Genomic DNA, 57,671 nt, shown 5'->3' with positions numbered 1-57,671 from the left:
TTAGATCTTGTTAGTTTCTCAAATTATTATATTAACTCAGTATGTTTTGGTATAAAGAAAAAAATAGTATAGAATCTAACATTCAGTTTTTTAATATCCTTTGATATGTATTTTAGAAACAATATTATATCTACCTTAAGTTATTGTTTAATTTTAAACCTACTGATTTCGTCAATTATTTCACTTGACATTTTATCTAATACATTTGCATAACTAGCTATTTCTTCATTAGAAGCTGTTTGTTGCTCAATCGATAATGCAATAATTTGTAAGCTTGAAGATGTATCCTCTGCAACTTCAGCAATTTCAACAATTGCTTCATTAGTTTTATTTGCTTGTTTATTTACGTTTAACACAATACTTTTGACTTCTTCTGTAGCAATGTTAATTTGATGAATATATTCAACAATGTCTTTAAATGCCTCACCTGATTGTTCTACTACTTCTCTACCTTCATCAACAAATTGCGAACCATTATTAATCGATTTAACAGCATTAGATGTTTTGCTTAGAATGTCATCAATTAATATTTTGATATCAGAAGTAGCCTTCCCTGCTTCTTCTGCTAATTTTCTAACCCTATCCGCTACCACTGCAAAACCTTTTCCTGCTTCACCAGCTTGAGCTGCCTCAATAGAAGCATTTATTGCTAGTATGTTTGTCTGATAAGTAATACGTGTTATAAGCTCTAAAATCATTCTAATCTCTTGTGATTTTTCTCCTAAAGCATTCACTACATCCGTTGATTCTTTTACAGAAGCGTTAATTGTGTTCATTTTATCAATTGATAGTTCAATTAATGCCAACCCTAAATCAGCTTTTAAATTAGTCTCACCCGCTACATCTGAAACTACTCGTACTGCATGTGATACATTCCTCATTTCTTCATTAATAGCTTGAAACGATTCTGATAAAATCATCGTTTTATTCACCTGAACATCTGATCCAGATACGATTCCCTTATTGAAATTGGCTATTTTCTCAACTGAGGAACTATTTTGATCAGCAATTGATGTAAACTCCTCTGTATAAGATGATACTTTCAAAGAAGCTTTCTTCGCCTTTTGAATCACTGTTTCTATGTTATCAATCATATTATTAAAATAATAGGATAACTGCCCAATTTCATCTTTAGATTTATCCTCAAGGCGTATCGTTAGGTCACCTTTAGCAGCAAGTGTCATTGCATTTAATACCTTGTCAATTCGCTTAATAACTATAAAACGTGTACTTAAAGAGATAATGAATGTTGCAATAAATAAGGATACAAAAGTATTGATGGTAACTTCCAGACTACCATTGATTTTATCTACTTTATCAATTTGATCATTAATAAAGTTTGAGATATGAGAACTGATATATAAACTGATAGCTACAGCTAAAATCATTTTAAAAATTAGACTTTTTCTAAATTTAATCGTACCTTTTTTAGTTTCATCTGTATTCATTTATTTACTCCAATCTTATGTATGGTTATGTCGTACTACCCTTACATACACATTCGTTACTGTATAATAAACTACTTCATGTTTTACATATGTTGGATTATCTTGTGTTGTAGTATACTTTCTGATGTTGCAAAATCCCAACTTGGTTCTACAATCCCCATTCCTGTAGTGGCACTAACAATTTAAATCATTTTTCCTGCAATTCATCCGTTAGCAAAAATGGTGTACTGACTATTTACAAGTTGTTCTATTTCATAGGCAATCCCAAATAAGCTTTTTACATAAAAAGCGCCTGTGTCGATTCAACCACAGGCGCTTTGTTGTAGCCTCATTACCTAACTAATTTAGTTAGATTAAGTGGAGATAGTTGGATTATAACATCCTTTTAATTAAAATTCGTTAATGGTAAAAAGCTGTGGCAATTTCAAGAGCTTTAAGTGGCTCTTTAATTGAATCAAGCGTATAGACCAGTTTTTCGTCCTGCCAAACAATCGAATTCCCTGATTCATAAACATCTAAGCGCGCAAAACCGTTTTGTTTTGGGATTGGAAGCATATGTGTTTCTAGAAATTGGACTGCCTGTTTTGCAAGTTTCATACCTGCTTCTGGATTGTCTGTTCGTGTTCGTGCCGTAATTGCCCATCTACCCTCATTCCAACCAGTCCATAAAGAACCAGCTCCTGCATCCTGATAACCTTTAATGTTATAGCCAAGATCAACCTCTTGACCACCATTTTGACTAAAGTTCACAAAAGCAATTTGCTCATTAGCTTCTTTAGCATTCTGATATTGTTTTACTACTAGTCTTGCAATAGCAGTAGCTGACTGTGAATTTTTAAGCTTCGGATCATTAATTGGCAAATGCTTTTTACTTTCAAAAAATAGTATTTCAACTTGGTTAGCTTCAGCCTTCGTTGTTGCAGTTAAAAATGTACCTTCTGTTATCGGTAGCCCTTTTGGTAAAGTTATAGATAAATTAGTTTTAAGCTGGTTCTTAATATTTTTTAGTACACTAGCCTGTGTATGTGAAAGAGATGCTTCTGTATTTCCCTTATTTGTTTTGGAAGGTTCCTGATTTTCGTTTGATTGATGCTCTTCTTGTGACTTGTTTGACTCGTTAGATTTTTGTTCCTCTTGTGGCTTGCTCGGCACGTTAGATTCCTGTTCCTCTTGTGGCTTGTTCGGCACGTTAGGTTTTTCTTCTTTATCAGAGCATGCACTTATTATACTGAAACTTAAAAGCATGGAAATAAAAAGTATTTTTTTCATGGCATTGGCCCCCTAATTTTTTCTTCCCGTCCTTAATCAACTGAAACTTTTTGTTATTTAACCTCATTCATTCATTTCGTCAAATCATTAAATTTTTGACCGAGTAAAACGAAACGAAGAACAGCTTTGTCATCAACTGAACCACAAAATACTGACGTTGTTACTACCACTAATGGAATTAGAGTTCTAAAATGTAAAAGCTCACTTGTTTCTTCTCGGGTTCATCTATTCTTTCACTTCTTTTAGGGTTACTTTAATTCGAGGATAATAGATACTCGTAACACCTTCAAACGCGGAATCTGTGCCAATAAATAACCACAGTTCTCCTTTTTTATCAGTTTCAACAATAAACGGGCGTTGATTATTATTAAAAGGTTTTAACTCATACTTCTTATCTACTGTCGTTTTTGCCAAGTCACCAATCATAAATGCATCTTTACCTTCTCCTTTTTGATTCCCTTTATCAATATTCATCAAATAAAATCCCGTTTTATCTTTAACTGGGATTGGTTCCGTATTGGTTGCACCAATTTTCACAAATACACTTTCACCTGGCGATCCACCTACGCCTATTTTATCTCCAGCATTAGTAGCAATATCGAAATCAAACGTCACACTATATTTTGTATTTGGTTTTAATCGATCATTTGTATCCAATTTCTTCTTAACAAACATAAATAAATCGTCACTGCCATTATATCCACTTAAGTAAAGACCTTTTTGTTTAATGTTTATCTCTTTAGGTAGTGACTTAATAGAAAATCGGAGCTTATAACGAAGTTTATCTTTAGATGGATAGTCAGAAAATCCACCGATCCATCCATTTTTATTCTTGCTAAAAGTTGATTCAACAATGATATCATCGTAATTCGTTACTACCTGGTCTAAATCAATAAGTGTGACAAACGCATTTTTGTTTAACAATAAAATTTGCTCTTTGGTTAAATCTCCAGCAAAACCACTAATAACGCTATCATAAGTATATCTTATTGAAAATTCACCAATTTCCTTTTCAAGTTTCGCATAGTCTTCTTTGTTGAGCATTTTATTAAAGCTAACAATTACTGAGAATACATCCGATGTCGAAGCTCCCTCAATCTTTCGAGTTAGTTCTTCTGATATTTTATAAGGGAGAATATTTACATCGTGTACGTTACTGTGTGCTGCTAATGCCGGTTTAGTCAAATTTACCCCTGAAACTGATCCACAAAATACTAACGTTGTTGCTACTACTAATGAGATTTTTTTAATATTCATTTATTTACCTCCTAAAGTTCGATTCAGTTAATAGACCAGAATAAGATTGAATTTGTTTAAAAATCCAATCCAAGTATATTTAACGCTACCATAAAGTTATAGAACTCTTTTACCTAACTAAATTAGTTAGGTAATTGCTATTATAAACATTTATTCTCGAAAATTCATCAATTTTCTTTTCGACTTTTGCATAGTCACAGATCTTCTTGTGAGCGTTCTATCCAAATAACCATTACTGAGAATTTGTTTGATGTCGAATCTTCTCCAGTCTTTCGAGTTAGTTCTTCTCCTATCTTATAAAGGAGAATACTTACTATTGAAACTTACTTTGTCTAATACCGGCTCAGTCAAATTTAACTGAAACTGATCCGCAAAATAATACATTGCTACAACTACTAAGGATTTTTTTCAAATCATTATTTACCTCCTAAAATTATAATTCAATTATTAGACGAGAATTAATTACAATGAGTTTCATTGTTTTTCAAAAAAAGCCAATTAAAGGATGTAAACTGCTAACATAAAGGTATAGAGTTCTTTATTGAAAGCCCACTCATTTCTTCCCATTTTTTAATGAGGCTGCGCCTAAAGGGATTCTTTCTTCAACCGCAGCCCACTTTCGAAGGCATTGGCCAACATGTCTTTTGTAAAAAAGTAGATAATGGGCGTTCGCGTATGCCTAAAATAGCTTTGTACATATTCTGTGCTTAAGACATGTATTGAAAATTAACTAGAGAAAGGATGTAAGTATTAGCTCAAATATTGACTATACTTCACCGTCAACACAGTTCACCTCTGATGTCAATGACAACACTCTTTTTAAAAGAGATGATCGGAATTTTATAAACATTCTAGGTGTAGAACAATTGAATACGTTAGAAAATACATCTTTGCTTGATATTTTTCTAAGTAAGAATAAGATGATAGAGCCTCACTATCATCAAAATGCAGCAGAACTTGTTTATTGTATTTCCGGTGCTGCCATTGTTTCTATATTTAATCCCTTTACAAAAGAGATTAAAAACTATCCGATCGAGCCTGGTCAAGTCGCCAATGTACCGCAAGGATGGTGGCATTATGAAATAGCTACTGAAAATGACACGCATTTACTGGCTATTTTTGATGCTCCAACTCCTGATGTTATTTTAGGCTCAGATATATTGAAATTTACACCTTCCAATGTCATGGCTCACGCGTATTGTTTAGATGAAACTCAGTGGAAGAAAACAATTGCGCCTGTTGTACCATCAACATATATCGGTCCACCTAAAGATTGTAACCGTATAAAATCAACTGCTGAAAATCAAAAAGATCAAAAGCAGCAAAAAGATCCTCATCATAAACATAAAAATAAATATATGCCTTCGAACCCATATCCGCCATATCACTACCCAAATATGAATCCTTATATGAATCCTTATGGCTCAAATCCTTATGGCTCATATTATTAATCAAAAAACGAAAAATCGTAATCGTTCATAGGAGTATATGACTCGACATCATAAGCTCTACACCTTTCATTGCATAAAAATAAATAAAAAGGAAAATCTATATTTTAAGTCATAGCTTCGTTATTACTAAAAGAGGTGTAGAAGATGGAATTATTTCCAGTGATCCATACGAATTTTTGGGATGCTGTAATAGCTGTTCCAGCTGTGTTACTTATTACACAGCTAATTAAGGTATTTATGCGTGTTGAGCCTAAATATGTTCCTGCAATTGCCCTTGTTATTGGCTTGATTATTTCTATCTTCATTAGCCATAGACATAATCTCATTGCTGGAATATTTATGGGCTTTTTTTATGGTTATGCAGCTATCGGAAACTTTGCAGCATTAAAAACAACTATTAATAGCTATAAAAGCAAGAAATTAAAGGAATAAAACTTTAGTTCATAACGTGGAGTTGATTTCCGTTCCTACTGGGCGCTTCGTTAACACTCCGCTTTCGCGCAGAGCAGAGCTTCCTTGGGGCGTCAGTGGAAACGGGAATCAACTGATCCACAGACAAACGTTTTTACAAAATAACATCCAACTTTTTAGTTTTATCGGAACACTTTCAGAAATTATCGCCCAACATTTGAATTTTATCGATCAACTTTTAATTTTTATCGACATCCAACTTCAAAAAAAACAAAAAAGGACTCATACACAAAACTGTGTGTGAATCCTTTTACTTTGTCATCTTTAGCGATCAGCCCTTTTATTGTAAAAAATGATTAGAATTTCATTTAATAACACATCCTAATCTCAATTAAATGAACGAGAACATGAGTTAGGATGTGTAATTATGGAATTGGCAAATGGAAATCTAACATCATTACGCTATAAGCAGATTTTTAACATTTGGACGCAGATTGGCGTTAATAATGGCTATATAGCTTCAAATCATGCATTTTTCAAGCACACTGTTGATAAAAAGCTGAAGGCTATTATTGTGGATTTTGTGCAATGTTTAAAAGAGGAAAATAAACACCTAACAGCGGTATTAAAGGAAAATGGGTTAGTTGCCCCTACTACATCGATCGACTATGGAAAGTTGAAAATGAAAAGTATTCGAGGGAAAAAAGCTATTAATGATACAGAAATCAGCACCCTTTTATCGATGAATATAGCTTCTTCAGTTATTTCAGTCAGTCAGGCTTTAGAAATGTCTGTGAAGAAGAAGCATACTGCAAAATACGGAGAGCTTCATATGAAGTATGCCATACTTGGTGCAAAGCTAATACGACTCAGTAATGACAAAGGCTGGCTACTAGCTCCTACAACAATTTAATGTTTCTCTTTAAACGAGGGAGATTCCTGTTCTATATTATTCGCTTTCCCGTGGACGAGCGTCGAATTGCTTCCCCCGCTTATGTTGACACTTCGTTTTCACGCAGACAAAACTTTATTGCTAAAGTTTCATTTTATCACTATAAATTAGGGGCCATGTCAGAAAATACATGTTATGTGAATTGGTTGATTGGAGTGGGGACTGGACGACTCCTCGGGGATCAGCAATAGAGGAACGAGGGCACGTCCTGTGATAACGCCTTCGTGACCAACATCCTGTTGCCCCGACTCCCCCAGGAAGCTCTGCTCTGCGTGAAAGCGAAGCGGCAGCAACAAATGTTTTTATCTGTGCGAAAGCGTAGCGACAGCAACAACAAAGCGTCCAGTCGGAACGGAAATCAACCCTTCATTTTGCCCAAGGCTATACCTTTTTTAAGTAAGATATCTTCATTTCATTACACAATAGCTTTTTAAGCGCCTCATTCACAAATTTCTGGTTTTCAACACTAAAAAGCTCTCGTTTCAACAAAACGAGAGCTTCAATAATTATTACTCATTATCGAATTCTCACGAACAACAGCTTGTACCACTGATTCACGATGAACGGTAACACAGACAAGCTATAAATAAAGCCTAATTGTGCGGTGCTTAATGTGGCAACTTCAAACACACCTGTAAGCATTGGAATAAACAATACTGCGTGTAAACTTAAAAAACCGATTAAGAATGCAAGCCAAGTATATTTATTCGAAAATAGTCCAATGGCGAAGATAGATTCTTTAGCTCTGGAGTTGAAGCCATGCACTAATCGTGACAAGCATAATGTTGTAAATGCCATCGTGCTCGCCGTTAAAGTATCTCCCGTTGACAATCCGATTTCAAAGGCAACCGTTGTCGAAATGGCAATTAATATTCCTTCGAGCACCACTTGAGTAGTAAATGCTTTATTTAATAATGGTGCATGAATATTTCGAGGCTTGTCCTTCATTGTTTTTTTATTATTCGGCTCTAAACCAATTGCAATCGCCGGTAAACTATCCGTTAGTAAGTTAATAAATAATAGGTGTACAGGTGCAAAAGGAACTGGCAAACCTAATATTGTTGCATATAAAACAACAAAAATGGCACCCGCATTCCCAGATAATAAGAACAAAATAGCGTTTTTGATATTCGTATAAATACTTCTACCATTTGCAATAGCCTTTACAATCGTTGAAAAATTATCATCCGTTAGTATCATAGAGGAGGCATCCTTCGCGACCTCTGTGCCGGTAACTCCCATTGCCACACCAATGTCGGATTGTTTTAGCGCAGGACCATCATTAACACCATCACCTGTCATGGCGACGACATGCCCTTTTTCTTGCCACGCTTTCACGATACGAATTTTTTGAGCAGGTGTTACGCGGGCATAAACAGAAAAATCGTTAACCTTTTCTTGAAGCTGTTGATCTGTTAAGCCTTCTATTTCATGCCCTTCAATCGCTTCAGAGGGATCATTTAAAATCCCGATTTGATTGGCAATAGCCGTTGCTGTAATTTTATGATCACCTGTAATCATCACCGGCTTGATACCAGCTTTTATACATTTTTCAACCGCACCTTCAGATTCTTTTCTTGGAGGATCCATCATCGCGATTAAACCAACAAAGATTAAATCTTTTTCAGCTCTTACATCGATTGCTTGATGTCCCTTTACCTCTTTATAGGCTACTGCTAATACCCTTAACCCCTTCATAGAAAATTCACGATTTACCGCTTCGATTTTTTGGCGTTGTTGTTTTGTAATATTAAATATGCCTTTTGAAGTTTCAATCTTTACAATTTTAGGAAGAAGGACATCTAATGCTCCTTTTGTAATCATAATAGATTGCTGATTGATAGTATTCACAGTACTCATGAGCTTTCTATCTGAATCAAAAGGGATTTCGGTTAATCTTGGATAATAATCTCTTACTAATATTTCATCAAAATCATATTGCTTCCCTAATTTTACGAGTGCAACTTCAGTAGGATCACCGATTTCCTTACCGTCTCTTTCCACAGCATCACTACATAATATTGCCTTTAACATAAGATCTTTCTCAACTGTATTTTCAGTGTATAGCTGATCATGTGGAATCACTTTTTCATCCACATAAACCTCTTGAACAACCATTTTATTTTCAGTTAAAGTTCCTGTTTTATCTGAACAAATGACAGATACACTTCCAAGACTTTCAACAGCATAAAGCTTTCGAATAATGGCATTTTCCTTTGCCATTTTCTGTGTCCCAAAAGCTAGCACAATAGTAACGATCGAGCTTAACGCTTCTGGAATTGCTGCGACGGCAAGTGAAACAGCAAACATAAACGATTCTACAAGCGCACGTCCTCTAACAAGGTCAATCACGAAAATAGCTAGACAGATTAACGTAATCCCTAAAGCTAATTTTTCTCCGAAATGATCTAAACTTACTTGTAACGGTGTTTTCTTCTCTTTCGCAGTATCTAGTAAATTTGCAATTTTGCCGATTTCAGTTTGCATTCCGATAGCTGTAACCATGACAATACCACGACCAGTTGTCACATAGCTTCCAGAGTATACCATGTTCTTTTTATCAGCAACTGTTACATTGCTTTCCTTAATAGCATCAACACTTTTCCCCACAGCGATTGATTCACCTGTCAGCGAGCTTTCATTGATATGCAAATTATGACTTTCTAATAATCTCCCATCTGCATTGATATAATCGCCAGCCTCCAAATAAAGAAGATCTCCAACGACTAGATCTTCTGAAGCAATCTCTATTAGCTGATTATTTCGCATTACTTTGGCAATTGGGGAGGTTAAGGCTTTTAAATTATCCAAAGACTGTTCTGCCTTGACATGCTGAACAGTACCTAGGATAGCGTTTAATATAACGACAACCATAATGACAACGGTGCTTCCTACTTCTCCTAATAGAAATGAAACGAAAGCAGCAATGATTAAAATAATGACTAATAAATCTTTAAACTGTCCAAAGAAAACGGCGAATGCACTTGTTTTTTTTCCTTCCGCTAATACATTATAGCCGTATACTTCCTGCCTCTTTTGAACGTCATAATCACTCAATCCTTGATCTGTCACGTTCAAAGTTTTCATCACTTCAGCTGATGATTGTTGATGATATTCTGACATTCGATTCCCCCTCCATTTGAAATTATTAGACAATCATGCCGATTAAGTAACTCACAGCATCCTCCCTATCCTGAGAAAATGCTGTTATTAGTTAACAAGTTAGATTCCCATTAGTAGACCCCTTTGAATTATCTATCTTAGGCAGAGAGAACATAATATGTCCTAAAAATAGTATTGAATCATCAGACTCCCTATCTATTGAGCCCCTAAAATACTTTAACTACAACAATCTATTCCTTGTCCTATTCCAGTATGATAATAATCGATATAGAAATTAAATATTTGTTGAATATTGAACATATAAAATAAAGTGAAACTTGAATCAGTAGGGTTTTACCGGTAGTTCATGCAAGATAAATCGCGATGACAATGAAGCGATATCGAACATAATAACCTTTGCTTACTAGTTATGTGAGCAAAAAAAGACATTTGGAATATAGCTATTCCAAATGTCTTTCGTCACATGCATAGACTCCCGATAGGCCAGTCTTGCAATTATAATATTATTTTAGATATCTTTCTTTATTTGCGGATAATAAATAATCGAGTGCATTACGAGTTGTTATGTGCCGATTTCATCCCTAACTCAGCCCCATCTGAAACTGGTGCTCTTTTCAGAGAAAAAATTGCACAGCCTAGAGCACATAAAACTAAAATGGCACCGAAGCCAGCTAAATGCTTAGCAGATCCTGTAACAGCAAACATAGCCCCACCAACAGCTGAACCGATAGATATACCAATCTGTAATGCAGCAGTATTTAAACTTTGTTGAATATCAGACGTTTTTGGATCAGTTTCTATTAAATAATTTTGTAATGGAGGGGTTAGTGCCCAGCTAAGTGCACCCCATAAAACTGTCACGACTAAAAAGAGTGGAAAAGCAACAATTGTGTAAGGAATACTAAACAATACAACGGCAAATGCAGAGACAACAATTAGAATAGCTTTACCAGTACCAATTTTGTCACTTAGCCAACCACCAAGAGCATTCCCACTGACAGACGCTATTCCGAAGATTAGATAACAGATACTAATCCAAGAGGCACTCATATCAAATGCTTCTACTAAAAACGGCGTTAAATATGCATAAAGCATATAATGACCGGCCAACATAAACAGTGTTGTTAATTGTGCACTTAGGATTTTTAAATTCGCCAATGATTTAATTTGAGCCTTTAATGGGACAACTTCTACAACTGGCATTTTTTCAAGCAATAACGCAATAAGAATCATAGATAGAGTTGAAAGAAGTGCGATTCCTAAAAATATAGCTCTCCATCCAAATGCTTCCGAAACAAATATCCCAATTGGCACACCGATGACAAGTGCCGAACTGACACCTATGAAAACAAGCCCTAACGCTTTTGCACGATGTCTTGGTTCAACAATTTTCGTTGCAATCGTTAAGGATAAGACGATAACCAATGCAGTACTCATCGCCGTGAAAATTCTAGCAATCATGACGATCAAGAATGTCGTACTAAAATACGTCATAAGATTACCTAAAGTAAAAATAAATAAAGAAATAAGATAAAGGCGCTTCCGTTCCACTTTTGCGGTTAATGATAAAAGGACAGGCGCAGATATTGCGTAGACGAGAGCAAATATTGTAATTAATTGTCCCGCTGTTGATAAGGACACATTTAAATCTTTTGCAATTGTTGGTAATATACCACCTACAATTAATTCCACCAATCCTACCGCAAAGGTAGTAACGGCCAGAATGTACACTCTCCAATTCATAATTATCACCCTTCTGTTCCACTTTCATTTTTGTAGGGAGATAATAGAAAAAAATCCTGACTACAAAAATGAAGCACGATTTTTGTAGTCAGGATTTTATGGTTCCTGGTAGAGACCCTCAATCCATATTATTGAGGTTATACATATCAAATATTTACGTTAGCTATATTAGCATATTGAATTTTGCATGACAACATTTTTTTTATTATTTCTTTCTTGCCATCCATAAACTTAGTTCACTATAGCACTCTCATTCATTAAAGTGCAACCGCTTACCTACTAAAAAATCATTTTAAAAGAAAGAAATTTCAGATTTTACTTATATTTTTTCAACTTTGACCATACATACTAATATAACAGAACATTGTGAGGTGATTGTTTGCGTATAGTAGGTTTAGTATGCTATTTTTTATTGTTGTTTTATGGTGTAGAACCAGTAACAGAAGAACTCTCAATCAATCAACAAGCAATCAATTCTCCTAGTCTGAGCGAACAGCAAATCCCCATAAAAGAAACGGTTGAAAATTCAACAGTTTGTACCTATTATTCCACTTATAAAGTTTGTAAAGCTTTATCTGCGAACTAAAAAAGAGGCTGCTCAACGTAGCCTCTTTTTCACTGCAAGTCCCTATTTAATTTACTTTGAACCAATATGGAAACGATTAAACGGATATATTGTTAATTTAGCTTCACCATAGACGGCATCTTTAGAAATTAAGCCATAATGTCGGCTATCAGAACTTCTTAAACGGTTGTCCCCGAGTACAAGATACTTACCCTCAGGTACCTTTTTCTCATTTACTAATTGCTCTAACGTGAAATTTTCTGTAATTCGTAATTGCTTAGGATCATCTGTTTGACGATTCACATAATCCTCTTTATAAGCTTTTCCATTTACATACAAAACATCGTCTTTCATTTCAACTGTATCACCTGGTAGGCCAACTACTCGTTTTATATATAGCTCATCCTCTGTTGGTGATTGAAAAACGATTTGATCAAAGCGTTCAATTTTACTCATTTTACTTACAATAATAATATCCTTATCATGATAAGTTGGGTACATAGAAGCCCCTTGTACTTTAATTGGTGCAAATAAAAATTGCTTACAGCCTAAAACAACTATAGCAGTAATTACAATAATTTTAAGATAGGATATTATATCCTGTTTGAAGCTACTTGTTTTCTCTTCTTGCATGCTCATTCCCCGATACTGTTTTTTTATAGTATAACATTTTCTACAGTATATGGACGAATTTTCACATAAATTGTTTCGTATTCATAAAAAATAGACAAAGCTACTTTATAACTTTGCCTAGATGCATTCTATTCTTTTGTTTTTCGATTATGAGTGGTTACTTTGCGTAGTAGAGTGTTGCTGATTAGTTAATAAGTCTACTGTTAAAACAATACCTACATGTAATGCAACTGCTAAAAAAAATGTACCTATAATCATCACAATCACTCCTTCAACCATTCCTAACACAATTATACATCAATTTTCTGATATTTCAAATAAATAAAATAATAAATCAATTATGTCTAGGCATAATTGCGTCCGGTATCGGCTTTGTGCTTATGCCTGCGTGAGGAAGGGCACAATGTCGGTCATTTCGGGATGCCACAGGACGTGGCGTTTTTAGACTGAGTTCCTCTATTTCAGCGAATCTCTTTTGTACCGAAAGCGTAGCTGCAGGTACAGGTGTTTGGACACCAACTGAAAGTAGTAAAAATAAAAAATCATTCAACTAGGCATGCACCCTACCTGAATGATTTTTTTATGTTTCACATGAAAATTTTTAAGCACAATAATTGTAGATGACGCATAGCTGAACTGAATGAATTTTTTTGAACTTTACGCTTAGGCACATAGCTTTGCATGCAATTGTTTAAAGCTGTATACCTAAGCACCTGGGTCCTTCCATTCATGTATCTCCCTCCCCTCATTGTCAAAAGGTTTACAACTATCGTACTCAAATTGTTACTCTTTTATTGCAAATGAGCTTTTAATTCCGATTTTATTTTTTCTAGTTCCGTCTCTTTAGGGATGAAATACCATATGTTATCAATTCTTTTGCCATCTCCCTCTTTAAACGACAACTGCTCAAGATTACCATCCATATTTTTATAAATACTTTGTAGTTGAATTAAATCCTTCATCGTAAAATTCATACGAACATTATCTCCTACTACATCAAGCATATCTGAAGCCTTTAATAATATAGAAGATTTCGATGAGGCTTTTTTCAAAACCGCTTCAATAATTTGTCGTTGGCGAATTTGACGACCGAAATCACCACGAGGATCTTCATAACGAATACGTGAGAAGATCAGTGCATTATCACCATCTAAAGTTATCTCACCCTTCGGATAATGATAAGAATCAAAGGTTAAGTCCATGTCATTATCAATGGTTACCCCACCAATCGTGTCAATAATTTGCAGGAAGCCATCCATATTAACAAACACATAATAATCAATAGGTATATCTAAAAAATGCTCCACCGTATCGACTGCCATTGGGACGCCGCCAAATGCATAGGCATGGTTGATTTTATCGACGGAATTATGTCCAATAATTTCAGTACGAGTGTCTCGAGGTATACTGAGCATCTTCATCGTTTGTTTTTCAGGGTTCACCGTAATGACAATCATCGTGTCAGAACGTCCACTGTCATCTTTTCGTTCATCCACTCCAAGCATTAACACGGAAAACGGGTCTTTTTTCGTAACTATTTTTTGTTCTTTACTTTCATCTGTTGTTTCAAATAATGGTGTATTTATTTTATTCATTGTTTTTTGGATAGTGTAATAAGCAGTACCTATAAAAATTAAAAAAATCGTTAATAAGCCACCTACTATCCAAAGCCATATTTTCTTCTTGCTCTTTTTTTCTTTAGTGCGTTTTGTATTTTTTTCCATACATAAGTCCTCTCTTGCAAAAATTTACCCTACTTTTTGACGTATTAAGTTGGAAAAAAGTTAATATAGTCTAATTATATGCATATCGGACGAAAAAAAGACGTACAGTAATATTTACTAATAACACACAATATTACTTTATTTGTAAAATAAAATTCAATTATTTAATGTCAGCTAACATTATGATAAAAGGACTTATATGATGCCACTATTTTTTATAAAAAATTAGTACTCTTATGTCCCTATATATCTTGCGGCTTATTGTGGTTGTAAATTAGCTGACTCAAGACAACTTCACATTTTATTAAAAGTCAAGAGTTCAAGTAATGCTCTTAATATTTCGGGATGTGCAACAGTATAATATGGTATTTTTCAGCTGAACTAATTTTGATATTAGTTCTGTTTTTATTTGTATTTAAGGTTGAGAAATATTTATTACCCACATCCATTATTCAACCTTTCCCGACAACACAAAGTACGTACAACTTTATAAATCAATAAATTTAATAAACATATCCACTACAGATGTTCATTACTCAACGGTGAAATGGGTAAAACAGCTTATTGAAAAGCCTTGTCAACCTGAAAAAATAAATACGGAAGTTATAGAATAAAACAAATAACAGGCCTCTACATTAAAAGTAGTGGCCTGTTATTTATTAGCTGGGAGAACTCCGAAAGCTTCAATAGGTCCTTTAAAAATAATATCGGTTATCATTTGGGCTAATTGTTCAGGAGTTTGTTTCATATCTGATTGAAGCCAATATTGAATCACACTAATAAACGTTGAACTTCCAAATAGCGCCAAAAAATCAAGTGGGTATGAAAATTGATGTTCATTCACTTTAGACGGTGAGTGGTTTCGGAACATAGATATAAAAACATTCTTTACGCGATCTTGAAAGGTAAAGAATCCTCTTGTTTTTAATAAAAATGAGGAACATCTTTTTCATTTTCTTCAATATACCTAGGTTGTACGTTTAACCATACTTTTTATTTATTCTTACATTTCATTTGCAATCTGTTTGACAATTTCATCAATGGTTGGGATAGCTGAAGTTTTATTGGCCTGTGTCAATATACTAAAGATATACCACTTACCACTCTTTCCTTTTACATAGCCACACAAAGCATATGTTCCAGAAATATAGCCTGTTTTAGCCGATACACTATAGCCCTCCATACGATTTTCTAAAGTCGCACCAACAAGGCTGCCCTTTCTTCCTGCATGCGGTAATGCATCTAAATAGGAGGAATACCAAGATTTATTGCGAACGTTATATAATAATAGACTTACTTGCATACTGCTTACTCGATTTTGATGACTTAAACCTGAACCATCTTCAATATACCAATGCTCCATATTAAGCCCAATATCTCTACCATACGTACGAATCGCTTTAATGCCAGCCGACCAGCTTCCTTCGTCAAGTAACTTTCGCCCGAGTTGTTTAGTAAACATATCACCCATCCCATTAATGCTTAACTTTAAATACATAAAGTTAATATCCTGTAATGGTTTTGAATATGAAATACCTACTTGTTGTGCATTCTCAGGTACCTTTCCTGTTTCAATAGGCATTGTTTGGATACCTTTCGCTATTAATTTTTCTCGGAATACGTCAAGTGTATATAGCGTTGGATGATAGACAGCTACATTTGTACTTTCCTGTGAATCTGCTGGTAAGTTACCTGTTACAATGATTTGATCTGTACCGTATTCTCTTGTAATTTTCACTGTACTTTTCTCGTCCTTGTTCACAACTTTTGTTTTGTTGATAACCGGAATAGTACTTGCAAACGGAACAAGCTGGACATTACCCGTAGTGCCAACCTTTGAGCCTGCCACTTTCACTTGCACAGTTGCAAGATCATATTGATCATTTGGCGAAATCGTTAATGCCGAAATGCGCGAAGCATATGATTGATCCTCTTCTTCAGGTACAATTCCTTTTGGTAAACGATCTGCATCAAACCAAGTGTCATCCCCGATTAAGGAACCCGTAATTTTCGAGATACCCATCTTTTTCAATTCATTCGAAAACGATTCTAAATGAACAGGTAAAAGCGTTGGATCTCCCCCGCCTTGTATATAAATATTACCGTGAAGAACACCATCTTTAATTGTGCCATCGACATATGACTTCGTAGCAAAGCGATAGTCAGGCCCTAATAAATCCAAAGCCGCGGCGCTAACTAAAAGCTTGAGCGAAGAAGCAGGGCGTATCATTTTGTCTCCATTTCTATTGTAAAGTACTTCCCCAGTTTCTATATCTCGTACTGTTATACTATACTCATTGTTCGTCCAATTTTCAGCAATGATGCTATTCACTTTTGTTGTCATCGTTTGCTTTCGAGCTCTTTCCTTCACAAAAAAGGTGATTGGCAAACAACAAACCATTAAAATAATTATAAAAAAAATAATTTTCTTGTTCATAGACCCTCCAATTGGCAATTTTATACTTTAAACACTTTATCCCGCAGGAAAAATCGGCATTTTTCACAAAAAAATAATATGTCAACTTTTTTATTCGACAAGAATAAACTGTAATAGCTAGCTAAATCATTTTCGGGAAAGGAGTTGTTTATAAATGGGTGCTAAATGGATAAAGATTTCAGTCTTATATTTAGTGATTGTTTTGGCTTTTGGACTGTTTATGCATTATACAATTCAACTCGAATGGACGGCGACACACGCACACATCGGTGTGGTAGGTTGGCTGACTACTGGTTTAATCGGTTTAATTTATTCAATATATAAAGATGCAGCCGAGACAGGACTGGCCAAAGCACAGTTTTGGTTCTACAATCTCGGATTGCCGTTCCTCTTAGTCGGTATGATGATGGTTCATATAGATGTACCGCGCTGGTTATTTGAGCTCTTTGTATCTGGTGGCGGTATCGCAGTAGCAATTTCAGTACTGTTCTTTTTTGTTAATGTCTTTAAAAATGTAAAATCTTAAATAGAAAGCCTCACTTTTTCACAAAGTGAGGCTTTCGGCTTGTCGGAGTTTAAGTATTATTGCAATGAATTCGCCTGCATTTGATACATTTTTTCATAAATGCCACCCTGTGCTAGTAGCTCATCATGTGTGCCACGCTCCACAATCTTGCCTCGATCTAACACAAGAATACGATCGGCATTTTTAATAGTGGAAAGTCGGTGAGCGATAATAAATGTTGTACGCCCTTTTTTCAGTACATCCATCGCATGCTGAATAATCTCCTCTGTTTCCGTATCTATATTAGAAGTAGCCTCATCTAAAATTAAAATTGCTGGGTCAAAGGCAAGGGCACGCGCAAAGGAAATTAACTGGCGTTGCCCAGATGACAACGTGCTCCCCTTCTCAATAACAGGCTCATCATAGCCATCTGGCAAGTTCGCTAAAACACGTTCCCCACCAACAGCCTTTAATGAAGCTTCTATTTTTTCTCGTGAAATTTTAGGATTATTTAGGCTAACATTCGAAGCAATAGTACCTGTAAATAAGTATGGGTCCTGTAAAACAATACCCATATGTTCACGCATTGTTTGACGAGGAACCGAAGTGATGTCGATTCCATCAATCGTAATTTTACCTATAGATGGGTCATAGAAACGGAACAATAAGTTCATAATAGAACTTTTCCCAGAGCCTGTATGGCCTACTAAGGCAATTGTTTCACCTTGGTGTGCTTCAAATGATAAATTTTTCAATACGTAATCATCATTTTTATAGGCAAAGGAAACATCTTCGAACACCACATTTCCTTTATATCGAGGCATACTTTTTTCAGCCACTGGCTCCCCGTTCGTATCTAATACTTCAAAGACACGCTTTCCTGCAACGAGTGAGCGCTCAAGCTGAGAAAATTGATTGACGATATTCGTGATCGGATTAAATAATCTCGTTAAATAATCGACAAAGGCATATAATGTCCCCGCAGAAATAACTTCTGTGGCCGTAAATGACTGTGTACTAAAGTAGAAAATAAAGACCGTAAACATAATTAGTCTTAATGTATTAACAAGGTTGAAGGACGTTGCAGAATCAAGGAAAAGTAGCTTGCGTTCATATGCATAATGCTCATTATTCATATCATCAAATTCCTTCGTCATTTGCTGCTCTCGACGGAATGCTTGAATAATTGTCATTCCTTGAATCGATTCATTAATCATTGCGTTAATATCGGCAATTTTCGTTCTAATGACATCATTATATTTCGAGGCCACTTTACGGTATAAAATCATCCATAAATAAACGACTGGTATCATAGTCAATGCTAACAATGCCATTTTCCAATTTAAAATGAAGAGTGCGATATAAACACCTGCAATAGAAATTAAACTCGTAACGAAGTTTGACAGTACTTGAACATATAAATTACGAACAGCCTCGGTATCATTCGTTACACGGGCTACAATTTTCCCCGCTGGTAAATTATCGAAGTATTGAATTGGCAATGTTTGAATATGCTCAAATACATCCTTACGTAATTTTTGTACAACACGGTTGGCACCCATTTGTAAATAAACATACATAAAATAGCGTAAAACAGCTGTAGCTATTGCTAAAAGTAAATAGACAAGTAATAGCCAAGTGATTGGTTTTAATTCAATGTGACCAATTGTCATGTAATTATCAATAATATGCTTTGCAATAAACGGCCCAACAAGCTCCGTAAAGACGGCGATTGTTAAGAAAAATAATCCTAATAGAATCGTCTTTTTAAAATACATTGCATAGCGTGTTAAACGTTGACTCGTACTCATGAGGCACCTCCTTCAAGCTGCTGACGGTCAAATTGTTCTTTATACCATCCTTGTTGTGAAAGAAGCTGCTCATGCGTTCCCTGCTCTACAATTTGGCCTTCATCTAGCACGATAATTAAATCAGCATGCTGAATTCCTGATAAACGATGCGTAGTAATAATCGTCGTTTTATCTTGTCGTTCTCGCTGTATATTTTCAATAATTCTTGCCTCCGTCTTGGCGTCTACAGCCGAAAGTGAGTCATCAAGCATTAAAATTTCAGGGTCTTTAATAAGAGCACGCGCAATGGAAACGCGTTGCTTTTGACCACCCGAAAGGGATACACCCTTTTCACCAACAAGTGTCTCAAGGCCCATTGGTAAATTTTTTAAGTCTTTTTCAAAGTATGCAGAACGAATCGCCTGGTGCAATTCAGACTGTGTAGCATCTTCTTTCCCAAATAAAATATTTTCACGAATAGTACGTGAGAATAGAACATGATCCTGTGGAACATAACCAATCCAATCAAGTAACTGCTCCTTCGTTTGTGCAGCAATATCTACTCCATCAATCGATAGCTGTCCCTCGCCGATTGGATACTCACGTAATAACTGTCGCAGGAAGGTTGTTTTTCCCGCTCCCGTTTTACCAACAATCCCAAGTGTTTGCCCCTTTTTCAACGACAAAGAAATTCGCTGAAGGTTCTTCACCTGACTCAGTGGATATTGAAAGGTTAAATCATCAAAGCCTATCGCATTTGGCATCGCAATTGTTTGTGGATTCACAATATTTTGAACATCCGCCTCGTAGTTTAGTGTTTCCTGTACGCGATCAAGAGAAGCGTTACCTTGCTGCATCACGTTTATAAGTTCCCCAATTGCAAATATTGGCCAAACTGCTAGCCCTAAGTAAACATTGAACGTTACAAGTTGCCCAACTGTCATAGCCTCAATCGCTACTAAATGAGCACCGTAGCCAAGCGCTACAACATAACTAATCCCAGTACCGACCTTTGTAATCGGTCCAAATAAGGCATTAATTTTTGCGGTATGCATATTTTTTTCATACACTAACTCGCTCATCTCTGCAAAATTTGCTTCGTCCTTTTTTTCTTGTACGTATGCCCGTACAACTCGCACACCTGCAACCGACTCTAGAACACTATCATTCAGTTCACCAAAAGCATCCTGCGCTTTCATATAGCGTTCATGCACTATTTTTCCTAAATATTGAATAAGGATGGCCATGATCGGTACTGGCAGCATTGCAAAAAAAGTAAGTTTCCACGAAATCATATAACCCATTGCAAAAATAATAAAGCCCATATAGATGGTAGAATCGATCAGTGTCATAATCCCAAACCCGGCAGTCATCGACACTGCATTTAAATCATTCGTCGCACGGGCCATTAAATCTCCGGTACGATTTTTTTCATAAAACGTTGGCGTCATGCGCAAAAATTGCTGCATAAGGTTTCGACGCAAAATTTTCTCTAGGTTAATAGCCCCTTCGAATAATCTGAATTGCCACACAAAATTAAGGATATACCCCCCAATAATGATACATACGAAAATCAAAATATACTTAGTTAAAAGGGCTGATGTCATTTCTCCAGCAGTCAATAAATCGATAATTGACCCTAGTAAATACGGTGGAACAACTTCTAATCCACTCGCGATCATTAATAGCACGACAGCTATTGTATATTGCTTCCAATATTTCTTGAAAAACCAGCTTAATTTACTTAAAACATCAAACATACGTTATAACCTTCTTTCTCTAGTACTGTTAAAAGCTTTGCTACCCACTATCCAGAAATACCTTGATGAAAATCATTCTTTCTACTTTGTTTCGCATACAAATCCACTCCTTTTTCATTGTCACTACAACCCTTTTTTTGCAACAAAAAAGACACATACCCAAAAAAGAGCATGTGTCTCTTCATAAAAGGCAAGGAATAACCCATGCCTTTTATTGCAATGTAAAATAAAATGTTAGAAGACATGGACAATGTATGCAGTTGTGATTTGAAATGATACTGGTAAAATTAACATCGTCATGCCCTCCTTTACTTAAGATTGTTATAGTGTTCTTGAAGATTATCATATCTTAGAAATATTTGTCAACCAACTTGCTGTTATTTTTTACGTTTTTCAGGAAATAATTAGCGCTTTAAAGCAATGAATTACTACAATTACAATCTTGGAACAAAGTAAACTCAGCACCTTAACAAGACTATAACTTATTGTATTGACTTTAACGCAGCGTAAACCTTTATGGTTAGTTTGTATCAACCTAAAGGAGGAAATAAACATGAATGAATTTTATCAAATGCCCTTGTTTGTAAAGCTAAAAGTAAGAGATATTGAAAAGTCAAAGGAATGGTATGCAAACGTACTCAATTTCAATTCGGTATTTGATTTTCCAGATGTGAACGGAACCATTTCAATGACACATTTAAGAGGAGCAAAGTACCAAGATTTGATGTTATTAAAGGCTGAAGAAGTCAGCATTTCTAACTCGGTCATTATTAATTTATTCTCTAATAATATTCATCGTATTTATCAAGCTGCACTAGAAAATGAAATGAAAATCATTCAACAGCCGACAGTTCAACCGTGGAATGCAAAAGAATTAACGATAGAAGATCCAGATGGCTATGTTTTCACAATAACTGAAAGTGTTGATTCTAATAAAGACTTCGGTACTGTCATTGACAATGTTAAAGGCCAATTATAGGTTCCTCTATTTCAGTGGATATGTTCAAAGCTAGTTCGATTGGGTCATAGTGTTTTATCGAAACATTTTTGTGATTTATCGAAACATTTTTGTGATTTACCGAAACATTTTCAAGGTTTATCGAAACAATTCTGTGATTTATCGAAACAATTTCAAGATTTATCGCCAAAATCTTATCGTTCCCAATAGAATCCATATAACTATAGAAATATATCTAAATTACTTCACTCATGATACACTTTTCTATATAGACATTTTAGTAAGGAGTCTTTACTTTGAAATCATTTTTAGCTGTTGGAATCGGCGGGTTTATGGGTGCCATCTGTCGATATAACCTTGGTCAAGCACTTCAAAATACAGGTGATTTTCCAATTGCAACACTTTGCATGAACTTAATTGGCTGCTTTTGTTTAGCGTGGCTATTTACTATGTTTACAAAGCGTACGCCTATTATTTTAGGAATTGGTACTGGTTTTTTAGGGGCCTTTACAACCTTTTCGACCTTTTCTTTAGAAACGCTATTACTTTTGCGAGATAGTAAATGGCTACAAGCCGTTCTTTATATTTTAGTAAGTGTTTTTGGCGGTTTAGCCTGTGCATGGCTTGGTTTTAGACTTGCGAAGGGGCGCAACGTATGATAATTATTGGTATTGGCGGATTTTTTGGTGCATTAACGAGATTTTATCTAGGAAAATTGATTGCTCATCCATACCCATGGGCAACATTTTTTATTAATATTACAGGTTCTTTTGCACTTGGCCTTCTATTTGCATTACAGCCAAATGATTGGATTTGGCAATTTATAGGGCTTGGTTTTTTAGGGGCTTATACGACATTTTCAACATTTGGTTTTGAATGTTTGCAGCTCTTGGAGCAGAAAAAATGGCAGCAAGCGATTATTTATATATGCACTACCGTTTTATTCGGTTTGCTTTTCGCTACACTTGGCTTTTTCCTTGTGTAGCAGCATTTATGACATACTAGAGGTGATTTTTTGACACAGCCATCCATTGAACAATTACAAGCACTCGAAGCTGAAATTGAACAAACATTATATACTTTAATCGACTTAGAACTAGAAGAAAACTTTCCAGAAATGAATACTCGCTTTGCACAATTACTTGCAAAGGTTCAGGCTGCTCAGTTAATTGATTATAAACTTGACGTCCTCGTTGATCCTCAAGGATTAGCAACAGAAACATGTACTCTACTACAAAGTTTAATAGAGGCAAAAGCTAGACCACAAAAAAGACAACGACTTTTAACACACCGTATGATTTTAAAAATATGGCTACGTAAAAATCAACGCTTTATGACGGAATTTTTACCACAAATGTTTTAGGCGCCTCTCGATGTTTCAAGGGCGCCTCCTTCTAAAGTTGCAATTGCTGCAACACTTCTTTTATTTTCCCTTCAATAATTAAATCAAATTGTTCTGCATGCTGTGCAATATCTAAATTAATATAAGCAGTTTTTCCTTTTGTCATCATTGGGAGTTGATTGACAGGATACACTTCGAGACTCGTACCGATGACAAGGACCAGCTCTGCCGATCTAATAGCTTCTATTGCATTGTTCCAGCTTACTTGTGGTAAGTTTTCTCCAAAAAGCACTACATTTGGGCGTAATTTACCACCACAATGTACACAACTCTCTTTGTGTAAAAAACTTCCCATTGGAGCAGCTTTCTCGCAGCGATGACAACGAATGGAACGTATCGAACCATGTAACTCCTCTACAATTTGACTTCCTGCTAGCTGATGAAAACCATCAACATTTTGCGTAGCAACTAACGATACAATTCCTCGCTTTTCCCATTCAGCTAAAATTTGATGCCCTTCATGTGGTGCTACCTTTTCCAAATTTTCTATGCGCATTTTATAAAACTCATGAAACAATGAATAATTTTGTGCCAATGCTTCTGTAGTAGCTACCGTTCGGGGATCAATATTATTCCACCAGCCTGATGCCGATCGAAAATCTGGAATCCCACTTTCGGTTGACATACCTGCACCTGTTAAAATGACCGTGCTGTTTGAGGATTGTAACCAGTCACTTAAAAGTTCAATTGTCATGTTTTCCTCCTCCATCCATAGCATCATCATAAGGTGTATAGGTCATAGTAGGGACTTTCTTTTTCACAAAAACGCGATATATTGCACGAACCAAAATGCTTGAAAAAATAAGACTTACAATGAGCGCTACGCTATTCCCGATATTCATTCCACCCGATCCTTTCTCTCCGTTAGTTTTTAATGAACTCTATTATTTATATTGTCAGCCAGAATTGGACATGCTCAAATTTTCAACCAAATTATTCTAAAATACTCATCGCATTGGAAATATTATTTAAATTAACTATTACATCTGCTTACTAATACTTCGACAACAAATCAGTTTCTCCTGTGTTTTGGTGCACCTACTTCTCCCCGGCTTTCCCTCGACGCTAATTCTATCCGTCACTTTGCGTTTTCTTTCCGTAGGGGCCTGAGTTCTTTCCGCCGCTCCGAGACTTCTATCCGTCGGTGCGGCTTTACTTTCCGTCGACATTCATTTTATCCATCACCTTGCGTTTTCTTTCCGTAGGGGCCTGAGTTCTTTCCGCCGCTCCGAGACTTCTATCCGTCGGTGCGGCTTTACTTTCCGTCGACATTCATTTTATCCATCACCTTGCGTTTTCTTTCCGTCGGAGCCGTAGTTCTTTCCGTCGCTCAGAGGCTCCTATCCCGCGGTCATAAAAAAACAGCTGAAATGCTTCAGCTGCTCTTTCTCAAATATGCTTTGATTTTAATCGTAGGTTTTTCCACATATGATAGTAAACCCCACCAGAAGTCATTATCGCTGGAACAGTAAAAATAAAGGAACCTGTAAATCCTTGCTCTGCAATGTATTGAGTTGTCCCAGAGGCAAATGTCATAAATACCCATAATACCATAGTTATTGCGAGAGCAATTGATGCTGCTAAATTTATAGGCTTTGCAAGACGTGCTAATTTATCAATAGAGGACTCTGCATCGCTGTAAATAGGTGTCGTTTCTGGAGCCGCTTTAAAAATATGCATATGAGCGCTTGAGCATACATGTGTCCAGCCACCGTAAGCAAATAGTTCAAAATACTCCTCTTCGTCAGCTTTCTGTAATTTACGATAATCAATACTAAAAATGACTTCTTCTGGTTCACCCTTTTCTAGCCCATAGCCTGCCAATCGAAATCTTTTTAAATGCCAGCCCTCTGCCGCTTTTTTTCTTAATTTTTCCATATCGAGTGCCTCAGAAAAAGCTAAACCCAGTGATGGCATATATCTCTTATTTCGCACTATTTTTTCCCCCTTTGTAATCCCCGCTCTGCCAAATGAATCATGACCTTTCTTCTTTCTATATCTTCGAGCAAAATTTCTCGACCTTTATCCGTTAAAACATAGACCTTTCTACGTGAGTCCGAATCATCGTGTAGCTGAATTAGCTGTTCGGCTACTAGTTTTTTTATAATGGTATAAAGGGATGCTGGACCCACTACGAAAGCACCTTCCGTCGTCTCCTCAATTAAACTCATGACCGCATAGCCATGCCGAGGTTCAGTTAAGGCAGCCATAATATAAAAAACCGAATCTGTTAACTGCTCTAATGATTTCATTGTTACACCTCCAATATATCACAAAACGATATATCGTTAAATAATATATCATTTTGTGATATGTAGAGCAACCCTGCCTCAAACTATAAAAATCCCCACCAAGCCGTTTCTTGGAAGGGATCATACCGTGCTTATTTATTTTCTCGAACTGGGCGATTCCAACGTAGCTGATATCTAATCATTTCTTTTTTAGTATTCTTATCTAACAACAGAAACTCATCTCCTGCTTGAATCGCATAATAGTTCTCCAATGTACGAACACCCGGATTTTTTTGCTCAGTATTCACAACACCTATATTTTCTTCCCACATTATGCGATGTTTTTTCATATCATATGATAATACGGTACTGTCTGCACTTTCCCGCTTCGTTTGCCGATAGGAAACAATGGCTGTTTGTTGTTGCAGATCTACATCTAATACAGCTGGCTCTAGATTCTTGTATGCTTGAATAGCAGGTTCAGCTAATACATTGCTACTAAATTCTCGTACCTCATCATAATCCTCCAACGGTTGATTATGCGAAGCAAAATAGCCTGGAATATCGGATTCTATGAAAAACTTTGTAGAAAGATATTTTTCCGCTTTATTATCTCCCATTAATTTGTTGCCATCAAAGCGATAAAATTCCCCATCGACACCCTCTAAATAAAGATTATTTTGCAACAAGACTACGGTATGCGAACCATTATTTAAAACATCAATTAACGGTTTGTGTTTTTTCGCAAACTCCTTTTTAGAGAGTTTTTCTTTTCCCGTGTGAATATCTAATAATGAAAGATACCCATACTCACCATCACGATGATGAATAAGAAGTCCTCCCATAAAATTTCCAATTAGCGTCTCTTTACTTGAAGAATATTTGGACCACTGTTTTTCACCTGTTTGCAAATTAATTGCTACTATTTGATGATGTGAAATAATTTGCGTAATCCCATTAGTTGTACCGTTATTTTCAGATCCTTCAACCATTTGGACAGCAATTTTCTGTGCATCATCTGTATAAATAGGAGACTCGGAATTAATAGGGAAGCTTCGACCAGCTAAGCCAAAAACAATCATCAAAAGATTAGCTAAAAAAGCATAAAGCATAAAAGTTATGATAACCGCAGTTTTTAGTCGGCGTTTAAACAAAACATACAATACTAATAAAAGTCCAACGCCAATGACAATGCCTAAAAAGATATCGTGGACTAGCCAACCATTAAAACGCCACGAATCAATATATCGTTGAAAAAAATTGTCCAATTCTCCTCCTCCTAGATTAATTCGTTCTATACTTCCAAATGATAGTTTTGACGTTCCCCTCTTTAATTACATTATAAAAGAATAATCTTTTATGACCTTACAAATTTCCACATTATATTGCTTGTACCATTTTTCTTTTCCAAATTGCTGAGCAACTAGATGTTTTGAATTTTCTTTCCATGCCTGAATAGCCTCTAGTGATTCCCAATACGATACAGTAATACCCTTCCCTTCGGTATTTCTAGCACTTTCTATACGAAGAAAACCTGGCTGCTTTTGTGCTAATTCATCCATAACTTCTGCCATCTTCACATAGCCTTCTTCATCCTCGTCTGTTCGTTGTGACGTAAAAATTACAGCATAATATGTTTCCATAGCTATTTACTCCTTCCTAAATATGTATTAATGTAAACGATAAATACTTTTGTGAATATCGAAATGTGGAATGCAGAAAGGATTGTGACAAATGGGTATTAATCCAAACATGGCTGAAATCGGTTCTCTCCTTGGAGAGACTTCAAGAGCTACAATGCTTGCTAGTATGATGGATGGTCGTTTTCATACTGCCAGTGAATTAGCCTATATGGCTGCTATTAAACCTCAGACTGCTAGTTTTCATCTCGCTAAGCTAGTAGAAGGTAAACTTGTTAGAGTAGAGAAACAAGGTCGTCATCGATATTTTCAATTAGCAGGCGAAGAAATTGCACAATTACTAGAATCCTTCCTAGCGATTTCTCCACCACCTGAAGTACGCTCTTTAAAACAATCAAGTCAAATGAAATTACTACAGGATGCAAGAACTTGCTATGACCATCTAGCTGGTAAACTTGGCGTTCAATTAACAGAATCATTGCTTAACACTGGTTTTCTAAAACTAGAAGAGAAACAGTTTCTCATAACAGATGAAGGCACACAATTTTTTACGGATTTCGGACTTGATTTAGATGATTTAAAAAGAAAGCGTCGATCATTTTCCCATGCATGTTTAGATTGGAGTGAACGACGTTATCATCTAGCTGGCGCACTTGGTAAAGGAATGCTGACACGTTTTTTAAGCTTGGGATGGGTAACTCGTGTCCCATCTATTCGTGCCATTAAAGTGACGGAAAAAGGACGAGCAGGCTTTAAAGAAGTATTTAAATTTGAAATTTAAAATAGTCTATCTTCTTTCGCGGGAAGGCTAACATTTAAAGTCTCTCCGCAAATATTTTTATTAGATTTAGCTGTAAAGTTACGGTTCACTAAATAGATACCAGCAATAATAAACAGACCTCCGACAACTAACGATAGTTTTAAAGGTTCATCTAATAGTACCCAACCTGTTAACACACCGAAAAAAGGAGCTAAAAACAAAAAGGCACTCGTTTTTCCAGGGTCACTATTTTGCAAAAGATAATACCAGCCCGCAAATTGAACAATTGACGAGAAAATACTTAGCCAAAATAGAATAAATAAAGAATGAGCGTTTACAGTAAAAAATGGTTGTTCTAACACGAAACTCGCAACTAAAAGTAATATACCGCCCAAAAGCATTTGATAGGCTGATAGCACCCATGTATCAAATAACACACCCCATTTTTTTGCTAGCAGTGTCGCAATGGCCCAAAGAACGGCCGAAAGAATGCCGAAAATAATGCCAATTTTAATTTCAACTTGTGCACCCATTGTAATCATAACACCAATAACCCCCAACAAAACACCACACCATTGATACAATCGGTAACGAGCCTTCATAAATACAGTAGCAAATATGACTACAAGCAAAGGATTCGTAAATGTTAAAATAGAGGATTCACTCGCCGTAATTGTACGTAAGCTTAAAAAAATACAGCCCATTACACCAGCGGTTTGAAATCCCCCTATTGTTAAAATTTTAATCCAACCTTCTTTTGAGGTCGGATGAGGCCTTTTTAAAGCAATCACGATGACAGCCATCATCATCCCTGCTAGTGTAAAGCGGAGTGCAGCCAATAACAGTGGAGATGCGTACGGCAACCCCAATTTGACAACGGCAAATGAAGACCCCATTAGAAATGTTGTTAAAACTAATAATGTTATAAATTTATAAATATTCATTGTTGTCCTCCTATTTCTATGTCTAAGGACATTATAGATAGGAAAAACTTCAACGCTTATCGAAGTATGAAATGCATAATTTTAAATTTAGAGATAGTGAAACGAAACTTTTTCAGTTTCATATCATTTTTTAAGCGTATACTTAGCTGAATATAGTCAATAGGAGGAAGCTGCCTTGAAAATATTACTAGCAGAAGATGATGCACGATTAAGAAGAAATATCGTTCATATGTTAAAGAAAGAATTTCATACTGTGACTGAAGCGGCAAATGGGCAGGAAGCGCTAAATCATACGCTTACTGAGAAATATGATCTTGTTATTTTAGATTGGATGATGCCGCATGTTAGTGGCATTGAAGTATGCCAACAGTTACGAAACACTGGATTCAATGGGAGTATTTTAATGCTAACAGCGAAGGACGACACAGAGGACATTATTAAAGGACTTGATAGTGGCGCAGATGATTACATAGTGAAACCATTTAAAATAGAAGAATTGTTAGCAAGAATTCGCGCATTACTGCGAAGAAAAGATAAAGTGATAGAACAGGTCATTCAGGTCGATCAATTACAGCTGAATGTAGATTCACGTGTGTTTTTGTACAATAATGAAGTAGTTGATCTTACTAAAAATGAATTTTTACTGTTAGAATATTTATTTATCAATAAAGGACGTGTACTAACTAGAGAACAAATTTGTATTTATATTTGGGGCTACGATTACGATATTTCGAATAACTCTTTAGATTCTTTAGTCAAGCTTGTTCGAAAAAAAATTGATGATGGTCAATCTAAATCACGTATTCAAAATGTTAGAGGGATTGGCTATAAACTGAGGGAAGACTAATGTTTCATAAAACGAAAAAAAAATTATCCTTTTTGTATGCAACACTTTACTTATTGTTATTTTCACTATTCGTTATTGTGCTATACTTTTCCCTCGTGAAATTAATGGAAAATCAACAAATAAACGAATTAGAAGATTTTTATGTTCGGCAAGAGCACGATTTCTTTGAACATGTTCATGCCGACACAAAAACTTTAAGTTATGATCCAAATCGCAGTTTTTTTTACTATATTTACACAAAGGATCATAAGTTTGTCCATGGTGACGAATCTTTCAAGGGACTGAAAAATCAAATTGAAAAAGCGTTTGGCAATAGAAATCCAGATGAGGACCTCGTGCAGCATTACGAATGGCAAGAAGAGCATTTTCTACTTCTGAAAAAGCCAATTTTCAACGACGATACGGTAGCCGGTTATATAATCGTTGGTAAATCAGTAACGTCACAGCATCATTTTTTCCAAATGACAAAGTATTTACTAATATTATTAACTTGTATTTCAACGGTCATAATCGGTCTGCTGTCCTATTATATGGCTGGGAAAGCGATGGTACCTATTCAATGGTCGTTCGATAAACAAAAAAAATTCGTATCCGATGCATCTCATGAATTACGAACACCATTAAGTATTTTTTATAGTTCACTTGAAATTTTAGAAGTAGAGGAAGCAAAGAAATTAAGCCCTTTTGGGAAAGAATTATTGACGGATTTAAAAGATGAGGCTGAAATAATGAAAGAGCTCATAGATAAACTGCTGTTCTTAGCAAGACATGATCAGCAGCAGGTTTCCATTCAAAAAGAAATCATACCGTTATCAACTTTACTCCAAAAAGTGAGCTCGAAATTCCAAAGGATTATGCCTCCCGAAATCCAGTTTTCTACTGAAATCCAAGAAAACATCGAGCTGCTTGGTGATGCTTCAAAGATACAAGAGCTGCTCTATATTCTTTTAGACAATGCGATAAGATATACAAATAGTGGCGCAATAACACTGACGCTTTTAAAAAATAGAGATGCTGTAAAAATTACTGTTGCCGATAGTGGCATTGGTATGACTGAACAGGAATTGTCTTTAGTGTTTGAGCGATTCTACCGAGGTGATGCTGCTCGTCAACGAAATGGCTCTGGCTTAGGCCTGTCCATAGCAAAAGCAATAGTGGAGCAACATAATGGAATAATTTATGCGACAAGTAAAGTAGATCAAGGAACTACATTTCATATTGAATTCTCTATATAAGAAATCGGGGCTTTTTAAAACAGCCCCGATTTCTCTTAATTATTGTGTGACGTTGAAATATTTAATCTTTTCATGAACTGGCTTATTGTTCTCGCTACCAGCACTAACATCGTTGTCCCCCCAGAAACTACATAAAACATGATAATCAACGTATTTTCTGTATCCGTTCCAATTAGCACTCCATGAGCAAGTGAAAATACCCATGCTGGTAACACAAGAAAGTGAAGTTTTTTCCATAAGTTGCGATTCATTGTTCGAATCCATAAATCCGATGTCAGGATTACCAGTAAAAATAAATAAAATGCGATTGTTCCAAGAGCCGATGGTAGAGATTGATATTTTGCTGAGAACGGAAATAAAATCCCTACTATGCTATAAGGCTCATAATGATCGATTAACAGCAATAACATATGTGCGATGACGGTCATTAACCCTAGCCATCCTGAATGTTGATGTAGATGATAAATTAAATTTTTATGTGATTTAACAAATGATGATTTTCTTAACAACCCAAATATAATGGAAATTGTAAAGTAAAAATACGCTAAAAACCCTAATAATCGAATCCATTCCCATGTACTTATGATCATTTAATTCACCCCTATCATTTTCCAATTTCCTACTTGCCCTTCTTTAACAATGAAACGGGCACTTTGTTGACAATTATTTTCGAACCATTGCTGCAATTCACGCTCATCCATAAGAAAGCAAAGTTTTGCCCCAACCTCTGCATCACATAAAGAGGACGTTACGACTGAAGCTTGTAATACTTCTGTATTTGCGATTTCACCTGTTTGTCCGTTTAATATATGATGTTTCTTCATTGCTCCTTGCATCCAGCTTCGATAAACCCGATTGGATGTAGCAATGGCGCCTGTTTTCAGTTTAATCGAGCTAATTTCCTTATCGATATCCAAGGCATCGGCAACACCGATTGTCCAAGTCTTTTCCCCAGAAGACCACATCTTCATATCCCCTCCCCCGTCTATTAATCCGAAATCAGGCGATACCTCTTGCTCAAGCCAATTCGCCAATTTTTCAATCGCATACCCTTTAGCAAATCCACCTAAATCAATTTCCTGCTGTTCCACCCTCAGTATTTGCTCATCACCTAGAAATTCAAATGGTCGCTCTGCCATTAGCGGTTGGTTTTGAAATGCCTTCCTTTTAGCTGTATCAAATGGGAAAGAATGATGGTAGCCATGATGTTCTAATTGACATTTAAGATATGGAGAAAATAAACCATTAGAAAGCTGGTAATACCGATCCGCTTGCACTAAACAATCATAAAGGAGCGAACTAATGCGGAGCGTTTTTCCAATTTCTAAACTATTAAGTTGTGATAATTCATTATTTGATTGAAATCTTGACCATTCTTTTGCTACGTATTGAAGCCAATTCTCTGCTTTTTCTTTCCATACAAAATGAGCCTCTTTTGGCATAGCAATATAAAATTCAGTATTCATTATTTGTAAAGTTAGTGAATCCACACGCCCCACTCCATTACGTTCTTTTCGTTTTGCGCTCGCTTTTGACAGCAGCTTGCCTTGTCACTTCAAAGTTTGTCCAGTCTAGCTGTACTAATTCTTTTTCTTTTTTTGTCATATTTCCCTGATCTACTTCCTGAATATTAATAGTGCTTGTAGATTCGGCCTCTGCTGGGCTGTTGATTTGGGATAGTATTGCAGCTGATAAAAGTAGCCCCGATGCTCCTAATACCCATTTAGCTTTTTTTGGATCTTTCATAGTGCTTCCCCCTAATTCGTAATTGGCTGGCAGACAAACGTTTGGTTACTTTCTTGCCATTCAGCTATATAACCTAAGCCATTCGTTATTGTACTAATAGGTACATATAATTCTTCATTCACATAAAACGCTTGTGCAGGTAATGGTGTTTTCACATTGTTATCATATGCAACGTTAGTTCCTGCACGGTAAATCAATTCATTTTTTTGATGTTGGATATTTAAAATCTTACTTGCTTTGTAAAAGGTTGCTTTTGCTCCTAAAACTTGAGCTACTGATTTTCCTGGCACAAAAAATTCCCCGTCTTTTGGTATTACAAAAAAGCTCAGCTCCTTATTTGTACCTTCTACCTTGAACGTAACCTTTTGAGAGCTTGTAAACGGTAATAATACTTTATCTGCTGCAACTGTTCGTGTCCAAATATTCCAAGTCCCTTTTGCACTTACAACATCTTGAAAATAGTAAGTTTCACCTTCTTCTTCATCGTCATAGTAATAATTCTCATCATCATCATCATCGTCGTCTTTATAGTCCTTATATTCTTTATACTTTTCATGTTTTTTATCTTCATGTTTATGATCGTCTGCATGTACGACAACGTCATTTGTAACGAAACCCGCTAATATAAGTACTACAAAAAGACTATTTTTATTCATCCTCATCTATAACACTCCTTTCCTTTGTCTTCATTCTAGGTTTTAAAAATGATACGAGACTGAATTTTTTAAACAAATTTTTGCAGACAAAAAGCCATTTCTATGGACAGATTCCTCTGCACTAAGAAATGGCTTTGTTCATAAGGCAATTATTTTAAGCTTCCAATCAGAGTACTTAAAACCTTTTAGTCAATGAAAATAGAAATACATTCGCCCTCTGACAATCTTGCACTAGGTTTAATAATTTTATCATTTAATTGAATCGTACCTTTTTCAATTTTTTTGATGATCTGCGATCGGCTCCAATCATCAATTTGGTTTGCAAGCACTTTATCAATTCGATGTTTTCCTGTCACATCATCTATTACAATGTGTATTACCTTTATTCCTTGTTCTGCTAAGCAAGATATCGCAATCGTTGGCAAAATTGAAAAATCCTCTTTCTGCTCTTCTATTTCAACAACATGCTCTGAGAACGTTTTATAAATAGCTAACTTTTTATTCCAAGTATGATTTCTTTTGCATTTATAAATTGCATATTGATAAATATTTTTTCCATTTGCATTATGCCTTCGTACAGTTGTATCCGTAAAAACAGATAATGTTCCACACATTTTACAGTGCTTCTTGACAGTTCGTTCTGGTAATTGAGAAAGCTTCCAGCGGAATGTACTATTTAACATGTATCCTTCACCTCTTAAGATAAAGGTACGCAAGCGTCTATTTGGATATTTCGCAGTACAATGTGAAATTTCTTAAATAAAGCCATTTCCGACTGAACACTACTGTAATTAACATTGTTTTCACACAAAAGAAGCAAGCCGTCCTAATTCTAAAAAAATTTAAATAGGATAATTACCCCCTTACTTTCTACAAACATACATATTATAGAAATAGAAAGGAGGAATATTTCATGGGATACTATTGCGGTGGCTCTTCAGGCGGCTATGGCGGTTCATCATTCGTTCTAATTGTCGTTCTATTTATTCTTTTAATTATTGTCGGCGCTAGTTTCATGTATTAATCTTCGGAACCTTTTTGTTACAGCATAAAAAAATAGGGTAAAGCTAATTAACCTTACAACTCCTTCTTCTAGGGTCACTTTTACCAAAGTGATCCTTTTTAATTAACCTACCTGTGGAATTCAGAAAATCCCTCTGTCTTCTTTAATTTAATGTTATAGCATTCAATTCGTTTAGATTTATTATATTGTTAAAATGAACTGATTACCAATTACCTTTTAATATCAAGTGTTATCAGTCCCTTTTATATAAAAATTTAAGCATTGTATAGTTAATAATCAATACCCCTTTTGATTACGATGCATAGAATAAATAAAAGAAAGGGGGGATTTATTATGTCTCAAAATTGCGGTAGTGGAAGTGGTGGCGGTTATGGTACAGGTTCAGCATTCGCGCTAATTGTTGTTCTATTCATTCTTTTAATTATTGTTGGCGCTAGTTTCATGTGTTATTAATACCCAATACCGCCACTAATGCTCATAACTAGTGTAAGGTAATACTAGTTTAACCTCACAACTTCAAATCTGTACTAAGGGTCACTATCCTCCAGTGACCCTTTTATACTTCCTCTTCCAATGTTCAGCGCCTAAAGTTATGTTCGTAATCATCTAATGCTATTTTTTCAAAATTTCACTGAGTTATCCTAAGATAAATATCGCAACTATTTTTGACAACTATACATAGTATAAAGTATAAGAAAGGAGGGATTTACAATGTCTGAATACTATGGTAATGGGTATGGAAATGGCTCACAATTTGCGCTAATTGTTGTTCTATTCATCCTTCTAATTATTGTCGGCGCTAGTTTCATTAGATATTAATACCTAATACTTCCGCTTATACCTGCTCATAACTAGTGTAAGGTAATACTAATGTAACCTTACACCTTTATATTTACTAAGGGTCACTATCCTCCAGTGACCCTTTAAACATTCCCCCATTTAACCTTTAAAGGCAAATTAAAAAGCCACTCCTAGTTAAATGTGACTTTATCATATTTAGCTATCTTTAATTGTTCAAATCTTTTACTTTTAAATACAGGAACTAAGGCAAGATTCTGGACATACATAAGTAAAATTTTTGTTTTGTGGTAACGACCATTTATGGAGTGTTCCACGTCTCGTGCAGCCAGTCAAAGCCAAAAGAACCTATGATGCTGTAAAGCCTGATGCGCCAAAAATATTTATCCGAAACTTTCAGCGCCGTAGCTTGGCACATACTTTCGCAGTCGTTGGACACTAGAAGCCTATAGCCCTTTTGATTGCCAACCTTCAATGTATGTAAATAGCGCCAATCTAGCTGTTTCAAAATTTACATATCGTGTTCAATATACTTCTTCTTATTTAAATATCGCAATCATAAGTATTTCTCACATACTACCTTTTAAATCTGTATCTACTTCGTCTTTAAGTTTTTTCTAATCTCAAGATAATAAACTATGAAACATAACTTCCTAATCATAATATAGTAAGGTAAAGCAAATATGCTTTGCACTCCGAATTCCTTCTAAGGGTCACTCTATCCCAAGTGACCCTATTAAAATTTCTAAGAGGAGTGATTTATCATATCCCCCATATTATCCATGTTTGAAAATGTTCAGAGCAATGAGGATCAATTACTAAATGTTTCTGGTGAATAAATAGAACTTCTTGTCCTTTTAAACCATTGGTAAAACAGGAAATAAACGAGTCCGATTTCAATTGCATCCCCACCGTAATACATAATCATAGCTCCTAGTTCAGCCTGTTCAATAGGTACATGATTAGGAGGATACGCATAAATATGTTTGGACAATATTGAATGAGCTGTTACAGCGACTAATAAAACGATTGAGCGAAAGACATAAGATACTTCGTGTGGAGTTGGATCGATATAGATAAAGGCAATGGTAAACAAATAACCTGCTAGAAAAATATGAATGTGAATCAAAATAAATAAAAGTGAGCTTTCATGCATCATGTTAAAGAGTGGTGTAGTATAAAGCAACCATAAACCACCTACATTAAGAATAGACGCTACGATAGGATTGCGTACAAAACTAAAGTAAGAACTTTTTAATATGGAGGAAATAAGACGAGCCCTTTTCACGGGGATTGATCTCAAGAGCAGAGTCAAGGGAGCCGCTAGAGCAATAAGGAGCGGAGCTAACATTCCAAGCATTAGATGACCGATCATATGTGCTGAAAAATTAACGTGTGTGAGCTCTGCAAATGGACCGATTAATGTAATGATGGCGCATAAATGCCCTAGAATCCAACTTATTATTCGAAAACGTGACCATCTTTTTTTATGCTGATTAGAATAAATAACCGCAATAATGTATGAGACAAGGGAAATAATAAACGGCAAAACTAATAGCAGCTGTACAATGATGGAGAAATTTTGGGTGTGAGTTTCATGTGAATGCAAAGTTGAAACCTCCTAATACTTTTGTTGATTAGTTTGTATTAGTAAAACAATACCGATCACTATTAAAATTGCTGCTAATACATTCCAAACTAAATCATAGGGAAGAATATCGACGTTGTATCGGATTTGATGTAACTTCATGAACTTGTGTTGAATGATTCCATCGTATAGTTGAAACGCTCCTGCTCCAAGAAAAATCCCTCCAAGCCATCTTTTTAACCAAAATCCATGTTTTCGATGAAGATCGGCGAGTAAAAAGGCTGAGCCAATCGTGGCAAAAAAGCTAAAGGCATGAAATAGTCCGTCTGAGACTAATCCAATATTAGCTGTAGATTTATCATAGAAATGATGCCAATGTAATAATTGGTGAAAAAGCACTTCATCTATAAATGCCACGACACCCAGACCAAATAATAAGCCCGTCCACATATTTTGTTGCCCATAATGTAAACGATTTTCGTGTTTATGAGTATTTCTTTCATTTTTATTTAATATGGTCAACCTAAACACCTCAGTTTTTTTATTAGTTTATCCATGAAGTTAAGAAATTTAAACAATTCACTGAGGTGTTTTCCATTTCCTTCGAAATTTATATCCATTTCTTCTTTGCTATTTTATTTCATCGGTTACAAACCTTTGCATAGTCCTGGGATTTCCGGTGGATAATGCTTGCTATACTACTTTTTTTATTAGCCGTAAATGGGGCAGTTTCTCTTATCCTTAACAAAACAAATATCAAACCATACAAAACTTCTAACATTGTGTGGAAGTCCATTTTGATGATATTGGCATTTGCATTAGCACTTTCACCTATAATTATCTTTCCACAGCACCCATCACCAAAAGTGACAGGAGAATATGAAGTCGCAACCGCTACTGACACATATGTTGACAAGAATCGTATTGAGGAATTTACTGACAATGGGGACAACAGATTTGTTAATGTAGAATTTTGGTATCCTAAAAATGCAGATGGAACCTATCCTTTATTGGTGTTCTCACACGGGGCATATGGTATCAAGACAAGCAACAGTTCTACCTATACTGAGCTGGCAAGCCACGGTTATGTAGTCGTTTCAATCGATCATCCCTATCACTCCTTCTATACTCGTTCAGAGGATGGAACAGTAGTTATGATCAATTCAGATTTTAGTCATGAAGTCACAAATATGAATAAAGGCGTTTACTCGAATGAAGAAATGTACAATCTCATTCAAAAATGGATGAAATTACGAACAGACGATATGAATTTTGTCATTGATACAATCCTTAAAAAGTCAAATAATGATAATAACTCCCTTTATCAACAAATCGATACAGAGAAAATTGGTGTATTCGGGCATTCTATGGGCGGTGCTGCAAGTGTGCGGTTAGGCAGAGAGCGTAATGATATAAGTGCAGTTGTAAATATTGATGCCCCGTTCTTTAGTGAGCTTGTTTATAAGAAAGAAATGAATGATTTTGTAGCTAGCAACAAAGACTTTACGACCCCTCTTCTTAACATTTATTCTGACGATGTATGGAGACAGCTCGAGAGCAACACCATTTATATAGCAAATAACAAAAAAAATGAACACTTCAAAGAAGCATATACTGTTCATTTTCAAGGGGCAAAACATTTAAGCTTGACTGATTTACCCCTTTTCTCTCCTATACTGGCAAATATTATACAGGGAGGAAAAGCCGATATTGATCGATCTTACTGTATTGAAACGGAAAATGAACTAATTCTTAAATTTTTCGACTTTGAATTAAAAGGAATCGGCCATTTCACTCCCAAAGAGACATATTGAACAAAGTTTCTACCGTATCTTGCACTTGTCGTTAATCAGGATATGGCGATCAACCCCAGTTTATTGCTGGGGTTTTTTAACCGTTCAATTACGAGGTAATATACAGTTATTGTCGAATCGTATTAACTCTACCTTAGGATTATTTTTTTCGAATAATAATGCATCTTCTGTACAGACTATTTTCAGGAGGTGAAATCCATGAATAACAACAACCAAAACTTTAACTCGATGAACGAAGAATTCGGGAATGAGACTGATGTTAATCAAATTAGACAACAAATCCAACAAGCAGAAGCTAACAAAAAACAAGCTTCTGGTTCATTAAACTCGATGAACGAAGAATTCGGGAATGAGACTGATGTTAATCAAATTAGACAACAAATCATGCAAGCAGAAGCTAACAAAAAACAAGCTTCTGGTCAATTTGCAAATAAAAACAGTACAAAATAAGTTGATAATCATTATCCCGAAACCGGCAATCCTTTTTGCCGGTTTTCCTCATTTTAGTTATCATCCCCTAAATCTACCCAAAGAATAATAATTTTTCTGCTAACTTTAGTATGGTTTAAATAATTCTTATCATGCTCAGATACATCACTACCAAATCGTAATAACTCGCGTTAAGATACTGGTAAAACTGGTTCAAAACATTAAAAAGCGCGAGAAATCAATTTTAGAAACATTGATTTCTCGCGCTTTTCTGATGTGACAATAGCAACAATTAATTAGATTCTACATCGGCATCTTTCGAGTAATTATACTTAGAAGGATCCACTGGCGTATAATCTGTTGGCGTATAGAATCTCAATAAGTCACCATTCACGACTTTATCTGATAGATGCAATTTAAGATCTACTTGATCTTTGATAGTTTTCGCAAACTCTAATTGACTATCATCTAGTAGTAAACCTGTTTTATTATCATAAAATTTCCCATTAATTGAATAAATCGTAGGGCTGACAAAATCGCTATTTCTAAATGGTACAATTTCATCATGCTCTTTTGATAATAAGTCTGAACCAAATTGAACAAATTTTTGCGTATCAATTCCTAGTAAATGTAATAGCGTTGGAAGAAGGTCTGTTTGACCACCATAAGTATGGTTAGTCCCACCTTGCATTCCTGGAACATGTATAAATAATGGTACGCGTTGCAAATTAGCACTTTCATATGGTGTAATTTCTTTTCCAATGACTTGTTCCATCGCATCATTATGATTATCTGAAATTCCGTAATGGTCACCATAAAGAACAATCATCGTATTATCATATAAGCCTGATTCTTTTAATTGGTCGAATACTTGTTTGATTGCTTCATCTGCATAACGTGCTGTTTGGAAATAATTATCTACACTTGCATCACCAGTATTAGCTTTATCAATTGTTACTAAGCTTTGATCCATTTTATATGGGAAGTGGTTCCCTACCGTAATTAATTTCGTATAAAAAGGTTGTGGTAACGAATTTAAAAGACTTTCAGATTGTTTAAAGAATGGTTTATCTAACAAACCATATTCAGCCATGTTTTCTGTTGAATCCGTGTCGTAATAACTAGCATCAAAGAATTTGTCATATCCAAATGATTTATAAATCTCATTTCGATTCCAGAAGCTTCCGTTGTTACCATGGAATACAGCAGATGTATAACCGTAATCTTTTAAAATACTAGGAGCTGCTTGGTACGTATTTTGTGCTTTTGTAATAAAGGCAGATCCTTGTGGTAACCCAAATAAAGAGTTTTCCAGCATAAATTCTGCATCAGAAGTTTTACCTTGACCTGTCTGATGGAAGAAATTATCAAAATACATTGTATTCTTATCTTTTGCTAATGAATTTAAGAACGGTGTAACTTCTTCACCGTTTAATTTATAGTCGATCAAAAAGTTTTGGAATGATTCTAAATGTAAATAGACGACGTTCATTCCTTTTGCCGCACCAAAATATTCTGCATTAGGTTTTGCATAGTTAGATTTTGTATAGTTCATCACTTCTGTAATATCACTACTATCCGCCAAAGCTCTCTGTGAAGATGCTTTCATCGTTTCTACTGAATCATAAATCGTATAGTTATACATTCCTAGATATTTAACTATATAGTTTCTATCAAAACCTCGAGATAATAATTGTGGACGATCAGCTTCAGCTAGTCCTAAATTTAGGACGGATACTGCCAATGCAAATGCAATGATTGCCGTTGCTTTTTTATATCCTAAACGATTAGACTCTTTTTGAATTTTTCTTGAGAATCGTAGATAAAACATTACAAATACATCTACAAAGAACAAGATATCATAAGGTTTTAGTAAAGAAAGAACACTACCACCTAAATCTCCGAAGTTCTGCGTTTGGGTAACAGTAGGTAATGTTATGAAATCACTAAAAAATCGGTAATAAACAATATTAGCATATAAAACAATAGACATCAGCGTGTATACTACAACTAGTGATGTATATTTTCTCTTTCCACTAAATAAAAAGGCAATTCCTAGAAATAGCATTGCGGAACCAAGTGGATTTATTAGTAAAAGGAATTGTTGAAGTACTCCTTCTACTCCTAGTTTAAATTGTGCTGTTTGAGCGATGTATGTTTTCATCCATAACATTAAAACAGCAAGTAAATATATCCCTAAAAATTTATTTAAAAGGCCATCTTTTTTACTTAATAAATTTTTCATTTTTACACCTCTTTTACTTACTTAACTATCAATTATTCCTCGGCATAATTGCGTCCGGATTCGGCTTTGTGCTTAGGACTGCGTGAGGGCCGACACGATGTCGGTCATTTCGGTAATGCCACAGGACGTGGCGTGTTTACCGATGCAGGTCAATAGCCATTATTGCATACGATGATTTTAGGATAACATCCTATATTAACTTAGATTATAAGTATTTCCTAAAAAATTGTTACTTCACAATAGCTTTTTTCGCAGCTAATGTAGCTTACTCCCCATTTAGATTTCTGTCAAGTTATTAAATATCAAAAAAAATCATGTTTTCTTGATTTCCGACAATAGTAATTTTAAAACACAATTTTAATTTTAACAATTTAATTTTGGTGACATGAAACTTATAATTTTGTAAGGTTTAGTTTCAATATATATAAACAAGTATTACTGAACACTTTGAAGAAAGAAACTATAAAAAGGGTCACTTGGGATAGGAGTGACCCTCAGTAACAAAATTCGGAGGTGTAAGGCTAAATTAGCTTTCCATTACTATTAATATGTCGCGATAGTGTTTTTGAATAGTTCATATTCTTAGAAAATAGAGTTAAAAATAAAAAAAGCGGCAATATGAACACCTAACAATAATTGACTTTTATAGAACCATTTTTAAACAGTAGCTTAATTGTTAACTGTTCTTTTAAATATCAGCTCTCTACTATAAACGGTCATTTTTTTAATAAGATTTTTTAAGGTATGTATAAAAAGGATGTAGCTTTAGAATGAAGATTGATTAAAAAATTCTCTTCAACCTTTATTTATCATCAAATGCAAAAACACTCCATTTTGAAAAAAATTGATAGGAATGACGTTAATTATGAGTATTATTCAACGAAAGCAGCAGTTAGTGAAGAAGAATTTTTCAGTCAGAAATAACGAATACATTTTCTGCAACTTGCAATTGGTCAGTAAAATTTGGCTTTTCAACTAAATCAAAGGATACTTTTTGACCTTGTTTAAGGAATCTGAATCCATCAGAACTTCACCTTTATTTGAATAAGAAAAAAGTGATATCTGTGCAACTCAATGTAACTTCAAGTAAAGCACCGTTAATTAAATAAGCCTATTTTATTGAACGTCGTCAATTAGTTTAATAAGAAAAGCAAATCTAATAAAGAATAGTACATACTTATGATACGGTTCAACTTATGTAGTTAGTTTCCATTTTCTATATATATCCTTACCAGCGATTCTTCGCTATTTTCACCAAGACAACGTATAATAAGAGAAGCAGAAGAAGAATTCATTTTTTCTCTAGTTAAAAAAAGAGGTGCAATTACTTGAAACAGTTTGAAACAGCATTACCTGAGCAGTATGAAACATTAAAAAAACAGGCCAATTATACGTCTAGCTGGCGAGAGCGTTTAGGCGCAGTCGAAATGTTATCGGCTTATCAACATGACAAAATCATAGATTTATTAAAAAATCGTATGCAGCATGATACTGTCTACAAGGTGCAATTGGCAGCCTATGAAGCACTCGCGGCGTTTGGTGAGGACGTAGAGAAGCCATCACCTGCACGTTTTGATATTATCAAAGGCACAGACAAAATTTTCTTGCGGGTGAAAAAGAGCTTGCCGAAGGACCATACAGTGGCAGACTTTGCGGATAAACTAAAACGGATGCGTTTAGATGTCTTTGATGCGTATGAAGGCGACAAAGGTGTAGAATTTATGAACTGGTTAGAGGAACGTTGGGCAAAACTATAATCAGTAGTTTTGCGATTTATGAAGGAAAGTCATTCTCTCCACTTGTGGAGGGAATGGCTTTTTCTGTTGGTTTTGAATAAAGTTTGATTAAAAAAGTTCCACAAACACTAATTAAGCTATAAACAAAAAGGCCATATTTTGAACAAAGATTGAGCAAAATGAATTCTTCTCTTATGAATTAGGATATATTTTTTATAAAAAAGTTTAATCATTTTCATAATAATAGCCAACATATTACCAAGGTTATTTAATTTTTTTAAAAAACATTCATACTAGATGTAACATAACACCTAATCCGGCTATCTTATTATTTCAATTTATTAGAAATTTATATTCTACAATTATATTTCAACCTCTGTTTCAGACAAATTCAATGCTTTTCCGCCCACCTTTACCTCAATAATTTCTTTCCCTTGAGTGGTTAACGCTATAACTATTTCTGAAGGTTTTTTCATAGAGTAACCTTGCTCAACAGATATATTAATAACATGTTCAGGTTTTATTTTACCATATTTATACAGATAACATGAAAGGGCACCATTGGATGTACCAGTTGCAGATTCTTCTGGAATTCCATATAAAGGTGCTAAATTTCTACAGTGAGCATTTGAACCCTTTAGTGATTCAAGGGTAAAAATATGATAACCAATGGTATTATATTTACTGCTGATATTTGTTACTTTTTCAAAATCTGGCTTTATAGAATTTAATATATCTAAGTTTCTAATCGGTACAAGTATATCCCTAAGACCCGTAGATACAATTTGCACTGGTAGATCCCCCAACATTTCATCTATAGTAATATTTAAGGAATCTGCAATTTCCTCCTTGTCTATTAATTCATAATAGCTTGGAGCATTTTGATCCATCATAATTGATAGGTCTTCCATTACTTCTACATTTAAAATTCCAGCCTTTGTTTCCTGAGAATATTTTCCTGGTTTAATATATCCTTGGCTTGAAAGTGTATAGAACGCTGCTATCGTTGCATGGCCACAAAGATCAACCTCTTCATTAGGTGTAAAGAATCTAACCTTGAAGTCAGCAAGGTCTGACTTCATGACAAAAGCAGTCTCACTAAAACCGATGATACCTGCTATTTTTTTCATGTCCTCTTCTGATAGATAATCAGCGCTAAGTACCACTCCGGCAGGGTTCCCTCCCTCAATGGATTTTGCAAATGAATTTAATGTATAAACTTTTATCTTCATAATATGATCCCTCCAAATTGTATATCGATTTTATATTTGCACGATTGTCCCAATATTCATTTCTTCTGCTTTTGATACAATATATTTTGAAACTGCAAGATCCTGCAATGCTATGCCAGTACTATCAAAAATCGTAATTTCTTCATCACTTGTACGTCCTTTCGCATTTCCAAGTATGAATTGTCCGATTTCAATCAAATTGTTTTTGCCTAATATACCAGCCCTTATAGCACTTTGTGTTTCTCCGACTGTCGATGCTTGTGTAATATCATCTACATATACAGAAGCTACCTCAAAGATCTTTTCATCTATTTCCTGTTTTCCAGTCATGTCTGCCCCTACACAACTGAAATGTATGCCTGGCTTAATCCACTCCTTAAAAATCAGTGGTTTTCCCGAAGGCGTTATCGTAATTACTGCATCGGTTTCTTCCAAAGCTTTCACTGGATTTTCTACAGCTACAAACTGAACTGACTCAATCCTTTGTTTCCAGCTCTTATTATAAGTATCGTTGATATCATTTATGATTTTATCTAGTTCCGTCTTTATTGAATACTGAAATTTTGATGCATTTTCATATTTTACGGGGTCATATATATATACCTTGTTAATTGTCTGAACTTGAGATAGAGTAGCAGCTATTTGAAAAATCGCCTGAACTCCTGTACCTACAATCATTAGTGTTTTTGAATCTTGTTTTGACAGGTGTTTCACGCCTATTGAACCTGCTGCTCCAGTACGCATTCCTGTCAAATAACTTGCGTTGATCATTGCCTTAGGAAACCCATTCTTCAAATCAAATAACATAGTCAGCCCAGTTATAGCTGGAAGCCCTTGATTTTTATTTTCACCAAACCATGAAACGAGTTTTAATCCAAACACATCTTCTTCATTAAGCATCCCTGATTTAATATCCATTTCTGCCCTACCCTCAAAAATCACCTCAGATACTATGGAGAATAGTCTCACTTGATTGTTGGCTTTAAGCGCATAGGCTTTTTCTACACATGCTACTGTATTCTTGATATCAAGAATGTTCTTAACATCATTATCACTTAGAATTCTTATTGGTACCATAGTTATCATTTTCCTTTAAATTTTAATATCTGTTAATGTAATTGTATTTAAACAACAACAAAAAGTCTCCAACCATTCTTGGTTGTTATTTAACCAACCAAATGATAATGTAAAAGTACTATGATTTTGGAGGAATTTTATGTTGGATATCAACTGGAGACCTGATAGAAATAGTCCTTATCGATTGAATATACAGATTGTTAACTTCATAAAAGATAAAATAGCAACTGGAGAATGGCCTGTTGGTTTCAAATTGCCAAGTCAGCGGACACTTTCTGAAATTTTCTGTGTAAACAGAAGTACCGTAGTATCGGCCCTTGAAGAGCTGGCAGCTGAAGGCCTTATTAGCGGTAATGCTGGTGGAGGTACAAAAGTAATAAACAATACATGGACATTAATGTCCATTAATCATTCATATAATTGGCTTCCCAATATATCTTCGGGATTACATCAACCAAATCAAAATATAATGCAGCAGATCAATCAGGCTGAATTCCACCCTGATATCATCCGAATGGGATCCTGCGAACCTTCCCCTGAATTAATTCCTAACAAAATGATTCAGGGCGTACTAAAAAAACTGTCTAAGTCTATGGCATCGCTGGGTTATGAAGAACCAAAAGGAAATATCCAACTAAGAAGAGAGGTATGCACATACCTTAAAACAATAGGAATAGAAGCTGATCCATCCTCAGTTTTGATTACCTCTGGTGCTTCGCAGGCACTGCAGCTTATTTCCCTTGGCCTTTTACACACGAACACAGTAGTATATGTTGAAAAGCCATCCTACCTATACTCTCTTAGAACCTTTCAATCTTTCGGAATGCAGCTTTCGGGAATTAAGCTGGATGAAGAAGGTATAGAAATAAACGAATTGGTTGATCGACATAGGCGGAGAAAAGGAGCAATGCTTTTTACAATACCTACTTTTCAAAACCCTACCGGGAGTGTCATGTCACTTGAAAGAAGAAAAACGCTTGTTGATGCGTGTGATAAGGAACGTTTGCCTATTATCGAGGATGATGTATATAGGGAGCTTTGGTTTGATGAACAACCTCCACAGCCAATAAAGGCATTTGATAACAATGGACTTGTATTATATATTGGTGGAATATCGAAGAATTTAAGTCCTGGTCTCAGGATTGGATGGATTGTTGGATCAGAAAAAGTCATTGAAAGATTGGCAGATATAAAAATGCAAACTGATTATGGAACCAGCTCACTCTCCCAGAATGTAACCACAGAACTATTCTCTAGTGGTCTTTATTATCAGCATAACGATATAATGAGGAAAAATGTTAAGATCCGAAGAGATGTTGCTCTTGAAGCATTAAAGAAATATTTTACCGGCATCGGTACATGGAATATCCCTAGGGGCGGATATTTCATCTGGCTTAAGTTAAATGAAGGTATTTCCATGTACCAGCTTTTTACTAAAGCCTTAAGTCGGAAAATACTTGTTCACCCTGGAGATTTGTATGAGTTTCACTCTAATCAATATTTAAGAATTTCTTATTCTTATGCATCCTTAAATGAAATTGACTATGGAATTAAAACTCTTTCAGAATTGGTAGCAGAACAAATTTTTTAAGTTTCATATAGAGATTTAAATATGGCAAATAATTATAAAAATGAGTACTGAATAACCACTATATGAGATTCGAAAGCATCATCAACTCCTCTAGTTTCTGAAGTTTTGAATCATTAATCTATCTAATTTTCTAAAAAACCCATTGTCTTATAACTCAAATAACCTATGCGCAGAACCCGAACTTTCACACAAATATCCATAGTTCTGCGTATTTGTTCGGCCCCGATTGCGTTGCTTTTAACGGTACATTTAAATAATCCCACATTGTTTTCATTGGTTGCATCAATTCATATCGGAATGAATCTGCATTACCATTTCCTACTAAACACTTATCATAAAATCCTAAGCTATTGATTAAGTTGATTTTTATTATTTCCACATTATCTCCTCCTTTTCTAATAGCTTAGTCCTTTACGTAACGTCAATGTAAAGCTTTTAATGCTTTAGAATGATCTCTAATGTTGAATTTAAGCGTTTTAGCAAAGGTATAACCTGTTAATCCTAGTGTCGCTCTAATTCTCCCCCGGAAAAGCGCATGCATTTTAGCACCATCTATCCGCCTCATTTACTCGATATGACCTTCGACAGAAAGGACTTTGTTTGATGTGCAAACTCATACAATCATTCCTAGCATTCAATGAGATTCGCATGCTATGTGCACAAAAAAACAAGCAGCCAATAAAATTGGTCGCTTGTTTTTTTATACCCTTACATTTAAAAAGGTAATAACATTTAGTTAATGAAATCTTGAGGAATACATTCACGAACACCTGAATTTCTCAAGGAGTTAAATAAAGCTGCACCGATTCTTAATAAAACATTGTTGTCTGTTCCATTTTCTAAATCATAAATTACATAGTATGCATTATCAACTGTAAAAATACATTTTCGTTCTAATTTAAATCCAGGTGGTACAGTTGGAAGATTAATAACTGGTCGAATCACAGGTGTATCTCCTTCATCTCTAATAAAATTGAAAGTTTGTTGGTCAATCTCATAGATATTTACTGGATCAATCTCCACACCTTTTTCTGGAATTGTAATTTCATCTTCAACAAATAGGAAAAATCGTTCGTTTCGGAAATTGAAAAGACTTCTCGCTCCAATTTCAAATGATGCCATTTTATATTCACCTCCTCTCCATATATTAAGTTTATTCATATCGAATAAACTTGTTTGGACGAAAAGGAAGGTGGTGTGAAAAATAGAAACTATTATATTATCAATACTAATAAAACTCATGGTTGTTCGTCCGATTTTATCACACGAATTACTGTAACGAGCGATGGAAGATACATAGAACCTACATGAAATCCTATAACAATTCCACTCTCTGATAAACCGTGTATGTACTAGTATCTCTTTTGATTAGAATTAATAAAGTTATTTAATTTTACTTAAAAAGATAAGAGCCTTGCTACAAATTGTAAGTAGCAAAGCTCTTTATGTTTTTTCATTTACATTATCCCCCAAAAAATGTTGGGATAGTTTGTGTTGCTAATTTAATTTTCTTTAATATTGTGCCAGGCACCATTCTTTAGTTTCTTGATCGGCAAAAGATGCTGCTACACTATTTAAATAAATTAGTCGATAATCTTCTTCACTTAGATTAAATTCGTTGTCAACTAAATGTATTTCTTTTTCCATAGTAGTGTCTGATACTGTTCTGTTATCCGTATTAATTGTCACTTTTATTCCATCTTTATGAAACTTATAAATCGGATGTTCAGAATAATTATGAACAGCATTCGTCTGGACATTACTTGTTGGACACATTTCAAGCACTATCTGTTTTTCTTTCACAATCTTATAAGCCTCGGCGCAATCTTTAATAAATACTCCGTGCCCTATTCTTTCAGCACCTAGCAGTTCAACAGCATCTAAAACGTTTTTTCCAATTCCAGTTTCCCCGGCATGAATAGTAACTCTGTAGCCATATTTTTTAGCTAATGCGATTGGATCTACGAATTTTTCACAAAAGCCTTCTTCTTCGGATGCACATAGGTCAATTGCCACCACACCATTTCCAAGTAATTTTTTCCCCTTTTCAACTACTTCAAATGCGCTTTCTACAGACATCGTTCTCATGCAAGACAAGATTATATTTCCCTTTATTTCGTAGCGGCTCTCAGCGTCCCTCATCCCCTCTATAACAGATTGAATAACTTCCTCAACATCAAGACCTTGTAATGTATGAAGTAACGGGGCAAATCTGACTTCTAAATATTTCACGTTTTCCCTTGATGCATCCTCAAATAGCTCAAAAGTAATTCTTCTTAGGTTCTCCTTGGACTGCATAACCAAATTAGGAAGAGAAAATCTTTTTAAATACTCATCAAGAGATTCACATTCTAACGGAGCAATCAGCTCCTTTTGCAGTTCCACCTTATCAAAAGAGGGTAACTGAATACCTTCCTTCTGTGCAATATCGATAATAGTTTCACCCCTTAGGCTTCCATCCAAATGACAGTGAAGTTCAATTTTGGGCAATGCTAAAAAGTTCATTTTTGTCCTCCTGAAATAATTTTTTTGATTAAAATACAAAAAAATTCCTGACTACAAAGAAAATACAAGTTTTGTACTTTCTTCGTAATCAGGAATTTCGGTTCCTGGTAGAGACCCCCAAACCATATTATTGGGGTTATACGGAATTTTATTTTTTTAAATAATAATAAAAAAACATTAGGTTGTCAACATGATTTCGAACCTTTTCTTTAATAAAAAGCATATTCTACAATAAAAATTTTCAGTCAATAGCCGTATTTAGAATTTTAAGTTATTTACGAACATGAAATTACAAATAGAACCTAAGACAATTCACGTTTTAATGCAAATATCCTTCATAAAAAATTGTCTGCTTTAGATCATTAGCAGCCATTTTTTTATTAATAATATTTTTGATATATACATTCTATATCAATAAAATGGCAGTAGTAAATGGTTTCATTTTATTAAATGCATAGACATTGGTTACTCAGAAACTATTCCAAGTGTTGTTGGTGTAGTTACCATTTTACAAATAGAAATTAAATCTTCTGCTACGGCACTTTTAGATAGTCTTTTAGTTACGTAAAAGTCTGCAAGCACTCGAAGTACCGATTTGAATTTTTTTATTTGATATAATATTCACTTCTTAAAAGCATAAAAAAATGTGGATTAAAACCAAGCATTTTTTAAAAGCTCTATTCCCTTATAAATTTCTTCTTCATCTAAGTTAGCAAATCCAAGTAAAACTTTTGCTGGTTGTTCTTCTGGAGGAATCGCATAAAAAATTGACGTTGGATATAACTTTACACCTTCCATTTTTGCTTTTTCTATTAGTTCATCTTCGGACATACTATTATTTGGTTCCAGCAGAATATGTAATCCACTACTAGCACCATAAATTTTCACTTTATCTGCCATTATTTGATTAATTGCCTTTAATAAGGCCTCGTATTTTCTCTTATAGCTATTTCTTGATTTACTCAGATGTCTCTCCCAATGACCACTTTCCATAAATAATTGTAAAGTATGTTGATGTAATCTCGACACAGTTTGAACATAATAGCTGTTCTCGATATATAAGTTTATTAATTTTCTTGGTAAAACCATATAACTTAGTTTTATGGAAGGAATCAACGATTTTGAAAATGTTCCCATATAAATAACATGATCATACGAATCTAATCCTTGTAGAGCCGGTATTGGTTTCCCAGCATATCTAAACTCACCATCATAGTCGTCCTCAATGATATAAGCGTTTTCTTCTTTTGCCCACTCTAATAACTCTAGTCTTCTTGAGATAGGCATGACTGTTCCCATTGGAAATTGATGAGATGGAGTCACATATATGGCTTTAACCTTGCTATTTCTTAAGTGGGCGATACTAATCCCATAATCATCAAGAAGTATTGGTTTTACCCTTATACCATTATCTCCAAAAAGGTAGCGAACTCTATAATATCCTGGATCTTCCATACCAAAAAGCTTTTCTCGTCCAATCAAGTTACATACTATTCCCGTAAGATATTGCAAGCCTGCCCCTATTACAATTTGGTCTGCAGAGCATTTAACCCCTCTAGCTTCATAAAGATATTTTGCAATATAACCTCTTAATTCAAGCTCACCTTGTGCATCCCCATATAAAGAAAGGTGACCTTGTTCTTCATTAAGACTTTGCATACTCAATTTACGCCATATTTTATAGGGAAAGTCTTTTAAATTTATATCCCCATAATTAAAATCATACTTAATTACGGTAGTATCTTTTTCTTGGTTAGACTTTAATAATGTTTTATCAATTTTAACATTATTTTTTTGAAAATAATCCTTTTCAAGTTCTACAACATATATCCCCTCTCTTTCTCTACTTACCACATACCCTTCTGCAAGGAGCTGTTGATATGCAACGTCTACTGTATTGCGACTAATGTTTAAATGTTTAGCTAAGCTTCGTTGAGAGGGCAATTTGGTTTTAGCTAAAATGTTTCCATTTTGAATTTCATCTTTTATGTATTTATATAATTGAAAATATAGTGGTTCTCCATTATTTAATATTGGTGTAATTTCAAGCATATATTTTTGGCTCCTTTAGAAATAACATTCTTGGCACTTTTAACGGTACCAGAGGGTTATTATAATAAAATCTACATTGTGACAGAGAAAATGTAAACACATCCGATAATAATATTTTGTTTATTCCAAAAACTCACAATGATTTCTATTAAGTAAGGAGAGATTTACATGTATATTCCTAAGTATTACAAAATAACTGATTTAGACGAAATCAAAGAATTTATTAAAGACAATTCCTTTGCAACAATTGTTTCAATAAGAAAAGGAAAACCAATAGCAGCCCATGTACCATTATTATTGAATAAAATTAAGGATGAATATTACCTCACAGGTCACTGTGCATATGGAAATCCTCTATGGAGGACTTTTGAGGATATAGATGAAATATTAGTTATATTTAATGGTCCACATGCGTATATTTCTTCTTCTTGGTATGAAAAAGAAAATGTTCCAACCTGGAATTATCAATCAGTTCATGTTTATGGAAAAGCAAGTCTCATGGAAGGAAATGAGTTAGAACAGGATTTAACTAATTTACTTGGAAAATATGAGAAATTCCGTGAAAATCCTGTATTGTGGGATAAACTTTCTCCTGAAATGTTACAACAAGAGATAAAAGGAATAAAAGGATTTAGAATTAAATAGAAGAAGTTCAAGCTGCCTATAAATTAAGTCAAAATCGTAATGCTAATGATTACGCAAATATTATTAGCGAGCTTTATAAAGAAGAGGATCCTAATGCTTCTGCAGTGGCAGAAGCTATGAAGAAAAATAAAAATGACTAAAACAGAAGGCAGAAATGTTATATAAACGTTTCTGCCATATATATTTTATATAAGAGTTTTTGTCTTGATGATATCAATTTGGTCTTCATCACCCATATAAAAAGAGTGAGTCCCAGTATGGATAAAACCTATTTTCTTGTAAAAAATTACGGCATTATTTGAAGGTTTGGAAAGCGTGTACTATTACTTCGTAAATATTTTAATCTCCGTTTTTTCTCATAAATAAAAGCTGAACTAAATTGTTTAATTAGTTCAGCATAAAATAATGTATTATAATGTACACATTTTATTAAGGTGACTCGTGTATTTAAGCTACTAATTTACTTATTGACATAATAAAATATCTAAGATGTTTTTATTTTTTAGGTAATTTGAAGTTTTAACAAGTCATAAATGTAATTTCATTTAAATCTATTGCAACCTGTTGGCCACTAGGAAGGAAACCACCTAAACTTTTTTCATCAATAGAAGTCACAAATACATTTAAAGTTCTTCCGTCTCTTAACTTCATATTAGCCCATTTTTGAATACATCCACCAGTTTGTTGTGGTGGAGGATATGGTGGGTATGGTGGATATTGTGGTGGATACTGTGGTGGAAATGGTGGGTACTGCGGCGGATATGGCGGAAATGGTGGGTACGGTTGTGGTTGTATTGAGCCAGGACTTATAAATGGTTGCGGCTGAATTGAACCTGGACTTATAAATGGTTGTGGTTGAATTGAACCTGGACTTATTTGACGTGGCTGTGGTTGGGTTGAACCTGGACTTCGCCGATATGGTTGGGTCATGAACACACACTCCCTTATTAACCTAAATTTTTAATCTAAATTAACTTATGTAAAATATCTAGATATGTATCCGCTATTATCTCTATGACAATCTTAAAAATCTCTAGATTGTTTTGTTTTAAGGGCTAATAACCCATTTTATCCGCTTTTATAGCACTTGTATGATACAACAAAAACAACGAGGTACTCCATTTATAAATGAAGTATCTCGTTATTTTTTTCATGAATTTTATAAAAATTTAAACCCTAAAATTGAATTGTAGCTAGTTCAACGTGATTCCAAATTCCGAGTTCGGCCCGCCAGCAAATACAACCGTCCCGTTCTTCGGCAGTTTTACTTTGTTATCGCCACTCACAACGGTAAAATTGACGCATATTCCCTTCTCATCATACACCGCGAATGCACTCTTCTCCGGCAACGCCACATTCATCGTTTTCCCTACTATCGCTTGCGGGATCGTAAACCATCTCGCATGCCCATTTGCTTGCAGCGTAATTTTGGATGATTGGCCTGCATCCAGCGGTTTTACGTTGGATTCACTTACGTATAAATATCCGGACATCTCCATATATTCATCGCCGCCTTCTGTATAGAAACGGGCTTCCGTCGTATCACGGCCTGTCATCACAGGGATCTGGAGCTGATGCGCAGCCGAATTTGGGCCTGTAATTTTTCTGCCGTCCCAATAGCCTTCTAGAGCTTCATTGCGATTAATTTGTGTTGTAAGCATCATTGGTGAGAGATATTGAGCAGAACTATATTTCTCATTTACAAGATAGAACTTACCGCCTTCCCGCTTCGCCCATGCGGCAGTGGTTTCCTTCGATAGCACGTTGTCTTCTAGTTTCTCGGCTAAATAGTGAGAAACCGCTGCTTGCCCTAAACCAGGCATCGAAATAAATGTGCTTTCTTTCAAATATGTTCGACTATTCTTCTCTGTGACGAAGTTGAGCTTGGAGGTTCCTTTCTCATTAATAAAGCTTCCATTCGCAGTATATACATATTTCTCTTCTGGAGTAGATGGTAAGAACAGTTCTCCATTTTTCGTAATTTCTACATTGAAATGACTGAAACTATTGCCGTAAAAGCCCGCTTTTTTCGCTACATCTTGAGGCATCTTGACCTTGACCGGCTTGCCAAAAGATTTGTTCGGCTTGATATCCTTAATTGAGCCCTTCTCTTTAAGCGCAGTGAGCAGTAATTCAGTCGCCATCATTTGATTTGTATTGCTGCTACCGCCGGATGACAATACAGCAACTGCCAACTTCTGTTCCGGAAGGACGACCAGTGAAGCATGTTGCAGTCCCGTGTCGCCGCCTTTAGCCAAGCCCTTAATCCCGTATTCACTGAATGGATATAGTTTTACACTATCCCAGCCAAGACCATAGTTGAAGATATTATCTCCATCCCCAGGCCACATTCCTTTTTTATATTCCTCTTGCTCCATCGCCTTGACTGCCTTATCAGAGAGGATTCCTTTTTCATATCCCATAAATATTTGTGAGAATCGAACCATATCTTCCGCTGTGGAAGAGATCCCTCCCGTACCGATCACATTCACCGATTCAGTAGGAAGCTGCCCTTGATAAGTTGGAAAATAAAGTCCAGCCCGCTTATCGTCTTCCCATTTGTCCTGCGGCGTTATCGTATGATTTAGCTTTAAGGGTACTGTAAACCGTTGGTGTATAAATTCGGTAAAGCTCATACCACTGACTCTTTCCACCATAATCTCGGCTAGCGTAAAGCCATCGTTGCAGTATACGGAGAACGCGCCAGGATCCGCCTTCAAATGCTGGTTGGACAATTGCCGCAGCAAGTTATCATGGGCATAGGTATCATTATCTTTAAATAAAAATGTATTACTATACTCAGTACCTTGCAAGCCGGAGGAGTGGTTCAACAGCATACGCGGTGTAATGCGTTTATACCGTTCATCCTTCATCTTGAAATCAGGAACATAGTGGATGACAGGAGCATCCAAATCGACTTTTCCTTCGTCGACCAATTTCATCACAGCCGCCGTTGCATACATTTTACTGACTGAACCAATCCCGTATAAGGTATCTTTGGTCAGTGGCTGTTTCCCGTTCATATCGTTCTTGCCCATCTGACCCGACAAAATAAGTTTGCCATTATCAATTAGAGCATACTGCACGCTAGTCGTCTCATAGGACTTCGTGAGTAGCGCAGCCTTCTCTGCCGCAATCTTCTTCAGTTCTTTGCTAGCTACTTCTTGGCTAGCTACAACCGTAGTCTGACTGCTAGAAAACGCCATCGCCCCTGTTGGTAGGCTCAGCGTTATCGCTAATGTAGCAGCTAACACCCCAGATAGTTTATTTTTCATAAAAGAATTGCCTCCTTAGATAAGTGATCGATTTCATTGCTTATTTCGAAACAAAAGTACCTCCTTGTTGTCTTCAATAAGCAGTATACATAAACAAAACCAAATCAAAGGAAAAACAAAGTAAATAGAATGTAAAATTCAGTAGCAAGAACTAAACATGGATAGGTTCCCGACAGTAGTATTCCTTTTAAAATTTGAGAATAGATTTTGCTTATAAATAAAAGCGGCTGGGACAAAAGGATTTTAGCCAATGAAAAACCCGAACAATATCACGAAACGCGCATTCCGTGTTTCGTAATAGTTCGGGTTTTCTATTTCTTTGTTAATTTAAAAATTATCCGTCTTTCATAATGGAAAATTAGTTATGTCCCAGCCTCTTAAAAAAATCCTATTATAATGTTCAACATTTTATTAAGAATACTAGTCTATTAAAAATATAACTTTATCTATTGACTTTTATTGCATAAACAATTTGGCATCCGCCCAGTTGGCGTGATCATTGTCAATATTATCATTAGCATCAAACGCAACTAACTCAAGTGTATTTTTCCCTGAAATATTTACTTCGACATGTTCAGCTGGTTCATGAGATTTTTTAACCGGACTTATATATATAATTTTGCCATCAGCGATTATCACAAAATTCACAGAACCATGCCCCACCGCTACTTGATCATCTATCCCTACATCTACTGTAAATTTTGAATACTGTCCATTCAAATTATACTTAATTGAACTATTTGAGTGCGAGCCAATCCCTTTATCATATTTCACACCATTTATAGATAACTGTGTTTTATAAAACGATTGGTTTTTATTATAAGAAGAATTATTAGGTGTCATTTGCTCTATATCTCCTGTGACTGAAGTTGGAGTTAACTCATCACTTAAATACACAGATACAGGTGCAGCTAAAACTGTTGTATTTCCGCTTACAAAAAATGTACAAATAGTAAGCATTAAAACCACCGCTAAACTTAATACATTGAATCGAAAACCTTTTGGATTAATAATTTGCTTTGTGTTTTTCATATCAAATCCCCTTTCGATTTTGAAGTACATTTCTTATCTTTACACATAAATCCAAATTTTACAAGCTTTTTTAATAATTGTAAATGCGGGTTGAAAACAGAATAGAATCGGAAACATTAATCCACAGGTTGTGAAAACGTTTACTAACACTTCCTAAATATTTTAATCCCAGTTTTTACTCATTAATAAATGCTGTACTAAATTGTTTGAATTAGTTCAGCATTTATTAATGTATTAAAATATTACACGTTTTATAAAGGTGACTCGTGTATTAAAAATATCTAAGATTTTTTTATTTGTTATGTTTTGAAATGCTGTAATTACATGCACATTTGGTGCATTAACTCCAAGTTATTATTGCCCTACACTCCCCCATAGAATAAATGACTGTTGAAAGTGGTTTCATTTTATTATAGGCATAGACATTTGTTACTTTGAAACCTTTATTACCATTAAAAACTTTAGTGCATATAACGTATCTCAAGCTTTTCTTGACCAAATAACAACTGGAATAAGGATTAAAGATAATAGACCTCCAGCTAAAGATAATGTCGCATAGCTTGCATTAGCTACTACCATGCCTGAGAGAGCACCACCAGAAGCTCCTGCTAGTGCAACTAAAACATCGATTTTCCCTTGCATTTTTGCACGTGTAGAAGGTTCTGTCGAATCTACTATTTGAGCAGTTCCACTTATTAAGCCAAAGTTCCACCCTAACCCAAGTAAAGAAAGTGCAATGATTAATAGAACCATAGAATCGCTCGGTGCGAATGCCGCCAATAAACCAGCAAATAACAAAGTCACTCCTGCGGCAATACTCATGGCTGTTCGTCCGATTTTATCGACAAGAATACCTGTTACGAGCGATGGAAGATACATAGAACCTACATGAAATCCTATAACAAGTCCAACCTCCGATAAACCTTGGCCATGATGTTTCATATGTACAGGTGTCATTGTCATGATAGCAACCATTACAATTTGCGTAAGTACCATCACCGTTGCACCGACTGTAAGGCCCCTTTTATTGAGAGCTTTTTTATGTAAAGATTCTGTCTTATTTCCATGCTCATTTTCTGGTTTTTGCGCTTCAATCATTTTCGCTATTTCTAATGGATCCGGACGTAACATAATAAAAAGG

General features: G+C 35.2%; 54 protein-coding genes, 2 pseudogenes and 2 riboswitches. Of the genes and pseudogenes, 20 read left to right on the top strand and 36 right to left on the bottom strand.

The window, feature by feature from the left end:
* Positions 1-140: 140 nt before the first annotated feature.
* The 3 genes from ABE34_RS16010 to ABE34_RS16000 all read right to left on the bottom strand — a co-directional run bounded on the left by ABE34_RS16010 (position 141) and on the right by ABE34_RS16000 (position 3,974).
* On the bottom strand, positions 141-1,448 hold the full coding sequence (locus ABE34_RS16010) for a methyl-accepting chemotaxis protein (protein ID WP_197143484.1): 1,308 nt from the start codon (positions 1,446-1,448) through the stop codon (positions 141-143).
* 399 nt (positions 1,449-1,847) lie between these two features.
* Positions 1,848-2,717, bottom strand: coding sequence for a hypothetical protein (locus ABE34_RS16005; RefSeq protein ID WP_241747235.1), 870 nt, complete (start codon positions 2,715-2,717; stop codon positions 1,848-1,850).
* 225 nt (positions 2,718-2,942) lie between these two features.
* Entirely contained in the window at positions 2,943-3,974 is a 1,032-nt protein-coding gene (locus ABE34_RS16000; protein ID WP_197143483.1) for a protease inhibitor I9 family protein, read from the bottom strand.
* Positions 3,975-4,723: 749 nt separating this feature from the next.
* On the opposite strand from ABE34_RS16000, the gene ABE34_RS15995 reads away from it, so the two are divergent.
* From ABE34_RS15995 to ABE34_RS15985, 3 genes are all read left to right on the top strand, one after another.
* Complete coding sequence (locus ABE34_RS15995; protein WP_197143520.1) at positions 4,724-5,425, top strand: cupin domain-containing protein; 702 nt, start codon at positions 4,724-4,726, stop codon at positions 5,423-5,425.
* Between the two features lie 144 nt (positions 5,426-5,569).
* Positions 5,570-5,857 (top strand): hypothetical protein, encoded by a 288-nt coding sequence (locus ABE34_RS15990; protein ID WP_197143482.1) that lies wholly within the window; start codon positions 5,570-5,572, stop codon positions 5,855-5,857.
* 406 nt (positions 5,858-6,263) lie between these two features.
* On the top strand, positions 6,264-6,749 hold the full coding sequence (locus ABE34_RS15985; RefSeq protein ID WP_197143481.1) for a DUF3231 family protein: 486 nt from the start codon (positions 6,264-6,266) through the stop codon (positions 6,747-6,749).
* 555 nt (positions 6,750-7,304) lie between these two features.
* Here the strand turns inward: ABE34_RS15985 and ABE34_RS15980 are convergent.
* Together ABE34_RS15980 and ABE34_RS15975 are read right to left on the bottom strand one after the other, a co-directional pair.
* Positions 7,305-9,911, bottom strand: coding sequence for a cation-translocating P-type ATPase (locus ABE34_RS15980; RefSeq protein ID WP_197143480.1), 2,607 nt, complete (start codon positions 9,909-9,911; stop codon positions 7,305-7,307).
* A gap of 552 nt (positions 9,912-10,463) precedes the next feature.
* Positions 10,464-11,654 carry an MFS transporter gene (locus ABE34_RS15975; protein ID WP_197143479.1) on the bottom strand — a complete coding sequence of 397 codons (1,191 nt, stop codon included), beginning with the start codon at positions 11,652-11,654 and terminating at the stop codon, positions 10,464-10,466.
* 65 nt (positions 11,655-11,719) lie between these two features.
* A riboswitch (purine riboswitch) is annotated at positions 11,720-11,819 on the bottom strand.
* A gap of 214 nt (positions 11,820-12,033) precedes the next feature.
* Between ABE34_RS15975 and ABE34_RS15970 the strand changes: the two genes are divergently transcribed.
* Positions 12,034-12,240: a hypothetical protein gene (locus tag ABE34_RS15970; RefSeq protein WP_197143478.1), complete on the top strand. Its 207-nt coding sequence runs from the start codon at positions 12,034-12,036 to the stop codon at positions 12,238-12,240.
* Between the two features lie 51 nt (positions 12,241-12,291).
* Here the strand turns inward: ABE34_RS15970 and lepB are convergent, their stop codons facing one another.
* The 5 genes and pseudogenes from lepB to dacB all read right to left on the bottom strand — a co-directional run bounded on the left by lepB (position 12,292) and on the right by dacB (position 17,013).
* The gene (gene lepB / locus ABE34_RS15965; RefSeq protein WP_197143477.1) at positions 12,292-12,852 is read right to left on the bottom strand and encodes a signal peptidase I; all 561 of its coding nucleotides are present in this window, start codon (positions 12,850-12,852) and stop codon (positions 12,292-12,294) included.
* Between the two features lie 147 nt (positions 12,853-12,999).
* The gene (locus tag ABE34_RS15960; protein WP_197143476.1) at positions 13,000-13,110 is read right to left on the bottom strand and encodes a transcriptional regulator; all 111 of its coding nucleotides are present in this window, start codon (positions 13,108-13,110) and stop codon (positions 13,000-13,002) included.
* Between the two features lie 533 nt (positions 13,111-13,643).
* Positions 13,644-14,576 (bottom strand): LCP family protein, encoded by a 933-nt coding sequence (locus tag ABE34_RS15955; protein ID WP_197143475.1) that lies wholly within the window; start codon positions 14,574-14,576, stop codon positions 13,644-13,646.
* Positions 14,577-15,228: 652 nt separating this feature from the next.
* Positions 15,229-15,495: pseudogene (locus tag ABE34_RS25865) on the bottom strand (TetR-like C-terminal domain-containing protein); the annotation flags it as partial.
* An 84-nt stretch (positions 15,496-15,579) separates the two neighbouring features.
* Complete coding sequence (dacB, locus tag ABE34_RS15945; protein ID WP_197143474.1) at positions 15,580-17,013, bottom strand: D-alanyl-D-alanine carboxypeptidase/D-alanyl-D-alanine endopeptidase; 1,434 nt, start codon at positions 17,011-17,013, stop codon at positions 15,580-15,582.
* 154 nt (positions 17,014-17,167) lie between these two features.
* Between dacB and ABE34_RS15940 the strand changes: the two genes are divergently transcribed.
* Positions 17,168-17,539 carry a hypothetical protein gene (locus tag ABE34_RS15940; protein ID WP_197143473.1) on the top strand — a complete coding sequence of 124 codons (372 nt, stop codon included), beginning with the start codon at positions 17,168-17,170 and terminating at the stop codon, positions 17,537-17,539.
* Between the two features lie 56 nt (positions 17,540-17,595).
* On the opposite strand, the gene ABE34_RS15935 is transcribed toward ABE34_RS15940, so the two are convergent.
* Together ABE34_RS15935 and ABE34_RS15930 are read right to left on the bottom strand one after the other, a co-directional pair.
* Positions 17,596-19,329, bottom strand: coding sequence for an ABC transporter ATP-binding protein (locus ABE34_RS15935; protein WP_197143472.1), 1,734 nt, complete (start codon positions 19,327-19,329; stop codon positions 17,596-17,598).
* A complete protein-coding gene (locus ABE34_RS15930) occupies positions 19,326-21,068 on the bottom strand; it encodes an ABC transporter ATP-binding protein (protein WP_197143471.1) in 1,743 nt (580 codons plus the stop codon). Before ABE34_RS15930 ends, ABE34_RS15935 begins: the two co-directional genes overlap by 4 nt.
* Before the next feature lie 553 nt (positions 21,069-21,621).
* Between ABE34_RS15930 and ABE34_RS15925 the strand changes: the two genes are divergently transcribed.
* The 4 genes from ABE34_RS15925 (at position 21,622) to ABE34_RS15910 (ending at position 23,389) form a co-directional block, all read left to right on the top strand.
* A complete protein-coding gene (locus ABE34_RS15925; protein ID WP_197143470.1) occupies positions 21,622-22,047 on the top strand; it encodes a VOC family protein in 426 nt (141 codons plus the stop codon).
* 275 nt (positions 22,048-22,322) lie between these two features.
* Positions 22,323-22,685 (top strand): fluoride efflux transporter CrcB, encoded by a 363-nt coding sequence (gene crcB, locus ABE34_RS15920; protein ID WP_197143469.1) that lies wholly within the window; start codon positions 22,323-22,325, stop codon positions 22,683-22,685.
* The gene (gene crcB, locus ABE34_RS15915; protein WP_197143468.1) at positions 22,682-23,011 is read left to right on the top strand and encodes a fluoride efflux transporter CrcB; all 330 of its coding nucleotides are present in this window, start codon (positions 22,682-22,684) and stop codon (positions 23,009-23,011) included. Before crcB (ABE34_RS15920) ends, crcB (ABE34_RS15915) begins: the two co-directional genes overlap by 4 nt.
* Before the next feature lie 30 nt (positions 23,012-23,041).
* Positions 23,042-23,389 (top strand): hypothetical protein, encoded by a 348-nt coding sequence (locus ABE34_RS15910; RefSeq protein ID WP_197143467.1) that lies wholly within the window; start codon positions 23,042-23,044, stop codon positions 23,387-23,389.
* A gap of 31 nt (positions 23,390-23,420) precedes the next feature.
* On the opposite strand, the gene ABE34_RS15905 is transcribed toward ABE34_RS15910, so the two are convergent.
* From ABE34_RS15905 to ABE34_RS15880, 5 genes are all read right to left on the bottom strand, one after another.
* Positions 23,421-24,122: an SIR2 family NAD-dependent protein deacylase gene (locus tag ABE34_RS15905; RefSeq protein ID WP_197143466.1), complete on the bottom strand. Its 702-nt coding sequence runs from the start codon at positions 24,120-24,122 to the stop codon at positions 23,421-23,423.
* Positions 24,123-24,817: 695 nt separating this feature from the next.
* The gene (locus ABE34_RS15895) at positions 24,818-25,363 is read right to left on the bottom strand and encodes a DUF2812 domain-containing protein (RefSeq protein WP_346655576.1); all 546 of its coding nucleotides are present in this window, start codon (positions 25,361-25,363) and stop codon (positions 24,818-24,820) included.
* On the bottom strand, positions 25,363-25,680 hold the full coding sequence (locus ABE34_RS15890) for a PadR family transcriptional regulator (protein WP_197143464.1): 318 nt from the start codon (positions 25,678-25,680) through the stop codon (positions 25,363-25,365). The genes ABE34_RS15895 and ABE34_RS15890 overlap by 1 nt, the downstream gene beginning before the upstream one ends.
* 131 nt (positions 25,681-25,811) lie before the next feature.
* Positions 25,812-26,927: a PA2928 family protein gene (locus ABE34_RS15885; protein ID WP_197143463.1), complete on the bottom strand. Its 1,116-nt coding sequence runs from the start codon at positions 26,925-26,927 to the stop codon at positions 25,812-25,814.
* Positions 26,928-26,993: 66 nt separating this feature from the next.
* On the bottom strand, positions 26,994-27,302 hold the full coding sequence (locus ABE34_RS15880; protein WP_197143462.1) for an antibiotic biosynthesis monooxygenase family protein: 309 nt from the start codon (positions 27,300-27,302) through the stop codon (positions 26,994-26,996).
* A gap of 91 nt (positions 27,303-27,393) precedes the next feature.
* Between ABE34_RS15880 and ABE34_RS15875 the strand changes: the two genes are divergently transcribed.
* Positions 27,394-28,080, top strand: coding sequence for an ArsR/SmtB family transcription factor (locus tag ABE34_RS15875; protein ID WP_197143461.1), 687 nt, complete (start codon positions 27,394-27,396; stop codon positions 28,078-28,080).
* Here ABE34_RS15875 and ABE34_RS15870 read toward each other — a convergent pair.
* The gene (locus ABE34_RS15870) at positions 28,077-29,003 is read right to left on the bottom strand and encodes a DMT family transporter (protein WP_197143460.1); all 927 of its coding nucleotides are present in this window, start codon (positions 29,001-29,003) and stop codon (positions 28,077-28,079) included. The genes ABE34_RS15875 and ABE34_RS15870 overlap by 4 nt on opposite strands.
* 175 nt (positions 29,004-29,178) lie before the next feature.
* On the opposite strand from ABE34_RS15870, the gene ABE34_RS15865 reads away from it, so the two are divergent.
* Positions 29,179-29,850 (top strand): response regulator transcription factor, encoded by a 672-nt coding sequence (locus ABE34_RS15865; RefSeq protein WP_197143459.1) that lies wholly within the window; start codon positions 29,179-29,181, stop codon positions 29,848-29,850.
* Entirely contained in the window at positions 29,850-31,085 is a 1,236-nt protein-coding gene (locus ABE34_RS15860; protein ID WP_197143458.1) for a sensor histidine kinase, read from the top strand. The genes ABE34_RS15865 and ABE34_RS15860 overlap by 1 nt, the downstream gene beginning before the upstream one ends.
* 35 nt (positions 31,086-31,120) lie before the next feature.
* On the opposite strand, the gene ABE34_RS15855 is transcribed toward ABE34_RS15860, so the two are convergent.
* The 5 genes from ABE34_RS15855 to ABE34_RS15835 form a co-directional block, all read right to left on the bottom strand.
* Positions 31,121-31,675: a ferric reductase-like transmembrane domain-containing protein gene (locus ABE34_RS15855; RefSeq protein WP_197143457.1), complete on the bottom strand. Its 555-nt coding sequence runs from the start codon at positions 31,673-31,675 to the stop codon at positions 31,121-31,123.
* Positions 31,676-32,575, bottom strand: a complete 900-nt coding sequence (locus ABE34_RS15850; RefSeq protein ID WP_346655575.1) for an FAD:protein FMN transferase — start codon at positions 32,573-32,575, stop codon at positions 31,676-31,678.
* Between the two features lie 13 nt (positions 32,576-32,588).
* On the bottom strand, positions 32,589-32,831 hold the full coding sequence (locus ABE34_RS15845; RefSeq protein ID WP_197143456.1) for a hypothetical protein: 243 nt from the start codon (positions 32,829-32,831) through the stop codon (positions 32,589-32,591).
* Between the two features lie 11 nt (positions 32,832-32,842).
* Positions 32,843-33,493: a copper amine oxidase N-terminal domain-containing protein gene (locus ABE34_RS15840; protein ID WP_197143455.1), complete on the bottom strand. Its 651-nt coding sequence runs from the start codon at positions 33,491-33,493 to the stop codon at positions 32,843-32,845.
* Positions 33,494-33,672: 179 nt separating this feature from the next.
* Entirely contained in the window at positions 33,673-34,170 is a 498-nt protein-coding gene (locus ABE34_RS15835; RefSeq protein ID WP_197143454.1) for a cytoplasmic protein, read from the bottom strand.
* A gap of 230 nt (positions 34,171-34,400) precedes the next feature.
* Between ABE34_RS15835 and ABE34_RS15830 the strand changes: the two genes are divergently transcribed.
* The 3 genes from ABE34_RS15830 (at position 34,401) to ABE34_RS15820 (ending at position 35,330) form a co-directional block, all read left to right on the top strand.
* Positions 34,401-34,511, top strand: a complete 111-nt coding sequence (locus ABE34_RS15830; protein ID WP_079561273.1) for a YjcZ family sporulation protein — start codon at positions 34,401-34,403, stop codon at positions 34,509-34,511.
* A gap of 333 nt (positions 34,512-34,844) precedes the next feature.
* Positions 34,845-34,964 carry a YjcZ family sporulation protein gene (locus ABE34_RS15825; protein ID WP_197143453.1) on the top strand — a complete coding sequence of 40 codons (120 nt, stop codon included), beginning with the start codon at positions 34,845-34,847 and terminating at the stop codon, positions 34,962-34,964.
* Positions 34,965-35,222: 258 nt separating this feature from the next.
* Positions 35,223-35,330 carry a YjcZ family sporulation protein gene (locus ABE34_RS15820; protein ID WP_197143452.1) on the top strand — a complete coding sequence of 36 codons (108 nt, stop codon included), beginning with the start codon at positions 35,223-35,225 and terminating at the stop codon, positions 35,328-35,330.
* A gap of 790 nt (positions 35,331-36,120) precedes the next feature.
* Here the strand turns inward: ABE34_RS15820 and ABE34_RS15815 are convergent.
* Together ABE34_RS15815 and ABE34_RS15810 are read right to left on the bottom strand one after the other, a co-directional pair.
* Positions 36,121-36,918, bottom strand: coding sequence for a cytochrome c oxidase assembly protein (locus tag ABE34_RS15815; RefSeq protein WP_197143451.1), 798 nt, complete (start codon positions 36,916-36,918; stop codon positions 36,121-36,123).
* Between the two features lie 12 nt (positions 36,919-36,930).
* On the bottom strand, positions 36,931-37,347 hold the full coding sequence (locus ABE34_RS15810; RefSeq protein ID WP_197143517.1) for a DUF2243 domain-containing protein: 417 nt from the start codon (positions 37,345-37,347) through the stop codon (positions 36,931-36,933).
* A 350-nt stretch (positions 37,348-37,697) separates the two neighbouring features.
* On the opposite strand from ABE34_RS15810, the gene ABE34_RS15805 reads away from it, so the two are divergent.
* Both ABE34_RS15805 and ABE34_RS15800 read left to right on the top strand, forming a co-directional pair.
* A complete protein-coding gene (locus ABE34_RS15805; protein WP_241747072.1) occupies positions 37,698-38,711 on the top strand; it encodes an alpha/beta hydrolase family protein in 1,014 nt (337 codons plus the stop codon).
* A gap of 189 nt (positions 38,712-38,900) precedes the next feature.
* Positions 38,901-39,161, top strand: a complete 261-nt coding sequence (locus tag ABE34_RS15800) for a gamma-type small acid-soluble spore protein (RefSeq protein WP_346655574.1) — start codon at positions 38,901-38,903, stop codon at positions 39,159-39,161.
* A 271-nt stretch (positions 39,162-39,432) separates the two neighbouring features.
* Here the strand turns inward: ABE34_RS15800 and ABE34_RS15795 are convergent, their stop codons facing one another.
* Complete coding sequence (locus ABE34_RS15795) at positions 39,433-41,385, bottom strand: LTA synthase family protein (RefSeq protein ID WP_197143448.1); 1,953 nt, start codon at positions 41,383-41,385, stop codon at positions 39,433-39,435.
* 1,328 nt (positions 41,386-42,713) lie between these two features.
* On the opposite strand from ABE34_RS15795, the gene ABE34_RS15790 reads away from it, so the two are divergent.
* A complete protein-coding gene (locus ABE34_RS15790) occupies positions 42,714-43,142 on the top strand; it encodes a HEAT repeat domain-containing protein (protein ID WP_197143447.1) in 429 nt (142 codons plus the stop codon).
* A gap of 341 nt (positions 43,143-43,483) precedes the next feature.
* Here ABE34_RS15790 and ABE34_RS15785 read toward each other — a convergent pair whose 3' ends face one another.
* Positions 43,484-44,353: a PhzF family phenazine biosynthesis protein gene (locus ABE34_RS15785; RefSeq protein WP_197143446.1), complete on the bottom strand. Its 870-nt coding sequence runs from the start codon at positions 44,351-44,353 to the stop codon at positions 43,484-43,486.
* 30 nt (positions 44,354-44,383) lie between these two features.
* Positions 44,384-45,430 carry an ornithine cyclodeaminase family protein gene (locus ABE34_RS15780; protein WP_197143445.1) on the bottom strand — a complete coding sequence of 349 codons (1,047 nt, stop codon included), beginning with the start codon at positions 45,428-45,430 and terminating at the stop codon, positions 44,384-44,386.
* Positions 45,431-45,569: 139 nt separating this feature from the next.
* Here ABE34_RS15780 and ABE34_RS15775 point away from each other — a divergent pair, with 139 nt between their 5' ends.
* Positions 45,570-47,021 (top strand): PLP-dependent aminotransferase family protein, encoded by a 1,452-nt coding sequence (locus tag ABE34_RS15775; protein WP_197143444.1) that lies wholly within the window; start codon positions 45,570-45,572, stop codon positions 47,019-47,021.
* A gap of 184 nt (positions 47,022-47,205) precedes the next feature.
* Here ABE34_RS15775 and ABE34_RS15770 read toward each other — a convergent pair whose 3' ends face one another.
* The 4 genes from ABE34_RS15770 to ABE34_RS15755 form a co-directional block, all read right to left on the bottom strand.
* Positions 47,206-47,400, bottom strand: a complete 195-nt coding sequence (locus ABE34_RS15770; RefSeq protein WP_197143443.1) for a hypothetical protein — start codon at positions 47,398-47,400, stop codon at positions 47,206-47,208.
* Between the two features lie 353 nt (positions 47,401-47,753).
* On the bottom strand, positions 47,754-48,143 hold the full coding sequence (locus ABE34_RS15765) for a spore coat protein (RefSeq protein WP_197143442.1): 390 nt from the start codon (positions 48,141-48,143) through the stop codon (positions 47,754-47,756).
* Positions 48,144-48,533: 390 nt separating this feature from the next.
* The gene (gene add / locus ABE34_RS15760) at positions 48,534-49,526 is read right to left on the bottom strand and encodes an adenosine deaminase (RefSeq protein ID WP_197143441.1); all 993 of its coding nucleotides are present in this window, start codon (positions 49,524-49,526) and stop codon (positions 48,534-48,536) included.
* 65 nt (positions 49,527-49,591) lie between these two features.
* Positions 49,592-49,690, bottom strand: a riboswitch (purine riboswitch).
* Between the two features lie 487 nt (positions 49,691-50,177).
* A complete protein-coding gene (locus ABE34_RS15755; protein WP_197143440.1) occupies positions 50,178-51,578 on the bottom strand; it encodes a PLP-dependent aminotransferase family protein in 1,401 nt (466 codons plus the stop codon).
* Between the two features lie 168 nt (positions 51,579-51,746).
* Here ABE34_RS15755 and ABE34_RS15750 point away from each other — a divergent pair.
* Positions 51,747-52,363 (top strand): annotated as a pseudogene (locus ABE34_RS15750) (FMN-binding negative transcriptional regulator).
* 379 nt (positions 52,364-52,742) lie between these two features.
* On the opposite strand, the gene ABE34_RS15745 reads toward ABE34_RS15750, so the two are convergent.
* From ABE34_RS15745 to ABE34_RS15730, 4 genes are all read right to left on the bottom strand, one after another.
* The gene (locus tag ABE34_RS15745; RefSeq protein ID WP_197143439.1) at positions 52,743-53,153 is read right to left on the bottom strand and encodes a hypothetical protein; all 411 of its coding nucleotides are present in this window, start codon (positions 53,151-53,153) and stop codon (positions 52,743-52,745) included.
* 263 nt (positions 53,154-53,416) lie between these two features.
* Positions 53,417-55,498 (bottom strand): serine hydrolase domain-containing protein, encoded by a 2,082-nt coding sequence (locus tag ABE34_RS15740; RefSeq protein WP_197143438.1) that lies wholly within the window; start codon positions 55,496-55,498, stop codon positions 53,417-53,419.
* A 456-nt stretch (positions 55,499-55,954) separates the two neighbouring features.
* The gene (locus ABE34_RS15735) at positions 55,955-56,530 is read right to left on the bottom strand and encodes an NPCBM/NEW2 domain-containing protein (protein WP_197143437.1); all 576 of its coding nucleotides are present in this window, start codon (positions 56,528-56,530) and stop codon (positions 55,955-55,957) included.
* Positions 56,531-57,010: 480 nt separating this feature from the next.
* On the bottom strand, positions 57,011-57,671 hold a 661-nt coding region (locus tag ABE34_RS15730; RefSeq protein ID WP_197143436.1), incomplete at its 5' end, for an MFS transporter.

This window comes from Lysinibacillus sphaericus (assembly GCF_015844675.1).
Taxonomy (GTDB): domain Bacteria; phylum Bacillota; class Bacilli; order Bacillales_A; family Planococcaceae; genus Lysinibacillus; species Lysinibacillus sphaericus_E.
This window is presented reverse-complemented; position numbering and strand designations above follow the sequence as displayed.

Coding starts and splice junctions, on each gene's coding strand:
- ABE34_RS16010 (WP_197143484.1), bottom strand. CDS start 1,448: ATGAATACAGATGAAACTAAAAAAGGTACGATTAAATTTAGAAAAAGT.
- ABE34_RS16005 (WP_241747235.1), bottom strand. CDS start 2,717: ATGAAAAAAATACTTTTTATTTCCATGCTTTTAAGTTTCAGTATAATA.
- ABE34_RS16000 (WP_197143483.1), bottom strand. CDS start 3,974: ATGAATATTAAAAAAATCTCATTAGTAGTAGCAACAACGTTAGTATTT.
- ABE34_RS15990 (WP_197143482.1), top strand. CDS start 5,570: ATGGAATTATTTCCAGTGATCCATACGAATTTTTGGGATGCTGTAATA.
- ABE34_RS15985 (WP_197143481.1), top strand. CDS start 6,264: ATGGAATTGGCAAATGGAAATCTAACATCATTACGCTATAAGCAGATT.
- ABE34_RS15980 (WP_197143480.1), bottom strand. CDS start 9,911: ATGTCAGAATATCATCAACAATCATCAGCTGAAGTGATGAAAACTTTG.
- ABE34_RS15975 (WP_197143479.1), bottom strand. CDS start 11,654: ATGAATTGGAGAGTGTACATTCTGGCCGTTACTACCTTTGCGGTAGGA.
- lepB (WP_197143477.1), bottom strand. CDS start 12,852: ATGCAAGAAGAGAAAACAAGTAGCTTCAAACAGGATATAATATCCTAT.
- ABE34_RS15960 (WP_197143476.1), bottom strand. CDS start 13,110: ATGATTATAGGTACATTTTTTTTAGCAGTTGCATTACATGTAGGTATT.
- ABE34_RS15955 (WP_197143475.1), bottom strand. CDS start 14,576: ATGGAAAAAAATACAAAACGCACTAAAGAAAAAAAGAGCAAGAAGAAA.
- dacB (WP_197143474.1), bottom strand. CDS start 17,013: ATGAACAAGAAAATTATTTTTTTTATAATTATTTTAATGGTTTGTTGT.
- ABE34_RS15940 (WP_197143473.1), top strand. CDS start 17,168: ATGGGTGCTAAATGGATAAAGATTTCAGTCTTATATTTAGTGATTGTT.
- ABE34_RS15935 (WP_197143472.1), bottom strand. CDS start 19,329: ATGAGTACGAGTCAACGTTTAACACGCTATGCAATGTATTTTAAAAAG.
- ABE34_RS15930 (WP_197143471.1), bottom strand. CDS start 21,068: ATGTTTGATGTTTTAAGTAAATTAAGCTGGTTTTTCAAGAAATATTGG.
- ABE34_RS15925 (WP_197143470.1), top strand. CDS start 21,622: ATGAATGAATTTTATCAAATGCCCTTGTTTGTAAAGCTAAAAGTAAGA.
- crcB (WP_197143468.1), top strand. CDS start 22,682: ATGATAATTATTGGTATTGGCGGATTTTTTGGTGCATTAACGAGATTT.
- ABE34_RS15905 (WP_197143466.1), bottom strand. CDS start 24,122: ATGACAATTGAACTTTTAAGTGACTGGTTACAATCCTCAAACAGCACG.
- ABE34_RS15890 (WP_197143464.1), bottom strand. CDS start 25,680: ATGAAATCATTAGAGCAGTTAACAGATTCGGTTTTTTATATTATGGCT.
- ABE34_RS15880 (WP_197143462.1), bottom strand. CDS start 27,302: ATGGAAACATATTATGCTGTAATTTTTACGTCACAACGAACAGACGAG.
- ABE34_RS15875 (WP_197143461.1), top strand. CDS start 27,394: ATGGGTATTAATCCAAACATGGCTGAAATCGGTTCTCTCCTTGGAGAG.
- ABE34_RS15870 (WP_197143460.1), bottom strand. CDS start 29,003: ATGAATATTTATAAATTTATAACATTATTAGTTTTAACAACATTTCTA.
- ABE34_RS15860 (WP_197143458.1), top strand. CDS start 29,850: ATGTTTCATAAAACGAAAAAAAAATTATCCTTTTTGTATGCAACACTT.
- ABE34_RS15855 (WP_197143457.1), bottom strand. CDS start 31,675: ATGATCATAAGTACATGGGAATGGATTCGATTATTAGGGTTTTTAGCG.
- ABE34_RS15845 (WP_197143456.1), bottom strand. CDS start 32,831: ATGAAAGATCCAAAAAAAGCTAAATGGGTATTAGGAGCATCGGGGCTA.
- ABE34_RS15840 (WP_197143455.1), bottom strand. CDS start 33,493: ATGAGGATGAATAAAAATAGTCTTTTTGTAGTACTTATATTAGCGGGT.
- ABE34_RS15835 (WP_197143454.1), bottom strand. CDS start 34,170: ATGTTAAATAGTACATTCCGCTGGAAGCTTTCTCAATTACCAGAACGA.
- ABE34_RS15830 (WP_079561273.1), top strand. CDS start 34,401: ATGGGATACTATTGCGGTGGCTCTTCAGGCGGCTATGGCGGTTCATCA.
- ABE34_RS15825 (WP_197143453.1), top strand. CDS start 34,845: ATGTCTCAAAATTGCGGTAGTGGAAGTGGTGGCGGTTATGGTACAGGT.
- ABE34_RS15820 (WP_197143452.1), top strand. CDS start 35,223: ATGTCTGAATACTATGGTAATGGGTATGGAAATGGCTCACAATTTGCG.
- ABE34_RS15810 (WP_197143517.1), bottom strand. CDS start 37,347: ATGTGGACGGGCTTATTATTTGGTCTGGGTGTCGTGGCATTTATAGAT.
- ABE34_RS15805 (WP_241747072.1), top strand. CDS start 37,698: ATGATATTGGCATTTGCATTAGCACTTTCACCTATAATTATCTTTCCA.
- ABE34_RS15795 (WP_197143448.1), bottom strand. CDS start 41,385: ATGAAAAATTTATTAAGTAAAAAAGATGGCCTTTTAAATAAATTTTTA.
- ABE34_RS15785 (WP_197143446.1), bottom strand. CDS start 44,353: ATGAAGATAAAAGTTTATACATTAAATTCATTTGCAAAATCCATTGAG.
- ABE34_RS15780 (WP_197143445.1), bottom strand. CDS start 45,430: ATGGTACCAATAAGAATTCTAAGTGATAATGATGTTAAGAACATTCTT.
- ABE34_RS15775 (WP_197143444.1), top strand. CDS start 45,570: ATGTTGGATATCAACTGGAGACCTGATAGAAATAGTCCTTATCGATTG.
- ABE34_RS15765 (WP_197143442.1), bottom strand. CDS start 48,143: ATGGCATCATTTGAAATTGGAGCGAGAAGTCTTTTCAATTTCCGAAAC.
- add (WP_197143441.1), bottom strand. CDS start 49,526: ATGAACTTTTTAGCATTGCCCAAAATTGAACTTCACTGTCATTTGGAT.
- ABE34_RS15755 (WP_197143440.1), bottom strand. CDS start 51,578: ATGCTTGAAATTACACCAATATTAAATAATGGAGAACCACTATATTTT.
- ABE34_RS15745 (WP_197143439.1), bottom strand. CDS start 53,153: ATGACCCAACCATATCGGCGAAGTCCAGGTTCAACCCAACCACAGCCA.
- ABE34_RS15740 (WP_197143438.1), bottom strand. CDS start 55,498: ATGAAAAATAAACTATCTGGGGTGTTAGCTGCTACATTAGCGATAACG.
- ABE34_RS15735 (WP_197143437.1), bottom strand. CDS start 56,530: ATGAAAAACACAAAGCAAATTATTAATCCAAAAGGTTTTCGATTCAAT.